The organism is Deinococcus murrayi DSM 11303 (assembly GCF_000482805.1).
Lineage (GTDB): Bacteria > Deinococcota > Deinococci > Deinococcales > Deinococcaceae > Deinococcus > Deinococcus murrayi.
In genome coordinates, this window is record NZ_KI519504.1 from 88580 (window position 1) to 142444 (window position 53865).

The following is a 53865-nucleotide window of genomic DNA, read 5'->3' on the forward strand; positions in this document are numbered from 1 at the left end:
TCGCGCCGGGTGCCCTCCTCGTGGGGCTGGCGGTCGCCCTGCTCTCCAGCGCCCTCCCCTACAGCCTGGAGATGGCGGCCCTCCGCGCTCTTCCCGCCCGTGTCTTCGGCGTGCTGATGAGCCTGGAACCCGCCATCGCGGCCCTGAGCGGCCTCCTCTTTCTGGGCGAGCGCCTGACGCCGGGGCAGTGGCTGGCGATGGGCTGCGTGATGGTGGCGAGCGCGGGGGTGACGCTGGGGGGAGCGCAGAAGGTGGCCGTGCCGGAGCCGATGAACTGAGGGGGAGGCCAAGCATCAAGCCCCAGCCGCAGCCGGGGCTTTTCCACTCGTCCTGAAAGCAACCTCTACCCGTGGTCCGGCATGCTCGCCGTCACCGCTGGGTCTACGCCATCTTCAAAGCGCTTAAAGTTCTCACGGAACATTCCGGCGAGCTTGCGGGCGGTGCGGTCGTAGGCGTCCTGGTCCGCCCAGGCCTGACGGGGGTTGAGGACCTCGGCGGGCACGCCGGGCACTTCGGTGGGAATCTCCAGGTTGAAAAAGGGTTCGCGCTCGAAGGCCACCCCGTCAAGCTTGCCGCTGAGGGCCGCGTGAATCAGGGCGCGGGTGTGGCGAATGCTCATGCGCTGGCCCACCCCGTACGGGCCGCCGCTCCACCCGGTGTTCACCAGCCAGACGCGCACGCCGTGTTCCTGCACTTTCTGGGCCAGCAACCGGGCGTATTCGCCGGGGTGCCGGGGCATGAAGGGTGCTCCAAAGCAGGTCGAGAAGGTAGGCTGCGGCTCGGTCACGCCCTGCTCGGTGCCGGGAATCTTGGCAGTAAAGCCGCTGATGAACTGGTACATCATCTGCTCTGGCGTCAGGCGGCTGAGGGGCGGCAGCACCCCGTAAGCGTCGGCGGTCAGGAAGATGATGTTGCGGGGATGCCCGGCCAGGCCCTCCTCCACGATGTTCTGAATCTGGGTGATGGGATACGCCGAGCGGGTGTTCTCGGTGAGGGAACCGTCGTCGAGGTCGGGCACCCCGTGCTCATCAAGAACCACGTTCTCCAGCACCGTGCCGTAGGTCCGCGTGGTCTGGTAGATGGCGGGTTCGGCTTCGGGGTTGAGGTGAATGACCTTCGCGTAGCAGCCGCCCTCAAAGTTGAAGATGCCCCGGTCACTCCAGCCGTGTTCATCGTCCCCGATGAGCCTGCGGTTGGGGTCCGCCGACAGGGTGGTCTTGCCCGTGCCGCTCAGCCCGAAGAAGAGGGCCACGTCGCCCTCCTCGCCCACGTTGGCCGAGCAGTGCATGGGCATCACGCCCCGTGCGGGCAGCAGAAAGTTCATCACGCCGAAGATGCCCTTTTTGTTTTCGCCCGCGTACTGGGTGCCCCCCACCAAAATCATCTGCCGGGTGAAGTTCACCAGGATGAAGGTCTCCGAGCGCACGCCGTCCTCGGCGGGGTCCGCCTTGAAGGAAGGCAGGTTGAGGATGGTCCACTGGGGTTCAAAAGCCTCGCGCTCGGCGGGGGTGGGCCGCACGAACATGTTCCGCACAAAGAGCGAGTGGTACGCCATCTCGGTGACGGCCCGCACGGAGAGGCGGTATTCGGGGTCGGTCCCGGCGAACACGTCCTGCACAAAGAGTTCGCGCCCCTCCGCGTAGGCGGTCATCTTCTGGAGCAATCGGTCAAAGACCTCCGAGGTGGTCGGCACGTTAAAGCCGCCCCACCACACCGTGTCCCGCGTGAGGTCGTCTTCCACGATAAAGCGGTCTTTGGGGCTGCGGCCCGTTTTGTCGGTGCGGACGGTCAGGGGTCCGGTCGCGGCCTGCACGCCCTCGCCAAGGCGAATGGCGGCGGCGTACAGCTCGTCGACGCCGGGGTTGTGATGCACGGTGGCGTTGCGAATGCCGAGGGCTTGCAGCAGGGGGGGCTGGATTAAGCTCATGGGGTCCTCCAAGAGGTTGGGCAGCAGGAATGTGACGTTGTAACCCAGGTATCCTGGCGCATGAAGCGGTTCCACACCAAACCTGCCCCCTGTCACATGGGCGGAAACAGCAGTCTTTCTCTCAGTCAGTCCAGCGAAGGCGGACGGGGGAGCGAGGCGGCCATCCCCCCGCCGCCAGCAGCCAGCTTCCAGCAGAAGGCCCCACCTGCTGGGGGGGGGTGGGGCGCTGGGACTGGGAAGGAAAAGTCAGCGGGTCTGGCCGTCTCCCCCGGTGCCAGGGCCGAGCTGAACCGGGCGTCCGGAGGGGTCGACAAGGCGCACGCTCTGGTAAACGCCGGGCACCCGCACGAGCGTCCAGGGGCTGGTGAGGGCCTGGGTGGTGATGGCTCCTGGTCCTGGTGCACGCAGCTCGACCGTCAGGATGAGGGTGCTGCCCTGCACCTCTGCTCCGGTGACCCGCACCCCGTACCCCCCAGTGGGCCGCTGGCCTAAAAAGACACCGACGACCGTCTCGCCCGCGCCCAGCGCCGGAATGCCGAGGGGACCCGTTTGGTTGCCATAGGCAATGCGGTACAGCGCATTGACGGCGCTTTGGGTGGTCGCGAGCTGAACGGCGGGGCCACTTTGGGCGGCGTTGGTGCCGCTGGCAAGTTCGGTCACGGTCACGCGGCCTCCGGCGGTGGGGGGCGAAGTCGGGGTGCTCGGCTGGGCCGCCAGGGTGGGCACCCCAGATTGGATGTAAAAGGCCGTGCGGCGGTACTCGGCGGGGGTCGGCTCCACCGTGAGGGGCGGGTCGGGCAGCAGGCCCTCCGGCACGACCGTCAGCGCAAGCGGCCCCTGCCCGGTGAGCGCCTGCGAGAGGGCGTCGGCCTCGGCGTCGGTGAGGTCGCCCGCCCCGCGCAGCCCACTCACTGGGAGGGCGGTAAGGTTGGCCCCGGCGCTGCCGCTGAGCCGCAACCAACTGCGTCCATCGGTGAAGTACACCGCCCCCCGCGCCTCGTTGACCGGCACCGAGAAGCGCCCCAGCGTGTCGCGGGTCACCACCAGCTTGGCGCTGACCGGAGAGGTCGGCAGGCGGTAGGTCGCCGCCCCATTCACGCTCAGGGTGCCCGGCAGGGCAAGGGGGTCACTGCGCTGGGGCCGCAGCTCCAGGGCCATCCCATTCACCTTGAAGCTGCCCCGGCCCCCCTCCAGCGCTCCGTACACCCACACGATGCGCTCCTGGGTGCCGCCATAGAGCGCCACCTCATGCACCCGCAGCGAGCCGGGGCGGGCCACCTGACAGCCCGCCAGCAAGCCCGTGCCGAGCAGGAGGGCAGCCCCCATCTTTGTCTTCCTCATGACGTTCAGCTTATGGGGGCCGTCTGACCGAGGACTGAAGGTGGCCTTGACCAACTCCCCACCTCCCCACTCGTCCCCTCGCCCGTCAGCCCCCGGCGAGCAGCTCGCGGGCGTGCGAGAGGGCGGCTGCGGAGGTGTTCCCGCTCAGCATGCGGGCGATTTCCGTGAGGCGCTCGTTGGTGCTCAGCAGGCGCACGCGGCTGACTGTACGTCCGTCTTCGACCCGTTTTTCGACCTTGTAATGATGGTCGGCGCGGGCGGCAATCTGCGCGAGGTGGGTGACCACGAGCACTTGCCGCCCCCCCGCCGCCAGCCCCGCGAGCTGCGCCGCCACCGCGAGCGCTGCCGCCCCGCCGATGCCTGCGTCCACCTCGTCAAAGACCACTGTGGGGGTGTCGGCCCCCAGGACCGTAGAGATGGCAAGCATCACCCGCGACAGCTCGCCGCCCGACGCCACGTCGGCGAGAGGACCGAGGTCCTCGCCGGGGTTGGCGGTAAAGAAGAGGGCCACGTCGCTCAGGCCCGCCGGACCGGGGGCAGCCAGGGGGGACAGCCGAAACTCCAGCCGAGCGTGCGGCATCCCCAGCTCGCGGACGACCGCGGCGAGCTGGGCGGCAAGCGGCCCCGCAGCCTTCTGCCGCGCCCGGTCGAGCGCCTCGCCCGCCCGCACAACCTCCTGGCGCTGCCGCTCGACCTCCGCTTCCAGGCTGCCCGCATCCTCCTCGTCGCGGGTGAGACGCTCCAGGTCGGCCTGCGCTTCCGCGTAAAAGGCGAGCACGTCTTCTAAGGTCGGGCCATACTTGGCCCGCAGCTTGCCCAGCGCGGCGAGGCGGCCCTCGACCCGTGCGAGTTCTTTCGGGTCGGGGGCACTGTCCTCGGCCACCCCGCGCAGCTCGCCGACGACCGCTTGCAAGGCACTCAGGGCCTCGCGCAGGTCGCGCTGAAGCTGAGCGCTCGTCTCGTCGTACCGCGCCCCCGCGTTCAGCGCCCTGACCGCTTCGGCCATCAAGCTGACAGCATTCGTTTCGCCCTCTGAGAGCAGCTCCAGCGCTCCTGCGGCCCCCTGCGCGATGGTCTCCAGGTTGGCGAGGCGGCTGAGTTCGGCGCTGAGGGGTTCTTCCTCGCCGGGCTGGGGCGACACTTCCTCAATCTCGCGCACCTGATAGGCGAGCAAGTCGAGCTGCCGCGCCCGCTCGCGGCCCTGCGCCCGCAGCGCGTCGAGCCGGGTGCGGGCCTCGCTCCAGGTGCGGTAAGCCGCCGCGTAAGCTGCCGCCTCGCCGGGCACTTGGCGGTCAAGCAGCGCCCGCTGCCGCGCTGGGCTGAGCAGGGTCACCGCGCTGTGCTGCCAGTGAATCGTCAGCCGCTCGCCCGTCCACTCGCCCAGCTCGCGGACGCTGACCGGCTCGCCGTCCAGCCGAGCAGTGCCGCGCCCCCCGGCGGTCACCCGGCGGCTGGCGCTGAGTTCCTCCCCGCCTTCTTCCCAAAAGCCCGCAACCAACAGGTTCTCCTCGCCCGTGCGGATGAGGTCGGTATTGGCGCGGGTCCCCAGCAGCAGCCCCAGCGCGTCCACGATGATGCTTTTGCCCGCGCCCGTCTCGCCCGTGAAGGCTGAAAAGCCGGGCCGCAGATCCAAGGCGAGGTCGCGGATGGTGGCGAGGTGCCGCACCTCCAGGCGGCGGAGCAGCGTTGGGGTGGGCGCGGACACATGGGGGGCCTCCCGCACGGCGGGCACGGGGGCGACCTGGGGAGTGCGGGCCTTGCGGGTCACGCCCCCCAGTCTAGAGCGGGATTCCGGGGGCAGAGTGCAACGGGTTTCCCCAAGCGGGGACGAACCATGAAATCCACGTTACGCTTGCCCCACACTCCCCGGCGGCGCGGCACCGACAATAGGGCCGCGTGCTTCCTCCGGCGGGCCGTTACCGCCGCCCGCAGAGGAGCAAAGACGAAAGGAGTTTCCCATGAATCATGACGCCTCCAGGAACCAGAGGGAACACCTCCATCTCTCCCTCAGCCTGCCCAACCTGCTGCTCATAGGCGGCCTCGCGGCCCTTGCCCTGAACAGCGAATCACGCCGCCGGGTGCTGAGCGGCACCAAGCAGCTCGCCGCCGCCGCCAGCCACACCCTGGAAGACACGGTCAAGCCAGCCCTGGCGAGCGCCGCCGAAGGCGCCACCCAGGCCGCGCAAGCCGCCGTGCACAAGGGCAGCGAAGCCGTGCAGACCCTGCGCGAGGAAGTGCCGGGCCGTGCCCATCACCTGCTGGAAACCGTGCAGGAGGTTGCCGGGGCCGCCGCGAGCACGGTCGCGAAAGGGGCCGCCGACCTTTCGCACGCCGCCGCCGACCTCGCCGAGGAAGGTCGCGAGGGAGCCGCGCAGGTGGCGCTGGGCGCGAAGCATCAGCTCGCCCGCGAGGTACGCGGAGCCAAGCGGGAAGGCCAAAAGGCTCTGGCTCAGGCGAGCCGCCAGGCCCAGAGCGCCCGTCAGGAGGCCGAACGCCGCCTCGCCCGCGCTCGTCACGAGGCCGAACGCGAACTGAAAGCGGCCCGCCGCCATTGGAATCAGGCTCACCTGGAGCGCGAGGTTGAAAAGCGGCTCGCCCCCCTGCAAAAGCAGGTGCGCCGCGAACTCGCCCAACTGGAAAAGCAGGGCAAGGCCAAGGCCCGCGCTCGCCATGACCTGCACGACCTCCAGCACAACTTCGGCTCCACCCGACAAGCAAGCGCGGGGAGCGGCTTCGGCGGGGCGACCGCGCTGATGGCCCTCGCCGGGGGAGCCGTCGTGCTGGCCCGCGTGCCCGCCGCTCGCCGGGGCATCCTCAAAGCTGTGGAGACCGTCAGCCCGGAGGCCGCCGAGCGCCTGCACAAATTTAGCCGTCAGGCCCGCAATCTGGTGGGGTCCATGTGGCTCGAAAGCCTCGACGAGGGGGGTCCGGCTCCGGCCCCCGCGCCCGCCAAGCCCGCCGCCGCTGCCCCAACGACCGACGCGGCCACCGCCCACGCCGCTGCCGGAACGGCCACCGCACCCGCCGACGCGGGCACGAGTGGCGCAACCTGGGGCGGCTCGCCCGCGCCCGACTCCGCAGCCGTGAGCGGAGCCACCCAGGGTGACGGCTCGAAGCAGGGCGACCAGCGCTAAGCCCCCCATCCCCACCCCATTGGTCCGCTGCCGCCTCCACACCTTGGGGGCGGCGCTTTCTCGTGGCCGGGCGCTACACTGCCCCCAATGCGCCCCGTCCGTGACGCTCCCCTGGCCCTCATCGGGTATTCCGCCGACGCCGCCCGCGCCCTGCGGGGGGCTGGCCTGCTCGCCGTGCCCGTTCCCGACGACGACCCCGCCGCCGTGCTGGAGGCTTGCCGCACCCTGCGCTTTATCGGGGCGCTCGTGCACCCTTCCCGCGAGGTGGCCCTCGCCGGGTATCTCGACCTTGACCCCGAAGCCCGGCGGGCCGGGCGGGCCGATGCGGTGGCCTTCGGCGTGGGAGCACACGGCACCTACGCCCTGGCAGACGCGCTGAAAGACGCCCTGGAGCTGAGCGGCTACGCGGCTTATGGGGCGGGGGCGCTGCTGCTCGGCTCTGGGGCAGACCTCGCCCTCGCCCTGCCGCTGCTGCGCCTGGGCTTTGGCAACGTGGGCATTGTGGCCGACTCGTACTCCGAAGCCGAGCGCTTTGCCCGCGACGTGCCCGCCGGGGTCCGCGCCTTTGCGGTGGGGCGGCGCGACTCGGCCCTCGCTTCCCTCTCCGAGCGGGCTGACCTGATTGTGCTCACGGGTGGCCCCATCCCCCCCGGCCTCTTGCAGCCCTATCACACCCTGGTGGACCTCACCGGACAGGTGAGCACCGGGCACAGCGGCGCGGCGCGGCTCGACCTCGTCCGCTTGCCAGAGCTGCGGCTGGGGCGTCAGCTCCTGCACGCTACCGGGCAGCGCTACCGCCCCGAAGACCTGAGCGACCTCGTGGCGGCGCTGGCCTAGCCTCTGGCACTTTCCCGTTATTGCGTGCTGCGGGGGTCGAGCACGTCGCGCAGGCCGTCGCCGAGCAGGTTGAACCCCAGCACCGTCAGGAAGATGGCCAGGCCCGGAAAGACCATCGTCCACGGGGCGTCCACGTAGTATTGCCGCGAGTCGCTAATCATGGTGCCCCATTCGGGCAGCGGCGGCTGCGCTCCGATGCCCAAGAAGCCCAGCGCGGCGACCTCGATGGTCGCGGTTGCGATGCTGAGTGCCCCCTGCACGATGAGGGGCGAGAGGCTGTTGGGCAGCACGTGCCGGAAGACCATGCGGCCCTGGCTGGCCCCCAGCGCCCCCGCCGCCTGCACGAACTCGCGCTCGCGCACGCTCAGGACCACCGAGCGGGCGAGGCGCAGGTAGACGGGTACCTGCACCAGCGACACCGCCAGCATCGCCGTGACGAGCTGCGGACTGTTCAGCGCGAAGAGGCGGTCAAGCGCCGCAACGAGGAAGGGTGGATTGTCGCTGGAAAAGATGCTCGCAAAGCCGATGGCCAGCAGGATGGACGGGAAGGCGAGCATCACGTCGCTGAGGTACCCGGTCATTGTATCCAGCAGGCCGCCGAAGTAGCCCGACAGAATGCCCAGCAGGGTCCCGACGAGCAGGGCGAGCACCGTGCTCACCACGCCCACCTTGAGGCTGAGCTGCGCCCCATGCAGGACGCGAGTGGCGACCGAGCGGCCCAGGTTGTCGGTGCCCAGGGGCGCTTTCCAGAGGTTGACCTCTCCGGTCACGGGGTCGCGGTACGTCTCGGCGACCTCCGGGTTCCACAGGGCAGCCACCGAGGGAGGCTTAAGGTTGAGGCGGTAGTCCCGGTCAGTGGTGGGGTCGTAAGGCACCAAAACCGGGGCGAGCAGCGCCAGCAACACGAATGCGGCCACGATGGCCGCGCCCACCTTGCCGGGTGCCGAGCGGCGAAAGCGCCGCCAGAAGATGCTGGGGGGGCGCCGAGCAGCGGTGTGGGGAGGGGAGAGGGTGGTCATGGAATACCTCGGTGCGGAGTTGGCAGAACGTGAGAGCGGGAGGGGGAAACAGCCTTAGCCGGAGCCGAGCCTGTTGAGGGACCACGGACCACTCCCCACCTACCGGTATTGAATGCGCGGGTCGAGCGCCGCGTAGCTGAGGTCGACGAGCAGATTGACCACGCTGACGACGAGCGCGGCGAAAATCACCCCGCCCTGAATCACTGGATAGTCGCGCTGACTGATGGCCTCATAGACCCACGACCCCAGCCCCGGCCAGGAGAAGATGGTCTCGGTGAGGACTGCGCCCCCCAGCAGCGCCCCCGCCTGCAACCCCACCACGGTCACGACCGGCAGCAGGGCGTTGCGCAGGGCGTGCTTGATGGTGACGTGACGGGGGGCGAGGCCCTTGGCGCGGGCGGTACGCACATAGTCTTGCCCCAGCACCTCCAGCAGGCTGGAGCGCGTGATGCGGGCGATGATGGCCAGCGGGATGGACCCCAGGGCCACGGCAGGCAAGATGAGGTGCCGCACCGCGTCCCAGGCAGCGGCGGGCTGCCCGCGCAGCAGGGCGTCCAGGACATAGAAGCCGGTGATGGGTTCGATGGAGTACTCGTTGCCCAGCCGCGCCGAGGGCGGCAGCCAGCCCAGCTGCACCGCAAAGAAATACGACAGCAACAGCCCCAGCCAAAACACGGGCATGCTGACGCCCACCAGGCTGACGGTGGTGGCGGCATTGTCCCAAAAACTGTTGCGCCGCAGCGCCGCCACGATTCCAGCGGGGAGGCCCACCACCAGGGCGAACAGCAGCGCCGCTACACTCAGCTCGGCAGTGGCCGGAAAGCGCGAGGCAAGTTCTTCGCGCACCGGGATGTTGCTCTTGAGGCCGCTGCCCAGGTCGCCCCGCAGCAGTTGCCCCACATAGCGCGGGTACTGCGCGTCCAGCGGGTTGGTGGGGTTGCCGAAGTTAATGAACCAGGGTTTGTTCAGTCCCAGTTGCTCACGCAGGGCCGCCGCCGCTTCTGGGGTGGCCCGCTCGCCCAGCAGGGCGGTCGCCGGGTCGCCGGGAATGGCCCGCACGAAGGCGAACACCACCACGCTGATGCCCAGCATGACCAGCAGGGTCCGCAGCAGGCGGCGAATGACGTAACTGCCCAAAATCGGCTCCTCTCGTGAATGGGGCGAGCCAAGGAGAGCGCGGGACGGGCTTATTCCGAAGCTGCCCGTGGCCCCGCGCTCTTTCCCCGCTCAGTTGTGCGGCTTGTGGGGACGGCTTAGCGCTTGCCCACCAGCGAGATGTTGTTAAAAGCTTCGCTGCCCAGCGGGCTGGGCACCCAGCCACGGACATAGGTGCGGGCAGCGGCCAGCGGCTGGCTGTGCACGATGGGGAGGCGGTAGTTGGCCTTGTAGGTGATTTCGTGCAGTTGCGCGTACACGCGGGCCTTGTCGGCGCGGCTCACGGCGGCGCGGCCCTGTTCGAGCAGGCGCTGGAGTTCGGGCGGATTCCAGTTGATGTCGTCGCTGGCCGAAGGGCCGTAGTACGCCCCGTAGAAGTTGTCGGGGTCGCCGTAGTCGCCGGTCCAGCCAATCATGTACATGTCGAAGCCGGGTTCCTTGTTGCGGTCTTCGAGGTACTTGGCCCAGTCCTCGGTCTTGAGGTTGACCTTGATGCCGATGGCGCTGAGGTCGGCGGCGATGGCTTCCGCGATGGGCTTGGGCGTCGGGAAGTACGGGCGGCTGACCGGCATGTACCACAGGTCGATAGAAAAGCCGTTGGGGTAGCCCGCTTCTGCGAGCAGGCGCTTGGCCGCTGCGGGGTCGTACCGGTAGGTGGCCGGCACATTCTTGGAGTTGGCCCAGGCGAGCACCGGGGGCAGGAACGACGCGTTGGTGATGCCCAGCCCGTTCCAGAAGGCGTCCACAATGGCCTTGCGGTTGATGGCCATGGAGATGGCCTCGCGGACCTTGTCGTTCTTGAGGTACTGGTTGCGATTGTTAAGGCTCAGGAAGCCCACGTTAAAGGAGGGCTTTTTCACCGCCACGAGGTTGCGGTCCGCCTGTATCGACTTCAGCGCGTCGGGCGTGAGGTCGGACGTAAAGTCGATGGTGCCCGCCTTCAGCTCGTTCAGGCGCTGCGAGGCGTCCTTGATGGCGCGGATAACCAGGCCGTCCACCTTGGGCTTGTTGCCCCAGTAGTTCCGGTTGGGGGCCAGGGTCACCCGGTCGCCGGTGCGCCAGCTCTGGAAGATGAAGGGACCAGTGCCGACCGGCTTGCTGGCGGGGGTGCCGTACTTGGCCCCCTCCTTCTTGATGGCCGTGGGGCTGGCGATGCCGAAGTAGCCGGAGCCAATCACTTCGGGAAAGACGCTCGACGGCTTGTTGAGGTCAAAGCGCACGGTGGTGTTGTTCACCTTGACGATGTTCTTCACGACCGAGGTGGCGTCGCCCTTGTAGCCGCCCAGAAGCTGACCCCAGATTTCAAAGGTGCGGCCCTGGTTGCGGAAGCCTTCGGGGTGCTTGGGGTCCCACCAGCGGCTGAAGTTGTACACGACCGCGTCGGCGTTAAAGGGCGTGCCATCGTGGAACTTCACGTTCTGGCGCAGGGTAAAGGTCCAGCTCGTCGCATTGGCGTTGCTGGTCCATTTGGTGGCGAGGCCGGGTTCGGGGTCAGTGGTGCCGTCTTTGAAGTTCACCAGCGTGTCGTAAATCTGGTGCTGCACCAGAATGCTGATGCCGTCCGTGATGTTGCCCGGCTCTAGGCTGACCGGGTCGCCGTTGGCTCCGTACACGAGGGTTGCGGCCCCCGCCGTCGGCAGAATGGTGAGCAGGGCAGTCAGCAGCAGTTTTTTCATGGACCCTCCGGGAACGCCGCCCAGCCCTTCCCCACGGCCCACGGCGGGCCGGGTAGAAGATGAACGGCAGCTCAAGCTCTGAACGTGCGCTCAGGGTAGGGGGCCACGCGGGGAGTGTCAAGCAGGTCACAGAAGGCGGGCGGGGACCCGGCTGGGCCGCCCGCCCGCCTTCAGGGGGCGGGGGTCAGCTCGCCCAGGTCGGCCCGTGGCTGCTGCGGTCCCAGTTCGGCGTCCCGCTCGACTCCCGGCTCGTGCGCCTCGCCGGGAATGCCGTTGCCGTCGCGGTCGCGGCCCGCGAGCGCCCGGAAGGTGCCGTCGGGCAGGTAGGCGGTAAAGCGTCCCAGCGCGTCGAGGGCGGGCTGGTAGGCCAGTCCCCGCGTGTCCCACAGCCGCAGCCCCAGCGTGTCGCTCACCGCCGGGGCACCCAGCGCCGCCGCCGCGTTCACCATCCCGTACCCGAAGGCGTCGTCGCGGCCCTTTGCGCCCAGGTCGGTGGCGGTGGCGACGAGCCGGGCGAGGGTGTCGTCGCGGCCCCGCGTCACGCCCTTGCTGAGCAGCAGCGCGGCCAGGGCGCTCACCTGCGGGGTGGCCTGACTGGTCCCGGCCTGTCCCATGTAGGTGGGCTGCCCCTTGCTGTAATCCCAGTCGGTCGAGAGAATCACGTCGGCGTAGGGCTTGCCGTTGAGTTGCCCGCCGTTGTGGTAGGTCGCTCCCGTCAGGTCCACCCCGCCCGGAGCCGCGAGCTGCACCGCCGGGTAGCGGTTGGAATAGCTCGCCAGACGCGGCGCACTCGCCCCCGACAGGGTGACCGCCCCCACCGCCACCGCGCCCTCGCAAGCGGCAGGGTAGTAGGGCGTGGTGCCGTACCTATTGCCCGCTGCCGCGATGACCAGTGACCCCGCCGCCGTCGCCTCCGCGACCGCCTCACACAGCGGCTCGGCCACGCTCGCGGGAATGTCCCCCCCCAGACTGAGGTTAATCACCTCGGCAGGGCGGGAGAGGCGGTAGGGCTGCCCCCCCAGCGTGACGGGCAGCCCCGCGGCGTAGCGCACGGCGTTGACCACGTCCGTGACCTCGGTGTTGCCCGCTGCATCGATGGCGCGAATCGGCAGGACCTTGACGGGTGCTCGGTACGCCGCTCCCACCACGCCGCTCGTGCTGCACGCCTCGCAACCGGGAAAGCGCGGGATTTCGCCCCAGCGGGCTGCGATGATGCCGCTGACGTGGGTGCCGTGGCTGCCGCCCTGCCGCGCCGGGGTGCCGGGGTCGGTGGGGTCACGGTCGGGGCCGTCGCCGTCGCCGTTGTCGTAGGCCCCCTTCTGTCCGGCGGGCACGAAGTCCAGCACGTCGAGCGCCCCCTCGTCTGGCCCCAGCAGCGCCCCGGCGAGGTCGGGGTGGTCGTAGCGCACGCCCGAATCCACGACCGCCACCGTAACGGGCCGGGCATAGCCGCCCGACTCCATGTCGCGCCACACCGCCCGGTACCCCAGCAGGCGGTAGGCCCACTGGAGGCCCGCGTACTGGTCGGTCGGCTCCAGCGGGGCGGCGGTGCCCTGCGCCCGCAAGACGGCGTTGGGCACCGCGTATTCGACATTAGGGTCGCGCCGCAGCGCTACCAGGGTCCCCGACACGTCGTCCGTGACGAGTTCGGCCCGCCGCCCGCCGAGGTCGTGCCGAGCGGCGGGGCCGAGCCTGTCGAGGACGGCGCGGGTGCTCGCCAAAGCCGGGTCAGGGGCGGTCGCCTTCTGCCCCAGCGCGAGCGCCTGCGCCGCCGCCGAGCGGTACTTCACGATGACGCTGCGGACTTCGGCAGGCGGCGTTTCCTGTAGCGGGGCGACGCCTGCGTCCGCGCCCCGCACCGCCGCGGGGTTGGCGACCCGCCCCGTCAGGACGTACTGGTCGGCGGTGACAATCCAGGTGGCGGTCCCGCTCTGCTTCTCCCCCTGCCAGGTGAGCTTCACTTCCCCGCTGAGCTGCGGCTGGTCCGCCGCCGTCGGCGTGCCCAGCGCCCGATTGGCCCGCACCTGCACCCGCACGGGGCCGCTGCCCGAGGCGGGCGACACGGTGAGCCACGGCGGCGCGTCGGTGACCTGCCAGAACGTGCCCGTAAAGGGAGCCTCCGCCGTGAGGGTGAGGGCCGTGCCGAGGTTCAGGGTGCGGTCAGCGAGGGTCGCGGGCCGTTCCGCCGGGCGGCACGCGCCCAGCAGCAGGGCGACCGGGAGCAACAGGAGGGGGCGCGTCATGAATGCCGCATGATGCCCCGTTCCCCTGACGCCCGAATGAAGACGGGCCGACATTCCCGCCGAGGCGGGGGCCAAGCGGTACCGTTTTGTCCCGCCAGGCCCCACAATGCCCCCGTGCCCAGCGGACGCGTTCATAACCTCATCAATGTTGCCACCTACAGCGTCCTCGCGGCAGGGGTGCTGCTGGCTGCCCGGCAAGACCTCCTCACGGTGACGCCCGTGCAGGCGCTTTCCTTTTCGCTCGCTTTTTTTGCTGGAACGCTGTTGCTCTCGCCTGACCTCGACCTCGCGGACGGCGGGGGGGTGGATTCCCAGCGGCGCTGGGGGGTGCTGGGGGTGCTGTGGGTGCCCTACGGCTGGCTCTTTCGGCACCGGGGCCTCTCGCACACCTGGCTGCTGGGGCCGCTCACCCGGCTGCTGTACCTGGGGCTGTGGGGGCTGCTCTTCCTCGGTCTGGTGCGCTTCTTATGGCCCGAAGCGCCGCTGCCGCGAGTGCCGCAGCCCGTCAGCCTCAAGGTGGTGTTGCCCTTGGTGCTGGGCTACTACCTCAGCCAGTGGCTGCACCTCATCGCGGACGGCGTGTGGCCGGGGCACGGCTGGCGGCAACTGCGGCGCAAGGTGGGCGGGCGCAAGCGGGGAGCGGCCCGCTCCCGCTGAGGAGCCACCCTCACCGCGCCCGCGTCTGGAACACCATCACCTCGCTTCCCTCCTCCAGCGGGCCGCCCTGAAAGCTTCCGGTCACGCGCGGTGCCTCGAAGCCCGCGCAGCGCAAGAGCCATTCCACCTCGTAGCGGGTGTAGTAGCGCTGGGTCAGCGTGTAGTGCCGCCGCCGCAGCAGGCCATCGGGCGCGGTGGTGTCCACGTAGTACTCGGTCGTCACGTGCTGCCGCACCCGGTCGCGGCGCTGCACCAAAAAGACGTCGGTGCGCGAGCCGTCTGGCCCGTGGAAGGTCTCGCCCTCGTGCCGCAGGGTGTTCGTCTGGCCGTAGCGCGGCACCGAAAGGTCAAAGGCGAAGATGCCGCCCGGCTCCAGGTGGGCGCGGAGGTTTTCCAGCGCCGCGAGCTGCTCGGCAGGGGTGTACAGGTGCATCAAGGCGTTGAAGGGCGCGAGAATCAACGCGAAGCGGCGGCTCAGGCGTGCGCTTTGCGCGTCCCCCTGCACGAACTCGACCGTCAGCCCCTGCTCCTGTGCCCGTGCCCGCGCCCGCTCCAGCATCCGGGCGCTGGGTTCGAGGCCGGTCACGTCGGCTCCGCGCCGCGCCAGAAAGGTGCTTACCCGCCCGGTCCCCGCCCCCACCTCCAGCACCGGTCCCCCGCTGCGCTCCGCGAGGCCCGCGTAAAAGTGCAGGTCGTCGCGGTAGAGGTCGTACTGGCGGTCGTAGAGGTCGGCGAGGTCGTCGTAGTTCACGGGGAGAAGGGTAGTGGTTAGTGGGAAGTGGGGAGTGGAGAAAGGCCTCCTACTGACCACTTCCCACTCCCCACTCCCCACGCTCGCCGTACCGCTCCAAAAAGGCTGCTCGCCCCATCACGCTGAGTTTCGGCTCTGGCGCGTCCGGCGGGCTGCCGTAGGCGCGGCGCAGCAGGTTGGCCCACCGGCGCAGGCGGCGAGCGGTGGCGGGGGGGAGGTCATAGGTTTCAAAGCCCAGCGTAGCCAGGAGCGGAGAGAGGGCGCTCAGGCAAAAGACGGCCTGCGCGTCCCGCAGCTCCGGGCGGCGGGTGAGGTCACTCGCCACCTCGCGGAAGTCGTCGCGGGCGAGGCGGAGGCTGCGGCGCAGGCCGAGGTCGACCATGAGCGGATTGTTGACGTGGAACTCGGCAGCGGGGGTGCCGGGCGGCAGCGGCGTGCCGTCCGCGAGCCGCACCTCCGCCAGCGGGAAGCGCACCCGCCCCACCCGGAAGAGGTTGTCGGCCCGCCCGCCCGCAGGCCGCACCCCGCTCAGCCGGTCGAGCACGGCGTCCAGCCCGCCCATGACCCGCCGTGGCAGGTCGGCCAGGGTCAACGGCACGGCCCCCTCCAGTTCCCCCAGCGGCACCACTCGGTAGCCCCGCGCCCGCAGGTCAGCGAGAACCCCCGGCAGCCCCGGTCCGGTCACCCGCGCCCCCGGCCCCGCGTCGTGCAACACGACCACCGCGCCGGGCCGCACGCGTGCCCCCAGGTACTCACGCAGCCGCTGCGGGGTGGCGCGGGGGTGCCAGTCGCCGCCTTCCACGCTCCAGTGTGCCCCGGTGAGGCCCGCCGCCCGCCCCCCCAGCACGGTCGCCAGGGTGTAGCCACCGTGCGGGGGGCGAAAGAGCCGCACCGGGCGGCCCGCGACCTTGGACACCCGCCGTGCCCCCGCGCCGGGGTCGCGCCACGCCCCCCACGGCGACCGCAGCCAGGCGTGGCGGTGCCGCGCCCCGTGCGAGCCGACCTCGTGTCCCTCGGCAAGCATCCGCCGCACGAGGTCGGGGCAAGCCTCGGCCCGGTCCGCCATCACGAAAAAGGTGGCCCGCGCTCCCGCCTCCCGCAGGGCGTCCAGCACCGCCGGGGTCGTGCGCGGGTCGGGGCCGTCGTCAAAGGTGAGGGCCACCACCCGTTCGCCCTGCCGCCCCTCCCGAATCAGCCCCAGCCCCAGCCGCTGCACGAGTAGGGAGGGCAGGCCCAGGTAGGCGAGCAGCCCCAGCGCCAGCCAGCCGTGCCGCCTCACGCCCGCCCCCTCATCCCCGGCCCAGCGCCCGCAAGAGTGCCCCCGCCACCCGGTCGGCGGCGTCGGGCACGCCCAGAGCGCGGGCGTTCGCGCTCAGGCGGGCGCGCTCTTCCTCGTCCAGCGCCCGCAGCACCGCTCCGCGCACCTCCGCCCGCGTGCGCGGCCACAGCGCGGCCCCGTGCCGCACGAGGTAGTCGGCGTTGTGTTCCTCCTGCCCAGGGATGGGGTCATAGGCCACGAGCGGCACCCCCAGCGCGGTCGCCTCCGCCACCGTCAGGCCGCCCGCCTTGCCCACCACGAGGTCAGCGGCGGCGAGCAGTTCGGGAAAGTCCTCGCGGAAGCCCAGCCCGTGTAGGGTCGCGCCGCCGACGCGCCGCACGCCCCGCTCCCGCGCTCCGGCCAGCACCAGGACCTGCACGGGCCGTCCCAGCCCCGCCAGCTCCTCCAGCAGCGGCCCCAGCGCCCGGTAGGTGCCCGTGCCCCCGCCCGACACCAGCAGCAGGGGCTGGTCGGGCCTCAGCCCATGCTTTTCCCGCAGCGCCGCCCGGTCGGCCCCGACCAGCGCTCGGAACGCCGGGGCGATGGGAATGCCGGTCACCACAACGCGCTCCGGCGGGATGCGCCAGCGCTCCATCTGCGCCCGCGCTTCGGCGGTCGGCACCATCAGCAGCTCGGCTTCGGGCCGTGCCCAGTGGTGGTGAATGCGGTAGTCGGTCACGACGAGCGCGTTCAGGAAGTCCGCCCCCAGCCGCCGCCGCGCCGTGTGCGCCAGCGCGACGGGGGTGGGGTACGAACTCACGACGACGTGAGGGCGCAGCTCGCGCACGTCCCGCAGCATCCCGCGCAGCCCCAGCCAGCCAAAGGTGCTCGTCAGCGCCCGCGGCTCGCTTTCGCGGTCGGTCCAGTTGTAAAAGGCCCGGTAGATGCCCGGCGCGTAGCGCAGCCACGCCGCGTAGGTGCCCGCCGTGACCGCCCGCTCGACCGGATTGACATAGGTCAGGAAATCCGCGTGCCGCGCTCGGAGCTGAACGCCCATCCCCCGCAGCGCCGCGTCTACGGCCCCATTCGCCTGGTGGTGCCCGCTCCCGAAAGACGCCGAAAGAATCAGCGCCCGCAACTCGGACGGGAGGCGCGTCACGCCCGTCTCAGCAGCCACAACCCCACCCCCGCAAAGAGCACGTTGGCGAGCCATACGCCGGGTTCGGGCAAAGAAGGCATCGTCCCCGCCACGGTCAAGCCCACAAAAAAGACGAGATAGTACGCCACCGCCACAAGGAGCGCCACGCCGAGGGACACCCCCAGGGTGCGCCCGTAGCGCAGGGCAAAGGGCAGCGCCGCGAGCGCGAGCACCAGATTCCCGAAGGGCAGCGCGAGCTTGCGGTTGAGGTCGAGGCGGGCTTCCTGCCGCTCGGCGGGGGTGGCCCCCGGCTCGCGCAGGGTGGCGGTCAGCTCGTTCCAGCCCCCGGCGTCGGCCCCGATGGCGTCCGCGTACTCGGCAAAGGTCTCCTGCCGCGAGCGCCCGGTGTCGAGCACGAGCGCCGCCGCAGGGTCCTCCGGCACGATAACCCCCGGAAAGACCTCCTGCACAGCGGCGCGAAAGGCCAGCGGGTCATCTTCCGGTACCCGGCCCAGGGCCGCCGCCGCCGCGTAGTTCACGGTGTAGACCTGATACCCGGTGAGGCGCAGCTCATTGCCCTCGAAGGTGCCCCCCTCCGCGAAGATGATGGTGCCCCGCCGGAGGTCGTCGGGTTGCCATCGTTCCACCCGCACCCCACGCATCTGCCGGGTGGCGGGGTCGTACCCGGCAAGGTAGAGGGTCAGCCCGCCCCGCAGGTCCAGCGTCTGCCCGGCGAGCCGCCCCAGCCCCGCGCCGGTCAGCACGTCCCAGTACAGCCCCCGCGTCTCCACGTTCGCGCGGGGGGCCACCCACAGGCTCAGCCAGACCGCGAGGGCGGTGACCAACGCTCCGACCACCAGCACGGGCCGCGCGGCCCGCCCCAGGCTGACTCCGCCTGCCTGCACCGCCACGAGTTCGCGCTCGGTGTTCATGCGCCCAAAGGCCACGACGGTCATCAGCACGGCGGCCATCGGCAGCACCTTGACCAGCGTGTCGGGCACCTGGTAGGCAATCCACTGTCCTACCAGCCCCAGCGGAACCCCCCGCAGCCACTGGCTGGAGATAAAGAAGTACCCGAAGCTCAGAATCGCCGTAAACAGCAGCGTGCCCGCCAAGAGGGGCGGCAGCAGCTCGCGGGTGACGAGGCGGGTGAGGCGGGTCATGGGGTGCCTTCGGCGCGGGAAGTGGGAAGTGGGAAGTGGGAAGTGGGGAAAGCAATGGCTGATGCTCTCAAGTCAACACCCGCCCTGAGCCGCAGAACTGGCTCTCCTTCCACACCCGCCCACCACTGACCACTCCCCACTTCCCACTCACCCCTTCGCCACCGCAAACAGGATGGTCGCCTCCGCCGCCACCTGCCTGTCGACCTCCGCGCGGCAGGTCGTCTTGCCCAGGCCCCGGCGCAGGAACTCCAACTTCGCGTGCAGGTGCAGTTGGTCGCCCGGAATCACCTTGCGCTTGAAGCGTGCCCCCTCCACCCCGGCGAGGTACCCGACCGTGCCCGGCTCGAGCTGCCCGTGCAAGCAGAACATGCTCGCCTGCGCGAGGGCCTCCACGATGAGGACCCCCGGCATCACGGGTTCTTGCGGAAAGTGCCCCTGAAAAAAGGGCTCGCCGATGCTCACGTTCTTGAGGGCATGGACCTCGCCCTCTCCGGCCCGCAGCACCCGGTCAACCAGCACAAAGGGAAAACGGTGCGGCAGCGTTCGCAGCACCTCCTGAATCAGCAAAGGTTCCATGTCTCGCACGTCCTCTCTGACCCTGGCGGCGTGCCCAGGGGCAAAACGCGGCAATCCTAGCACGCAGCCCCTAGCGGGGCCGGGCGAGCGGCAAGAGGGCGGCCAGCCCGCTGGTGAACACGCTCAGGCCCACCGCTCGCCAAAAGCCCGGCACGTCCCCCAGCCCCAGCGCCCCGCTGAGCAGCTTCTCGGCGCCCCCCAGGGTCCGCAGCCACAGCGGGGCCGCCGGGTTGAGGGTGGCATAGGCCCCCAGCGTCAGCGCCACCCCCCCCAGCGTCAGCAGGGTCAGGCCCAGCACGGCCAGCCACCCCAGCACCCGCCGTCCTGCGCCCGACTTTCTTGACCCGTTTCCCACCTGCTGCGCCCTCATCGCGGCGCATTGTAGGCCAGCGGGAGCGGTACACTCCGCCCCGTGCCCTCCCTGCCCGCCCGCGTCCGCGTCACCCGTCCGCCCCTGCCCCTCGCGCCCGCCCTGCGCGGCGCGGCGGCGCGGCTGTGCCCCGCTGCCCCCCTGGAGGCCCTCACTGCGGCGGCCCTCGCGGTCGCGGGCGGCTCGGTGATTGGGGCGGCGCTCGCTTGGCCGGGTGGCGAGGCCGTGGCTGTCGAAAGCGCCTGGCGCGGGCGCGGCATCGAGGAAGCCCTGCGGGAGGCGCGGAGTGGTGGCAAGCTGAGCTGACGAGCGGCTGATGGGTTCCCCGTAGGGTCGGGGCCGTGCCATTGCCTGCCTGCTTTGCCGCGTTTGCCCCTCGTTCCCGGTCCCTCTTGGCCGCCGCCGCACTCGCTGTGGGCGGCCAGGCCGACGCTGCCGTCGGGCTACAGGGCCAGATTCGCAACCTGCCCTTCTCGCCTTCGGCGCAGGGCCGGACGCTCGTGCTCCTCACGCACCTCACCGAAGGCCGCCTGATAGGGATGGGCCAGCTCCGTGACGAGGGCCTGTTCCGGGTGGCCATCCCGGATGACTTTCGCCCGCCCGTGCGTCCGGCGAGCTTTTGCCCCGGCGTGCGCAGCTCTCCCCAGGAGCCGCGCACCTACGTCGCCGAACAGCTTCTGGTGTTTGAGCCGTCCCAGGACCGGGTGCGGGTCCTGAGCCAGGCGGACCATCCCCAGCACCCCACTCGGCGGGTGCAGTGGATGTACAGTGACCGCCCGGCCCGCGTGCAGGGCCGCTGCCAGGGCCTGAACACCCGCTATGACCTCTCGCTGCGGGCGGGGTGGAATGCCGTGATGACGGTCAGCCGCTCCGGGTCCTTTGTGGTGCGGGGGGCCGAGCCGGGACTGCCCTACTGGGCGGGCGAGCCGCTCTCTCCGGCCCGCCGCCTCTTTCCCGCCCTGTTTGGCCCTCAGGCCGCCGGGGGGCGGTAGCCGGGTGCTAGCCTGACCCCATGACCGCGACCCTTCCCGCCGCCGACGTGGGGATGCGCTTCGCCCTCTCGGACGACCAGCGCCTCATTGTGCAGCATGTCCGCGACTACTGCCGCGCCGAAATCGCGCCCAGGGCCGCCGAGTACGACCGCAGCGGCGAGTTCCCGCGCGGGCAACTGCGTGGCCTGGCCGAGCTGGGCCTGATGGGGGCCACCCTCCCCGAAGCCTGGGACGGCGCGGGCCTCGACTCGGTGACCTACGCCCTGTGCCTGGAAGAAATCGCCGCTGCCGACGCCTCGGTCGCCGTGATTGTTTCGGTGCAAAATGGCCTTCCCGAACAGATGCTGCTGCGCTACGGCACCGACGCCCAGCGCGAGCGCTACCTGCGTCCCCTCGCCCGCGGCGAGCACATCGGCGCGTTCTGTCTTACGGAGAGCGGCGCGGGCAGCGACGCGGCCAACCTCCAGATGCGGGCCGAGCGCGACGGCGACGCCTGGGTCCTGAGCGGCGCCAAGGCCTGGATTACCTCCGGCGGTCAGGCCGACACGTACCTCGTCATGGCCCGCACGGGCGGCCCCGGTGCTCGCGGCGTCTCCTGTTTCATCGTCGAAAAGGACAGGCCCGGCCTGAGCTTTGGCCGCCCCGAAGAGAAGATGGGCCTGCACGCCGCCCACACGACCACCGTCACCTTTGACGGGGTGCGCGTGCCCGCAGAGAACCTGGTCGGCGAGGAAGGCCAGGGTCTCATCATCGCTCTTGCCAGCCTCGACGCCGGACGCATCGGCATCGCGATGCAGGCCATCGGCATCGCCCGCGCCGCCCTGGAACACGCCGCGAGGTACGCCGCCGAGCGCGAGCAGTTCGGCAAGAAACTCCGGGAGTTCGAGGGCGTCTCCTTTAAGGTGGCCCGCATGGCCGCCCGCATCGAGGCCGCCCGGCTGGTCGCCCTCAAGGCCGCCTGGCTCAAGGACCAGGGCCAGCCCTACGGCAAGGAGGCCTCCATCGCCAAGCTGCTCGCGTCCGAGGCTGCCGTAGACGTGACCCGCGACGCCATCCAGATTTTCGGCGGCAACGGCTACAGCCGCGAGTACCCCGTCGAGCGCCTCTACCGCGACGCCAAGGTCACCGAAATCTACGAGGGCACCTCCGAAATCCAGCAGCTCGTCATCAGCCGCGCCGTCTTTGCCGAATACAGCGACTGATACGGGAAGTGCAGGGAGTGCCCCCTGCCCCCGCCTTCCCTCTGAGCGCTGGATGAGGCTATAGTGAACGCCGATGACCCAGTCGCCGCCTGCGCCCGAAGTCTTGCGTGTCTCCGGCCAGTCGCGGCCCAATGCGGTGGCGGGGGCGGTCGCGGCGCTGCTGCGCTCACAGGGGCAGGCCGAGGTGCAGGCCATCGGCCCGGCGGCGGTCAACCAGGCAGTCAAGGCCCTCGCCATCGCACGGGGCTACCTCGCTGGAGATGACCTGGACCTCGCCGCCCAGCCCGCTTTCATCAAGTTGGAGCACGAGCAGGAAGAACGCACCGCCCTGTGCTTTCTGGTGCGCGCCGTGCCGCGAGCCTGAACATAGTTAAAGATCGTCTTCACCGAACCTGAGTGCCTGTCACTCATACTGGGAGTGTATGGACTTCCTCGCGTTTATGGGGCCGTACGGTCCCTTGATTCTGCTCATCTTCGTCGCTTCGCTCATCATTCAGGGCTACCTCAGCCGCACCTATGGCCAGTGGGGGCAGGTCCGCAACAGCCGCAACCTCACCGGGGCCGAACTCGCTCGCATGATGCTGGATGAAAACGGCCTCTCGCACGTGCCCGTGCAGATGGTGCCCGGCCAGCTCTCCGACCATTACGATCCCATCCGCAAGACCGTGAACCTCTCGGAGGCCAACTACCGTGTCCCCAGCGTGTCGGCCCTCGCGGTTGCCGCGCACGAGGTCGGGCACGCCATTCAGGACAAGGTGCGGATGCCCGCGCTCGTGCTGCGGGGCCGCCTCGCGGTGCCCCTGAGCCTGGGCATGAACCTCGCGCCGCTGCTGCTGCTCGCGGGCCTCTTCCTGCAACTGAGCGGCCTGCTGTGGCTGGGCGTGATTCTCTTTGCCGGGGCGCTTCTCTTTCACCTCGTCACCCTGCCCGTCGAGTTTGACGCGAGCCGCCGCGCCCTGGCCTATCTCAGCCAGCGCGGGCTGGTCGCGGGTCGCGAAGCCCAGGGCGCCCGCACCGTCCTCACCGCCGCTGCCCTGACCTACGTGGCGGGCTTTGCGATGGCCCTCGCGCAGCTCCTGAACGTGCTCAGCATTGCGCGCAGCCAGAGCGACTGAGGGCAGGGCCAGCTCCCAGTCGCCACAGGATGCAAAGCACCATGAAGAAACGCCCCTGCATGAAGCCGGGGCGTTTTTCTGGCTGCTGGCTGCTGGCTGCTGGCGACTGGAAGCTGGAAGCTCTACACGTTAAAGCCGAACATCCGCATCTGCCGCTTGCCGTCCTCGGTCATCTTGTCCGGTCCCCACGGCGGCGTCCAGACGAACTCCACGTTGACCTCGCTGACGCCGTCGAGCCGCCCGACGGCCATCTCCGCGTCGGCGCGGATGAGGTCTTGCACCGGGCAGCCCACGCTGGTGAGGGTCATGGTGATTTCGACCAGGCCGCTGGGCTGGATATCCACCCCGTAGACCAGGCCGAGGTCGACCACATTGACCGGAATCTCTGGGTCCTTGACGACCTTGAGGGCTTCGAGAACCTGCGCCTCGCTGGGAAGGGTGCCCTGGGTCTGCTCTTCCATCACTGGCTGCCCCCTTCGGTGGGGAAGCCCGCCTCAGTCCAGGCCAGGGTGCCCCCCGCGAGGTTGTAGAGCTGCTCGTAGCCCTGCGTCCGCAGGTACTCCCCGGCGCGGGCGCTGCGAGCGCCGCTGCGGCAAATCAGGACGAGGGGGCGGTCATGGGGCAGCTCCGAGAAGCGGTCTTCCAGTTCGCTGAGGGGCAGCAGCCGCGCGCCCGCCGCATGCAGCTCGGCGTACTCGTTCGGCTCACGAACGTCGACGAGGAGGGCACCCTGCTGGACCCGCTCAAGGCCCTCGGCGGGAGAGATATCGGGAACGGGAGTCTGAGTCATGCGGGCAGGATACCGCCCTCACCTCCCTCCCGACCGTGCCCCCGACCCCCTACACTCGGCCCATGCCGCTGCCCGCCCAAGCCCTCCTCATCGACCTGCGCCCCCAGGAACTGCGTTTCCGAGAGCCGCTGGAGCGCCTGACCTCTCTGCCCGTGCGCTCCCTGACCCTGGAGGCCATCGAGCGCGGCACCCACGGCCTGACTCCCGACCTCGGCCCCTTTGTCGTCGTGTGCGAGCGCGGTCCCCGCTCAGCCCTGGCCGCCCGGCTGTTGCAGGCCGACGGCCTAGAGGCCACCGCCTATCCCGGTGGCCTGCCGGGGCTGCGCCGCGAGCTGGGGCGGTAACGCGGCGGTAATGGCCGGGGCTGACCCTGGAGACCCAGGAGGTAGACCATGCCCCGTATTCTCGTCACCACCGACGGCAGCTCCCTCGGCCACCAGGCCCTCGCCCATGCCGACGCCCTCGCCCGCGCTCTGGGGGCTGACCTCTCGGTCCTGTACGTGCAGCCGGACCCCTTGCCCACCGTGCCCGAAGCTTACGCTTACGTCCCGGAGAACGCGGCGCAGGCGCAGGAAGAAGCGCTGCTGGCCCTGCGGGACGAACTCCAGGCCCGACTTCCGCACGCTGACCTGCGGCTGGAACGCGCCTCAGGGCGTCCGGTGCCCCGCCTCATCCTGGAAGCGGCGCAGGCACTGGGGGCCGACCTCCTCGTGATGAGCACCCACGGACGGTCGGGCCTGAGCCGCGCCCTGCTGGGCAGCGTCGCCGAAGCGGTGACCCGGCACGCCCCGGTACCCGTGCTGCTCGTGCGGGACGGCCAAGCCGTACCGCGCTGGGGCACTGCCCAGAGCAGCGGGGCCGTCGCCAGCCGCTAGGCCCCCCGTCCTCCCGCTCACGCACGCGCCCCGCGCCCTCGGCTAGACTGCCCCGTTATGGCGCGTGCGCGTGTGAAACCGGAAGTCATGAGTCCTGTCGGAGGCTGGCCGCAGTTGCGGGCGGCGGTCGAAGCGGGGGCCGACGCCGTCTTTTTCGGGGTGGAGGCCTTCCACGCCCGCGCCAAGGTGGGCTTTACGAACGAGGAGCTGCCCGACCTGATGCGGACCCTGCATGCCCGTGGGGTCATGGGCTTCGTCACCTTCAACGTGCTCGTCTTCGACGGCGAGCTGCGGGAGGCCGAATCTCAGCTTATCCACCTCGCCGAGTCGGGCGTGGACGCCATCATTGTGCAGGACCACGGGGTCGCCCGCCTCGCCCACGAGATTTGCCCCGACCTCCCCATCCACGGCTCGACGCAGATGAGCATCACCTCGGCAGAGGGGGCCGAACTCGCCCGCCGCTTTGGGGCCAGCCGGGTGGTGCTGGGGCGCGAACTCTCGCTGCGTGACATCGGGCGCATCGCCGCCGCGACCGACGTGGAGCTGGAAACCTTCGTGCACGGCGCCCTGTGCGTGAGCTATTCCGGGCAGTGCTTTTCCTCGGAGGCGTGGGGGGGGCGCAGCGCCAACCGGGGCCAGTGCGCCCAGGCCTGCCGCCTGCCCTATGACCTCTTTGTAGACGGGGTGCGCCGCGACCTCGGCGACGCCCGCTACCTGCTCTCGCCGGGCGACCTCTACGCCCTGCACCAGGTGCCCGACCTGGTAAACCTCGGCGTGAACTGCCTCAAAATCGAGGGCCGTTACAAGGACGCCGAGTTCGTCGCCCTGACGACCGCCGCCTACCGCAAGGCCGTGGACGAGGCCTGGGCGGGCCTGCCCCTCTCGGTCACGCCGGCGGAGGAGCGCGACCTCGAACAGGTCTACTCGCGGGGGCTGGGGCCGCACTTCATCGCGGGGACCAACCACCAAACCGTCGTGCGGGGCCGAGCACCCCGGCACCGGGGCGTGCGGGTGGGTACCGTGCGCGGCACGACCGAACGCGGCGTCCTCGTCGAACTCTCGGAGACGGTCAAGCCCGGCGACGGCCTCGTCTTTGACCCCGCCAACTGGCGCACCCCGGAGGGCCGCGAAGAAGGCGGCTTCCTCTACGGCCTGTGGCAGGGTGGGCGGCAGGTCGAAGAGGTCCGCCCCGGCGCGACCTACGAGCTGCGCTTCGGGCGCGGCGCGGTGGACCCCGCCCGCGTGCGTCCCGGCGACCCGGTGTGGCGCACCCAGGACCCCGCCCTCCAGGCCCGCGTGAGGCCCCTGCTGGAGGCCGCTGACCCGGTGTACACCCGCCCGGTCACCGCCCATTTCCGGGGGCACGTTGGCGAGCCGCCCGCGCTCACCCTCACCGACGAGCGGGGGAGAAGCGTCACGGCGACCCTCCCTGACCCCCTCCAGCCCGCCCGCAACCGGGGCCTGACCGAGGAGAGCTTGCGCGAGAGCCTCGGCAAGCTGGGGGGCACGGGCTACCACCTCGCCGGGCTGACCGCCGACCTCGCGGGCCTGGGCTTTCTACCCGTCTCGGCGCTGAACGCCCTGCGCCGCGAGGCCGCTGAGCGCCTGACCGCCCTGCGCGCCGAGGCCCCGGCCCGGCGGGTCACGCCCCGGCTGGATGAGGCCTTGCGCTCGGCGGTGACCCCCCACCCCACGGGCCACGCTTCACGGGCCGCCCTGCATGTTCTCGTGCGCACGCCCGAACAACTGGAGGCCGCGCTAGAAGTCCGGCCCGACTCGGTCACGCTCGATTACCTAGAGCTGTACGGCCTCAAACCCAGCGTCAAGCGCGTCAAGGCCGCTGGAATCCCCGTCCGAGTTGCCAGCCCGCGCATCCTCAAACCCACCGAGCAGAACCTCCAGAAGTTTCTGCTGTCGCTGGGGGCCGAGCTGCTGGTGCGCTCCGGCGGGCTGCTAGAGGGCTTGCAGGGCACGCCTGACCTCCCCGCGCTTACGGGAGACTTCAGCCTCAACGCCGCCAACGTCCTGACCACCCGTGCCCTGCTCGACCTCGGCCTCACGCGGGTCACGCCCACCCACGACCTCAACGCCCAGCAGGTGGCGGACCTCGCCCGGCTGGTCGGGCCGGATCGGTTGGAGGTCATCGCCTACGGGCACCTCCCGGTCTTTCACACCGAGCACTGCGTCTTCTGCCGCTTCCTGTCGAACGGCACCGACTACACCAACTGCGGCCACCCCTGCGAGTCGCACCGGGTCGCCCTGCGCGACGAGCGCGGGCGGCTGCACCCCGTCCTGGCCGACGTGGGCTGCCGCAACACGGTGTTCGAGGGGCGGCCCCAGGTCGCCGGGGGGCACCTGGACGGGTGGCGGGCGGCGGGCCTGCGTGACTTCCGCCTGGAGTTCGTCCACGAGTCCCCTGAGGAGGTGCGTGAGGTCATCCTCGCCCACCGCGCCTTCCTCGCCGGCGAGCTGGACGCGCCGGGGCTGCTGGCCCGCCTGAATGCCCTCTCGGAGGCGGGCACGACCGAGGGCAGCCTCTTCGTGCCGCCCGGCTTCGAGGGGCTGACGGCGCTGCCGATGGTTTGACGCGCCGACCTAGCCCCCCTGCCCCCGTTCTTCCCCGTCCACATACACCCACGCCCCCTCCACCCGCGTGAAGCGGCTGCGCTCGCGCAGGCGGCTCGTGCGCCCGCCTGCCCGGAAGGTGGCCGTGAACTCCACCTCGTCGCCCTCCGCCCGGTGGACCGTGAGGCCCGTATAACGGAGGTCGTCCGTGTCCAGATTCAGCTCTGCCGGGCAGGTGTCGGGGTGCCAGGTGCGCCGCAGGTAGGCCGCGTCGCGCAGGAAGTACGCCGCATACCGCGAGCGCATCAGCGCCTCCGGCGTCTCGGCGGGCCGCTCGCCCGTGTGCCGGGGGCCGCAGCACGCGCCGTAGCCCCGCCCCGACCCGCAGGGACAGGGCTTGAGGGGTGAGAAGGAGAGGGGAGACATGGCGGGCAGCATAGACTGACCCCCGATGCCGCCGCACGCCCCCGCCATCACCTCCCTGCACAACCCGCACGTCAAGCGCCTCGTCCGGCTGCGTGCCCGCCGCGACCGCGACCGCGAGGGCGTCATCCTGGTGGAGGGTGCCCGCGAACTCGCCCGCGCCGCCGCCGCCGGGCTGGAACTTCACACCCTCTACCACTGCCCGGCCCTTTACAGCCCGGAAGCGCGGGAGGTGGCCCCCACCCTCCCCGGCCCCCGCCTCGAACTCTCCCGCGAGGCCTTCGAAAAGGTGAGTGGCCGCGAGAACCCCGACGGCCTGCTCGCCGTGGCTCCCCGGCCTGCCCGCCCGTTGCCCGTCCCCGGCCCGGACACCCTCATGCTTGTCCTGCACAGCCTCGAAAAGCCCGGCAACCTCGGCGCGATTCTGCGGACGGCGGACGCGGCGGGCGTGGGGGGGGTCCTCGTGCTGGGCGGCACCGACCTCTACTCGCCGGGGGTCATCCGTGCCTCGCAGGGCAGCGTGTTCACCGTCCCCGTGACCGCCCTGGACGACGCCGCCGCGCAGGCTTACCTCGCCGAGCACGCCTTTACCCGCGTCACCTGCACCCCCGACGCCGCGCAGGACTACTGGGACGCCCCGCTGACCGGGCGGGTGGCCCTGGTGCTGGGGGCCGAGCACGCCGGATTGCCCGCCCCGTGGCGCACCGCGGGCCTCCCCGTCCGCATCCCCATGCACGGGGAGGCCGACAGCCTCAACGTGGCGACGGCGGCGGCGCTGGTGCTGTATGAGGCGCTGCGCCAGCGCCGCCCGTCTTCCAGCCAGTAGGCTTCCCACAGTAGGCCATCTGGCGGAGGGGCCACCCCCGCCGCCCCTCTGCTAGCCTCCGCCCATGACCACAGCCGAGAAGAAGGCGGCCCTGCCCGCCCGCGCCGACGTTCCCCGCGAGCAGACCTGGGACATCGAGGCCCTCTTCGCCACCCCGCAGGACTGGGAGGCCGAAGCGGAAGCGCTCCCCGCCGCCATCGACGCGCTGGGTACCCACGCCGGGCGGCTCGGCAGCGGCCCCGACGCCCTCGCCGCCTACCTGCGCGAGGCCGACGACGTCGAGCTGCGCCTCGCCCGTTTCTTCTCCTACGCGAGCATGGGCGCGAGCGTGGATGGCCGCGACGCCGAGGCTGCCGCCCGCCGTGACCGCGCCAGCACCCTCGCCGCCCGCTACGGCACGGTGACGGCCTTCGCTCGCCCCGAACTCCTCGCCCTCGATGAGGGGACGGTGCGCGGGTGGCTGAGTCGGCCCGACCTCGCCGACTATGCGGTGCGCTTCGAGCGGCTGTGGCGCTCACGCCCGCACGTCCGCTCCGCGGAGGTCGAAGAACTCCTCGGCGCGGTGCAGGCCCCCTTCGCCTCCGAGCGCGGGATTCACCCCGCCCTCGCCAACATGGACCTGCGCTTCGGCACGGCGGGCGGCGAACCCGTCACCCAGGGCAACGTGGACCGTCTGACCTCTCACCCTGACCGCGAGGTGCGCCGCGAGGCCTGGGAGAACTACGCCGACGCGCACCTCGCCGTGCGCCATGCGCAGGCCGCGATGTACGCCACCCACGTTCGCCAGAACGTCTTTCTGGCCCGCGCCCGCCGCTACCCGGACGCGATTACGTCCTTCCTCGCCCCCGATAACATCCCCACGGGCGTCGTGACCACCCTGCTGGACACCTACCGCGCCCACACCCCCACCTGGCACCGCTACTGGCGGGTGCGCCGCGATTGGCTGGGCCTGCCCGAACTGCGCGAGTACGACGTCAAAGCCGCCCTCACCCCGCCCCGCGCCGTCTCCTACGCGCAGGCCGTGGACTGGATTGCCGCCGGGATGGCCCCCCTGGGCGAGGCCTATGTGCGCGACCTGCGGGCCGGGCTGACCACCGAGCGCTGGGTGGACTATGCCGAGAACGAAGGCAAGCGCCAGGGCGCGTATTCCAACGGCGGCGGGCGGGTCAAGCCCTACATCTTCATGACCTGGAACGGCACCATGAGCAGCTATTCCACCCTCGCCCACGAAATCGGCCACTCCATGCACTCGCTGCTCTCCCAGCGCGAGCATTCTTACGCGGTGCCCCGCTACACCCTCTTTCACGCGGAGGTGGCCTCCAACTTCAACCAAGCGATGGTCCGCTCGCACCTGCTGCGGCAGGCCCGCGAGTCCGGCGACACCGACTTCGAGGTGCAGCTCATCGAGGAAGCCCTCGCCAACTTCCACCGCTACTTCTTCATCATGCCGACGCTCGCCGCCTTTGAGCTGGAAGCCTATCGCCGCATCGAGGCGGGCGGCACCCTGAGCGCCCCCGACCTCATCGCCCTCACCGCCGACCTGCTCGCGCAGGGCTACGGCGACGGCGTGCAGATGGACCGCGAACGTTCCGGCATCCTCTGGGCGCAGTTTTCTACCCACCTCTACGCCAACTTCTACGCCTACCAGTACGCGACGGGCATCAGCGCCGCCCACCAGCTCCTGGAACAGTTCGGGCAGGACCCGGAGGCCGCCCGCGAGCGCTACCTCGCTTTCCTGAAGTCCGGGGGCCGCCTCGACCCCATCGACGCGCTGCGGGAAGCGGGCGTGGACATGCTCTCGCCCGAACCCGTAGAAGCGACCTTCCGCACCCTGGCGGGCTATGTGGACCGGCTGGAGGAACTCCTCGCGGAGCGCAGAGCCTAAGCCTCCGGGCACTGGCCGAAAAGAGCCTGCTGCGCAGCAGGCCTTTTTCTTGGCTCGCCGCCGCTCGCCGGGGAGAGGCGGCCCCCCAGCCCCGCACCTCCCCCGCCGCGCTGGGCTACCCTCCTGCCATGACCGATGCGGCCACCCCCAACCCGGATGCTCGCCTGCACCCCGGCGACCCCTTTCCCGCGTTTGCCCTGCCCGACACCGCAGGCCACCTCCACCGCCTCTCCGACTACGCCGGGCGCTACGTGGTGCTGTACGTCTACCCCAAGGACGACACACCCGGCTGCACGCGGGAAGCCTGCGATTTCCGCGACAGCGCGAGGCTGCGGGCGCTGGGGGCCGCCATCTTGGGCCTCAGCCGCGACGACGCGGCGAGCCACGCGGCCTTTGCGGGGAAGTACAGCCTGCCCTTCCCGCTGCTGTCAGACCCAGAGGCGGCGTTCCTCAAGGGCATCGGCAGCTACGGCCCCAAGACCCTCTACGGCAAAGTCACCGAGGGGGTGAGGCGGCAGACCTTCCTGATTGGCCCCGACGGGCGGCTGGTCAAAGCCTGGCTCGCGGTGAAGGTGGACGGGCACGCGGAGGCCGTGGCCGACGCCATCGAAGCCGACCGGGGTCAGCGGGAGCGCGGCGATGCCTGACCTCGAATCGCTGAAAAAGGAAGCCGCCCTGCGGGCCGTCGCCCTGGTCGAAAGCGGGATGCGGGTGGGCTTGGGCACCGGCAGCACGGCCAAGTACGCCATCCTGGAGCTGGGCCGCCAGTTGGCGGCGGGCGAGTTGCGGGACATCGTGGGGGTGGCGACCAGCGAGGCGTCGGAAGCGCTCGCCCGCGAGGTCGGGGTGCCCGTGCAGCCCCTCGACCCCCGGCCCCTCGACCTCGCCATCGACGGGGCCGACGAAATCGACCCAGACCTCAACCTCATCAAGGGGCTGGGGGGGGCGCTGCTGCGCGAGAAGCTCACCGAGGTGCAGGCGCGGCGGCTGGTGATTATCGCCGACCACACCAAGCGGGTGACCCGCTTGGGAGAGAAAGCGCCCCTCCCGGTCGAAATCGTTCGCTTCGGCTTTCTCTCTACAATCGAGCGGCTGCGGGCGCTGGTGCCGGGCGGACGGCTGCGGCAGCCCGGCGCGCAGCCCTTTCTCACCGACAACGGCAACTACATCTACGACGCGCAGCTTCCCGCCGCCTTCGACCCCGCCGCGCTGGAGCGGCGGCTCAAGGGCACGCTGGGGGTCGTGGAGACGGGCTTTTTCCTGGGGATGGCGGACGTGGCGTTCGTGGCCGCCCCCCAGGGGGTGCAGGAGTTGCGCCGCGGGTAGGGGCAGGCTCAGTCTGCCGCTGCCGGGGCCGTTCCCGCCGCAGGCTCTGGCCGGGGCAACTGCCGGGGCAGCCGTCCCCACAGCAGCAGCAGGCCCAGGCCCCCCAGCGCGGCCAGGGTGAGCAGGCCCAGGCGCGGCCCCAGCGGGCCTTCCTTGCCAATCAGGAAGCTGGCGAGGAGGGCGCCGGGCGGTCCCATCCCCACCAGCACGAAGGAATACAGGCTCATCACCCGCCCGCGCAGGTGGTCCGGGATGGAGAGCTGCACGGTGCTGTTCGCGCTGACGAGCAGCGAGAGCATCCCGAACCCGCAGGCCGCGAGCACGGGCGCAGCGAGCGCCGGACCCGGCGTCAGGGCCAGGGCCGCCGCACTCACCAGCAGAATCACTCCGCCCAGCCGCAGGTTCCGCAGCGGGTTGGGCTTGCTCGCCTGCCACAGCGCTCCCGCCATCGCCCCCAGCCCGAACATCGCCGAAAGGGTGCCGAAGGCCGCCTCCCGCGCCCCAAACACCACGCGGGCGTAGTAGGGGATAATCACATTGAAGTTGATGATGGTCAGGCTCATCAACCCGACGAGCAGCATCACGTTCCTTACCGCCGGGGTGCGCCGCACATAGGCCAGCCCCTCGCGGATGTTCTCGGCCACGCTGCCCTGCGGCACCCCCTCGCGGGGTGGAAAGGGCAGCGTGGCAATCACGAACAGCACCACGAAAAACGACGCCACGTTGAGGTAAAAGGGCAGCGCGAGCCGGGCGATGTTGTCCGGGTTCCCGGCGGCGAGCAGCGAGACGCCCAGCGCCGCCACCACCCCAAAAAGGGCTTGCCCCACCGTGCGCGACACGTTAAAGGACAGGCTATTGAGTGCGACCGCGTTGGGCACGTCCCCCCGCGGCACGAAGTCCACCACCATGCTCTGCCGAGCGGGCATGTCAAAAGCGTTGGCTATCCCCGCCATGAACGCGATGGCCATCACCAGCGGCAGGGACACCACCCCCAGATGGGTGGTGACCGCCAGGGTCGCCGCCGTGAGCAGCAGCGTGACCTGTGTGGCGAGGAGTACCCGTCGCCGGGGCACCCGGTCCACCACCGCCCCCGCAAACAAGGAGAGCAGCAGGCTGGGCAAAAACTGCGCGACCGTCACGTACCCCAGCGCCGTGCTGCTGCCCCCGGTCAGCTCCAGCACGAGGTACTGCTGCGCGGTCGCCTGCATCCACGAGCCGACCAGAGAGAGAAGCTGCGAAAACCAGTAGCGGCGGTAGTGGGGGTGTCGCAGGGCGCTGAACGTCCGGGCACGCCACCCGGAGAGGCGGGCAAACATTCGCCCAGCATAGGCCTCCCGCCGGAACCCCGTTCTGCTGCGGCAGACGGGGTCTCACCCCGGCGGGTGAAAAAAAGGCTTGGCAAATGTGACATTGGTCTGGTACAGTGCGCCTGTTTCAGATTTCTTCGGGCGGCTCTCATGCTTGCCCCATCCGGTCCGCGACTCCTGCGGACGGCTTTTCCTCCATTGTCTTGACGCGCCCTGTGAGCCTTGTCCATGCCTGCATCCACCCTGCCCGCATCGCGCCTGTCCGCTTTCGTCCGCGCCGCCGTGGTGTTCAGCACCCTGAGTCTGTCCGCGAGCCTTGCTCCGGCCCTCGCCACCGCCAGCACGTCCGCTAGCCCGGTCAGCCCAGCGCTTCCGGGCAGCGCTCTTTCTGGGGCCGCCGTGACGGTGCAAAAGGGCGACACGGCCTACAGCCTGGCGCGTGCCCACGGCCTGACCGTCGAGGCGCTTCTCGCGATGAACGGCCTGAGCACTCCGGACCTCCAGGTCGGACAGGTGCTGCGGGTGCGGGCCGCCGCTGCGTCGCACACGGTGCAGCCCAAGGAAACGCTGTACGGCATCTCGCGGCGCTACGGCCTGAGCATCGAAGCCCTGCTCACCGCCAACAATCTGCCCCCCACCACGGTCCTCGAAATCGGGCAGGTCTTGCAGATTCCGGCGGCAGCTCCGGCGGTCGCGCCGTCCCCGCTGGCGGCCCCCGCCCCCACCCCCGCTGCCCCGGCCCCGGCGCGGCCTGCCGAAACCGCAACGGGCGATGACTGGCGCAGCACGGCGATGGCGCTGCTGGGCGTGCCCTACGTATATGGGGGCACCAGCCGCAGCGGGCTGGATTGTAGCGGGTTCGTCCTCCAGGTGTTTGCGCCGCTGGGCGTCAACCTTCCCCGCACCAGCGCGGCGCAGGCGCGGGTTGGCCAGCCGGTCGCCCTAGAGGACCTGCAGGCCGGGGACCTGGTCTTTTTCGATACGGTGGGGCGCGGCGAGGTCACGCACGTCGGCATCTATCTGGGCGAGGGGCAGTTCGTCAATGCCAACTCCTACCGCAAGCAGGTCACCATTGACCGCCTGCACGGGGACCCCTACTGGGCACCCAAGCTGCTCGGTGCTCGCCGGGTGCTCCCGCCCGTGATGTACGGCTCGGCCCGCTAAGACAGAACCCGTGTAAGGCGCGTGGGGTGAGCAAAAAAAAGGCGGCTCGCCCCTGCCGCCCGTGCTCCTTTGCTCTTTCCTTTCGCCCTGCCCTCATACCTTGTCGTCGGCCACGTTGTCGTCACCGAGCAGAGCGCGGTACTCGTCGAGATGCTCTCCCTCGCCGAGTTCACGAGCGATGCGCTCGATGGCGAGCCGCACAACCTCGCTTTTGCTGATGAGGCGTTCGGGGCTGGAGAGTTCATAGGCCGTGCGGGTGAGCAGCGCGTCTTGCTCCTCGCTGATGACGACCTGGAGGCGTTTGCGTTCCTTTTTGGGCATGGTCCTCTTGTCCTCTCCACTGGGTCCGCGCCCGGCCACGGGCTGGGGGATACCGCTGCGTGGGCAGCCTAGCACGCTCCATGAGTCCCCTCAACATCATCCCCCCCAGAGCCGCCGCTGGCATAGACGCACCGTGAGTAGGATGTGTAAGATGCACCCGTTCTCCAGCGCCCCGCTGGACCCGAAGCCCCGACCGTCTGCCGGGCAACCTGCCTCTCCCCCCATGTCCGCGCCTGAAAGGAATGACCCCATGGATTTGACGCCGCTGCACCTTGTAGGAGGCCGGGAAATCTCCGGCGAAATCGCCATCCAGCACAGCAAGAATGCAGCGCTGCCGATTATCGTGGCAAGTCTGCTGAGCCGCGAGCCGATTACCCTGCACGGCATTCCCCGGCTGTCGGACGTGGACACCATCCTGGAGCTGATGGCGCACCTGGGCACCGAGCACGCCTGGACCGGACCCAATAGCCTCAGCTTGCACACCCCGGAGATTCTCAGCACCCACGCGCCCTACGCGCTGGTGGCCAAGATGCGGGCGAGCTTCATCGTGCTGGGCGCGATTCTGGCGCGGGCGGGGGAAGCCACCGTGTCCATGCCCGGCGGGTGCGCGTGGGGGCCGCGCCCGGTCGACCAGCACGTCAAGGCGCTGCGGGCACTGGGGGCGCACCTCACCGAGGAGGGCGGCGACTTCATGGCAACGCGCTCCGGGAGCCTCAGCGGTACGTTCGTCTTCGAGATGCTGACGGTGGGCGGCACGCACAATGCGCTGCTCGCCTCGGTGCTGGGCGACGGCGTGGTGACGCTGGAAAACGCCAGCATCGACACCGACGTCGTCGACCTGGTGCACTTCCTGAACTCCCTGGGTGCCCAGATTGAGGGGGCGGGCACCAACACGCTCACCATTCGGGGGGTGCCCGCCCTGCGTGGGGGCGAGTACACGGTGATTCCTGACCGCATCGAGGCCGGGACCTTCATGATTGCTGCCGCTGCCACCCGCAGCCGCCTCACGCTGACCAACGTGCGCCCCGACCACCTGCGGGCCGTGACGGCCAAGCTGAGTGAAATGGGTGTGGACATCCTGGAATCCGGCGACCGCCTGATTGTGGACGCCCGCAACCGCGAACTGCGGCCCGTGAACGTGACCACCCAGAGCTACCCCGGTTTTCCCACCGACGTGCAGCCCCAGATGAGTGCCCTGCTCGCCACCGTGCCCGGCACCAGCGTCGTGCAGGACCCGGTGTACCCCGACCGGCTGACCCACGTGGCCGAGTTGCAGCGCATGGGGGCCAACATCACCGTGAGCGGCTACACCCAGGTCATCCAGGGCGGCCCGCTGCACGCCGCCCCCGTCAAGGCCGCCGACCTGCGGGCCGGGGCTGCCCTCTTTATCGCCGCGATGACCACGGAGGGTGAAACGGTCATCGACGGCGTGCAGTACCTCCATCGGGGCTACGAACGCCTCGCCGAGCGGCTGCGCGGAATCGGCGTGCGGGCCTGGCAGCCCCAGCCCATGCTGGCGAGCGCGATGGACTGAGCGCAGGCGGTCGGGGTGCTTACCCCGCCGCTAGACCTCCCCGCCCCAGTCCCCGCCATGTTCCGCCCAGGCCGACTCAATCTGTGCCAGCAACTCAGCGGGCAGCGGTCCCCGCTCGATGATGGCCGCATTGCGCTTCAGATTCTCCACCCGCGCGGTGCCCACGATGGCGCTGCTCACACCGGGCGCGAAGGCCGAGAAGCGCAGGGCGAACTCGTCCCACTCCAGCTCGCCGGGGTCAAGCTCCAGTGTCTGTAAGCGCTCCCAGTACACCTCGGCGTACTGCCCAGCCGGGCGCTCCCGAAACTGCCACGCGGCGTTGGCGATGGGCCGCTTGGCGATGACACCCAGGCCCCGCGCCGCCGCCCCCGGCAGGACGTGGTGCAAGCTCCACTGGTCCGCGACGCTCACGCTCGTCTCCAGGCTGCCGAAGTGCCCGGACCCCGCCGCCCACGCCAGCGCCTCGTTTTCGCCGCTGTAGGCCGCGACCCGGATGAGTCCGGCCCCCCGCGCCCGGTCCAGTTCGGCCAGCAGGTCGTCTCGCCGCAGGGTGTCCAAGGGGCACGAGTGCAGGTGAAAAAGGTCAATCCGGTCGGTCCGCATCGTCCGGAGCGCCCGCTCGATGCCGCGCCGGATGGCCAGCGGCGTCCAGTCCTCCGCCTCTTCTGCCCCGTAGCCGCCCTTCGTGCTCAGGACAAACTCGTCCCGCCGCCCGGCGAGGTGCCGCCCGATGCGCTCCTCGCTGAGGCCGTACCCCCGCGCCGTGTCGATGAGGGTCACGCCGAGGTCGAGTGCCCGGTGCAGCAGGTGTCCGGCTTCCCGCTCGTCCAACGTCTCCGCGCCGACCTGCCCCGCCCCCAGCCCCAGGACACTGACCCGCAGGCCCGTGTTGCCCAACTCGCGCTCCATCATGCGGCGGAGCATACGCCCTACGCCGGGGGCGGATTCCGCGCCGACCTTCTGGGAGGTGCCAGAGAAGGAGTCTCCGCGGACCGAGCCGGAAAGCCCTGTCAAGCGGGAGTTCTTCGGGGGGGACGTGTCCCCGCTGCGCGGCGCGACGCTGGCGTAGGCGGGGGCGAGGTGTTCACGTCGGATATGCCCGTTGACGCCACCCTCTCCGCGGGGCAGCGGGCCTCCTTCTCCCCGGAGGTGGGGGTCACCTGCAAGGCCATCACCGACCGCACCACCAAGCTGGGGACGTCCACGACCCTTCCCAGCCTCCAGACCTACCTCATGGTGGAACCGACCCGGCGGCGGGTACGGGCGCTGGCTATCCCGCGCTCGGCACCAGCTCGGCCCGCCCCTCTTGCTCCTTGCGGAACTGGAGGTCATACAGGTCGCGGTAGAGGCCGCCCGCCGCCAGAAGTTCGCTGTGGGTGCCGTCTTCTACGACCCGGCCCCCTTCCATCACCAGGATGCGGTCGGCATTGCGGACCGTCGAGAGGCGGTGGGCGATGACGAAAGTGGTGCGGCCCCGCATGAGCGTCTCCAGGGCCTGCTGCACGAGCGCCTCGGACTCGTTGTCGAGGGCGGAGGTGGCTTCATCCAGAATCAGGATGCGCGGGTCTTTGAGCAGGGCGCGGGCGATGGCAATGCGCTGGCGCTGCCCGCCGCTCAGGCGCACGCCGCGCTCGCCGACCACGGTCGCGTAGCCCTGCGGCAGCGCCGTGATAAAGCCGTGCGCGTTCGCGGCGCGGGCGGCGGCCTCGACCTCGGCGGCAGAGGCGTGAGGCTTGCCGTAGCGAATGTTCTCCTCGATGGACCCGGAAAAGAGCAGGGTTTCTTGCGGCACCAGCCCCACCTGCGCCCGCAGGTCGGCGAGCGCGTAGGCTCGCACGTCCTCGCCGTCCACCCGCACCCGTCCGCCCGTCACGTCCCAGAAGCGCGGAATCAGGCTCACCAGCGTGGTCTTGCCCGCCCCGCTCGGCCCCACGAGCGCGACGACCTGTCCGGCGGGCACGTCAAAGGTCAGGTCGTGCAACACGGGCGCGTCTCCGTAGTGGAAGCTGACCCCCTCGAAGCTCACCCGGCCCTCGGCGCGGCCCAGGGGAAGCGGGCGAGCGGGTTCGGGGAGGTCGCTGCGCTCGTCGAGCAGCTCGAAGATACGCCCCGACGCCCCCAGCGCCTCCTGAAACTGGCTGAAGAGGCCCGACATCGCCGCGACGGTGGCCCCCACCTGGAGGGCGTAGATGAGAAAGGTCACCAGCCCGCCGGGAGTCAGGCTCCCGCCCATCACCAGCCGCCCGCCGTACCACAGCACCACGGCGAGAGAAGCGAAGGTCAGGAAGCTCATCACGCCGCCCATCAGCGCTTGCAGCCGCGCCCGCCGCAGCGAGGCGAGAAAGGACGCGAGCACGCCCTCGCCGTAGCGCCCCCGCTCGGTGGCCTCGGCGGTAAAGCTCTGGACCACCCGCACCCCGCTGATGGCTTCCTCGGCGCTGGCGTTGGCCTCGGCGACCCGGTCTTGCACCTCGCGGCTGACCGCCCGGATGCGCCGCCCGATGACAATCGCCGTGCCGATGACGAGCGGAATCACCGCGAGCGTGAGCAGGCTTAGCCGCGGGCTGGTGACCACCAGCAGGGTGGTCGACCCCACGATGTTGAAGGCCAGTGCCGCCGCCTGCGCGAGCGCCGTGCTCGTGACCGCCTGCACCGTGCCCACGTCTGCCGTGAGGCGGCTGGTCAGCTCGCCGGTCCGGTGCTCGGCAAAAAAGCGCGGCGAGAGCGTCAGCAGGTGCGAGAAGAGGCTGCGGCGCAGGTCCGCGACCACGCCCGCCCCCACCTTCGCCAGCAGGTACGACTGTGCCGCCGTGAACAGCGATGACAGGGCGAAGATGCCCAGCAGCGCGAGCACCGTGCGGTCGAGTGGCCCGGTATCGGTCGCGCCCACCCGCAGGAAAGAAGCGTCAATCAACCGCCCGAACAGCAGGGGAAAAATCAGGTTGAGGCCGCTGGCCATCAGCGTGGCGACGAGGCCAAAGACCAGCAGCCCCCGGTAGGGCCGCGCGTAGGCCAGCACCCGCCGCAGTTGCCGGGGGTCGCGGGGGGGCCGCGCCGGGGCGGGGGTTGTGGGGGCGGAGGCCGGGCGGCGGCGGGACACCATGGGGCCAGGGTACGCCATGGGCCGCGCCCGCATTCCGCTGTCAGCGCGAGAGCCGCAGAATACGCCACGCCCCGGACGCGACCAGACCAAAGACAACGGTGCCGACGAGCAGGTCGGGCCAGGCCGAGCCGCTCAGCCACACCAGCCCGCCCGCCACAATCACGCCCAGGTTGACCAGCACGTCGTTGGCGGTAAAAATCTGGCTGGCCCGCAGGTGCACCTCGCGGCTGCGTGCTCCGGCCAGCACCCGCAGCGAGAAGGCGTTGCCCAGCAGCGCCACGAACGACACCGCCAGCATGGGCGCGGCGTCCGGAGCCTCCCCGCCCCCCGTGAAGCGGCGCACGACCTCCGCAAAGCCGAGCACCGCAAGGGCGAGCTGCAAGACGCCGCTGATGCGGGCGACCCGCTTCTTGTCGGCGGCGGCCCGCCCCACCGCCCACAGGCTCAGGCCGTACACCAGCGCGTCGGCGAGCATGTCGAGGCTGTCGGCCACCAGCCCCAGCGACCGCGAGAGCAGCCCGGCGGTCAGCTCCAGCCCGAAGAGCGCCGCGTTAATCAGGAGCACCGTCGCGAGCACCCGGCGCTGCCCGGCGGGGTCCTCCGCCTGTGGGGGGGCCGCCGTCCCCTGCGCCCGCCCCACCAGCGCCGCCCCCAGGCCCAACCCCGCGAGCTGCCGCTCGATGGCTGCCGCGTCCCCCCGGTGGGTCACGACCAGCGTGCGGGCCGGGAGGTCAAAGGCAAGGTGCAAGACGCCCGGTTGACCTTCCAGCCTTAGCCGCACGAGTTGCTCCTCGGCCCCGCAGTCCATGCCCGGCACCCGGAAGGTCAGGTGTTCGGGGGGCACCGGGCCGGAAGACAGGGCGGCAGCAGAGTCCATCCGCCCGATGATGCCGCCTGGTCCGGCAAAACGCCAGGGGCGACGTGGCGCGTCCCTGGCGTTTTGCCGTGCGGGTCCCAGTTACGCCAGCACGGCCTCTGGCTCGTCGTAGGCCAGCCCAAAGGCCTGCGCGACCCCCTGGTAGGTCAGCTTGCCCGCGTGGGTATTTAGCCCCAGGCGCAGCGCCTTGTTGCGCTTGAGGGCCGACACGCCCTGCTCGGCAAGTTGCAGGACGTAGGGGAGGGTCTGGTTGGTCAGGGCGAAGGTGCTCGTGCGCGGCACGGCCCCCGGCATGTTCGCCACCCCGTAATGAATCACGCCGTCCACCACGTAGGTGGGGTCGTCGTGGGTGGTCGCGTGAATGGTCTCCACGCAGCCGCCCTGGTCAACGGCCACGTCCACGATGACGCTGCCTTCGGGCATCAAGGAAAGCATGTCGCGGGTGACGAGGTGCGGAGCCTTGGCCCCCGGAATCAGGACCGCCCCAATCAGGAGGTCGGTTTCCGGCAGCAGGGCGCGGATGTTGGCCTCGCTGCTCATCATGGTGGTCAGGCGGCCAAAGAACACGTCGTCAAGGTAGGCGAGGCGGCGCTGCGACACGTCGAGGATGGTGACTTTGGCCCCCAGCCCCATCGCCATCTTGGCCGCGTTGGTGCCCACCACGCCGCCGCCGATGATGGTCACGTGGCCGGGCTGCACGCCGGGCACCCCGCCCAGCAGCACCCCGCGCCCGCCGACCGGCTTTTGCAGGTGGTACGCGCCCGCCTGCACGCTCAGCCGCCCGGCGACCTCCGACATCGGGGTCAGCAGGGGCAGGCTGCCGTCGTCGAGCTGCACCGTCTCGTAGGCCACGCCCGTCGTGCCTGCCGAGAGCAGCGCCTCGGTGAGAGGGCGGTCGGCGGCGAGGTGCAGGTAGGTAAAGAGCAGCAGCCCTTCGCGCAGATAGCCGTATTCGCTCTCGATAGGCTCCTTGACCTTGACGACCATCTCGGCGGCCCAGGCGTCGGCGGCGCTGCCCAGGGTCGCGCCCGCCGCCTCGTACTCGCTGTCCGCGATGCCGCTGCCCACGCCCGCCCCGCGCTCGACCGTGACCGTATGGCCCCGGCGCACCAGCGTCGCCACGCCGCCGGGGGTCAGCGCCACCCGGTTTTCCTTGACCTTGATTTCCTTGGGCAGTCCAATCTTCATAGTTCCTCCGCTGTGCCGCGTCCCCCGCCGGGGCCGTCCGCCCGCCATGATGCTGAAGTGGCGCAATGCTAGCAGGACCCTGGCCGCGTCCGATTGCCCGCAGGCTGCGCTGAAAAGGCATTCGCGCAATGAGGTTGCGCCGCCGGTGCTATCCTGTGCCCATTCATGTCAAAGCCGGACCTCGACGCGACCGACCGCCGTATCCTGACCATCCTCCAGCGCGACGCCCGCATCCCCAACACCGAACTCGCCGACGAGATTGGCCTCACCCCGGCCCCCACCCTGCGGCGGGTGCGGCGGCTGGAAGAAGAGGGCGTCATCAGCCGCTACGTCGCCCTCCTCGACCCCAAGCGGGTGGGGCGCGACCTGATGGTCTTCGTGCGGGTCACCCTGGACAAACAGACCAAGCAGGGCTTCGAGACCTTCGCCGAGCGGATGCGGGGGCGGCCCGAAGTGCTGGAGTGCTACCTCTGCCTGGGCGACACCGATTACCTGCTCAAGGTCGCCGTGCCGGACCTCGACGCCTACCAGACCTTCTTGGTCGACGTGCTCGCGGCCATTCCGGGCGTGCGCAACACGGCAAGCACCATCGTCGTGAAAGGGGAGAAGTACACGACCGCCCTGGCGGTGGAGTAGGGGCAGGGCGGAGCGACGCGCGGAGGCTCTGACATACTGCGCCCATGCCTTCACCTGCCCTCCGACGCGCAGCGCCCGCCCTGCTCGTCTCCCTGAGCCTCGGCTTGGGAGCGTGTGCCCCCGCTCCCCAGCGGCAAGCCTCGGCTCCGGCCCCCGCCGTCCCGACCTTCGTTCCCGTCGCCCCCCTGAGCGCCACCCGCGTCACGACCTTCCCCGCTGCCGCCCAGGTCACCGACCCCACGCGGACCTACCGAGCGGTCCTGAACACGACCAAAGGGCCAATCACCCTGGAGCTGTACGCGCAGCAGGCCCCGGTCGCCGTGAACAACTTCGTGTTCCTCGCGCTCAACCGCTTCTATGACGGCACGCGCTTTCACCGCGTGATTGACGGCTTCATGGCTCAGGGCGGCGACCCTCAGAGCACCGCCCCGGCCCTGCGTGGGCGCTGGGGCACGGGCGGCCCCGGCTACAGCTTCCGGGCCGAGGTCAGCAGTGGCCTGCGCTTTGACCGGGCGGGCGTGCTGGGCATGGCCCGCGCCGCCAGCCTGGACTCGCAGGGCAGCCAGTTTTTCATCACGCTCGCCCCGGCGGATTTCCTGAGCGGCGGGTACACGGTGTTCGGGCGGGTCGTGGCCGGACTAGACGTCTTGCAGCGTCTCACCCGTACGGCCACCGCCAGCGCTGGCGGCGAGGTGCCCATCCCCGGTGCCGAGCCGGACGTCATCCAGAGCGTGCAGATTCTCGTCTCGCGCTGAGCCTCAGCCGAGCAGCGCCACCACTGCCGTCACCACCAGCGCGGCCAGGCCCATCCCGATGGAGCTGGCCGCGCCCGTCTGTTCGCCTTCCTCGCGGGCGCGGGCGGTGCCCACCCCGTGCGCGACGCTGCCGATGGCGACCCCCCGTGCCAGGGGATGCCGCACCCCCAGCCGGGTCAGCGCGGGCGGCAGCACCAGCGCCCCCACCAGGCCCGACAACACGGCGAGGGTGGCCGCCAGCGCGGATGGAGCGCCCGTGAGGGCGGCGAGCTGTAACGCCACCGGGCTGGTCGCCGGGGCCGTCAGCAGGGCCTGCCGCGCCGCCGGGTCCAGCCCCAGCAGTCGGGGCAGCGCGGCGTCCACGCTCACCCCCACCAGCGTACCCACTGCGCCGCCCACCCCCAGCGCCCGCCACTCGCGGGCCAGCAGCGCTCGCAGCCGGTAGAGCGGCACCGCCAGCGCCACCACCGCCGGGCCGAGCAGAAAGGAGAGGGGCCGGACCTGCGCCGTGTACTCCCGGTAAGGGGTCGCCGTGACCAGGAGCACCCCGGACACGATGACCGTCGCCACCAGCGTCGGATTGACGAGCGGATGCCGCACCCGCCCCTGCGCGGCCACCCCCAGCGCAAAGGCGAGCAGGGTGAGGGCGACCCAAGTCATGCGGCCCCCGCCGGGCAGGAAGTGGGGAGTGGGAAGTGGAGAGTGGAAGCTCCCGCTCTCGCCTGAGCCGAAGCCTCCACTTCCCACGGCCCACTCACCACTCCCCCTCCCTCACCAGCCGCCCCGCGACCAGTCCCGCCGTCCCCGCGCCCAGCAGCAGCCCCGCCAGCATCACCAGCAGCCACAGGCCCCACTCGGCTCCGGCCGACAGGAACTCGATAAAGCCCACGGTCGCGGGCACGAACAGCAGCCCCAGGATGCCCAGCAGCCCGTCGGCGGCGGCCTCCAGCCACGAGAGCCGCACCACCCCCAGCGAGAGGGCGGCCCACAGCAGGGCCATCCCCACCACCGACCCCGGCAGCGGCCACCTCAGCCAGGTCACCAGCGCGGTGCCCAGCGCGGCAAAAGCGGTCAGCAGCCCCAGCCCCAGCACGAACCGCACCGGGGGCGGGAGGACAGGCATGGTGGGGGCGCTCACCCCTGCTCGGTGCCCAGCCGGGCGAGCATCCCGCGCACGACCTGTTTGGCGTGCCGGGCCACCAGCGGCATGAAGGTGCGGTAGTCCACCTGCGCGTCATGGTCGGCGGTGTCGCTCACCGAGCGGATGACCACGAAGGGTACCCCGGCCTTCGCGCACACCTGCGCGACTGCCGCCCCCTCCATCTCGGCGCAGGCGGCCCCGAAGCCCGTCCACAGCCGCCGCACCCCCTCGCGCGAGGCGATGAACTGGTCGCCGCTCGCTACCCGGCCCTCCAGCACGCCCACGCCCTCCACCTCGCGGGCCGCCGCGAGCGCGACCTCGCGCAGTTCGGGGTCAGCTGGCCACGCGGGGGCCTCGCCGGGCACGGTGCCGGGGGGATAGTCCAGGGCCGTCACGTCCACGTCATGCTGCACGAGGTCGGTGCTCACCACCAGGTCACCTACCCGCAGCTCCGGGTGAACGCCCCCCGCGACCCCGGTAAAAATCATGCGGCTGGCCCCGGCGTGCAGCAGGTGGGTGGCCATCATCGCCGCATTCACCTTGCCGATGCCGCTCTTGGCGAGCAGCACGGGCGTTCCGTCCAGCACCCCCCGGTAGAGGGTTGCGCCGGGGGGGGTCAAGGTGTCGGCCTCCCGGAGGTCGGCCCTGAGCAACTCAATCTCTTCATCCATGGCACCGAGAATGGCGAGCATGGGGGCCATGGTAGAGCCTGCGGCGGGAGGGGGGGCGCGGGGCGGGCCTTGACCCAGGTCATGGTGTTCGCTCGCCCCCACCCGTCATCCTGCCCCTATGCCTCACGTGATTGTCAGCCCTTGCATCGGCGTCAAGGACCAGGCCTGCACCGAGGTCTGCCCGGTGGAGTGCATCTACGACGGCGGCGACCAGTTTCTCATTCACCCCGACGAGTGCATCGACTGCGGCGCGTGTGTGCCCGCCTGCCCGGTCAGCGCCATCTACCCCGAAGAGGATGTGCCCGCCGCAGAAACCGAGTTCATCGCCAAGAACCGCACCTTTTTTGGCCTGTGACGCGGGGCCTGCGGGGGGCGGTGCTCGCCCGCTTCGGCTATGGCAGCATCGGGGCACGTGACGACCTCACCCGACCCTGCCCGCGCTCTGGAACTGCTGAGTCACTCGCCCATTTTCGGGGGGGCCGCGCCCGCTGCCCTCAGGCCGCTTGCCGCGCTGGGACGCTTTCGCACCCTGCGGCGGGGTGACGTTCTGTTTCGAAGCGGGGACATCCTAGAGACTCTGTTTTTGGTCAGCAGTGGCAGCGTGCGGGTCTACCGGGTGGTGCGTGGCGGGACCCGCGAACTGACCCTGCACGTAGAAGGACCGCGTCAACTGGTCGCGGGGGCGAGCGTGTTCGGGGGCGACGATCCTGCGCCGGCCCATGCTGTTGCCCTCCAGACCCCCACCGAAGTGCTGTGCCTGCCCGCCGCCTCTGTTCGGGAACAGGTCTTCGGAACGCCCGCGCTGGCGGCGGCAGTCATCGCAGCGCTGGCTCGGCGGCAGGCCGAACTGCTCGCCCGGCTGGAGGAACTCGTCTTTAGCGAACTCGGCGAGCGTTTGGCTGTTTATCTCCTGGACCACGCCGCCGCCCCCCACGCCCTGCCTCCCAACAGTGACCTCGCCGCCCTGCTGGGCACGGTGCCCGAACTTGTCAGCCGCAAGCTGGGCGAGTTCTATCGCCTGGGCCTGATTGAGCTGGAACGGCGGCAGGTGCGGGTCCTCGACCGCGCCGAGCTGGAGCGGCTGGCGGGGCGGCGTGGGCGCTGAAAGAACAGGGGGAAGGCTACTGCCCCGCCTCACGGTTTCCGGCCCGCGAAGCTGCTAGGCTCCCCGGCGGTATGACCGCGTTCCAGCCTGCCCCCGCTGTCTCCCTGTCCTCGGCTTCGGCATCCGCTCCTCGCGTGCTGTGCGCGATGTCGGGCGGGGTGGATTCCAGCGTGACGGCGGCGCTGCTCAAGGAACAGGGCTACCAGGTCATCGGCGCGATGATGCGCTTCTGGCCCGACGACAAGCGCGTCGACACCTTCGACTCCTGCTGCTCGCCCGACGCGGCCTTTGAGGCCCGCCGGGTGGCCGAGCAGGTCGGCGTGCCCTTTTACCTGCTGGACTACCGCGAGCCGTTTCAGCGCCACATCGTCGGCCCCTTTCTCGACGAGTACGCGCGGGGCCGCACGCCCAACCCCTGCGTGAACTGCAACACCAAGGTCAAGTTTGACGAGCTGGTGAAAAAGGCCCGGATGCTGGGCTGTCAGTACGTCGCGACCGGACACTACGTCAAGCGGGTCGAGCGGGAAGGCGGTGCGGTCGAGTTTCACCGGGGGGACGACCCCCGCAAGGACCAGACCTACTTCCTGTGGGGCACCCCGCGCGACGCGCTGCCCTACATCCTCTTCCCGGTGGGGGAGCTGGAAAAGCCCCGCGTGCGCGAGCTGGCCGCCGAGCGGGGCCTGCTGACCGCGAGCAAGCCGGAAAGCCAGAACATCTGCTTCGTGCCCGGCAAGGTGCAGGACTGGGTGGCCGAGCACCTGCCGCAGAGCCAGGGCTTTATCCGCGAAATCGCCACGGGCGAGGTCGTCGGCGAACACCTGGGCACCCAGTTCTACACCTTGGGCCAGAAAAAGGGCCTGGGCCTGTACCAGTCGCACCGCGTCCGGCACGTCGTCCACCTCGACCCGGCGAGCAACACCGTCTGGGTAGGCGACTACGAGGACTGCCTGTGGGAGGGCCTGCGGGCCGAGAGCGCCAACTACCTGCTCGACCTCGCCGAGCTGCCCCGCGAGCTGGAGGTGCAGGTGCGCTACCGCACGAAGCCGGTGCGGGCCACGGTCATTCGTGCCGACGAGCACGGCTTCGAGCTGAAGTTTCAAGAACCTCAGTTCGCGGTGGCCCCCGGCCAAAGTGCCGTCCTGTACGCGGGGTCCCGGCTGCTGGGGGGCGGCCTCATCGCCGACCACGTGCGGGAGCTGCCGCCCCTGCGGTAAGGGGGGGTGGGGAGCTTACAGCGCTGCCTGGGGCCGCCGCGTCGCCGCCACCGCGCTCAAGACGACGAGCGCGGCGCTTGCCGCCACGCCTAGAGCCACCGCCGTCACGTCCGGTCGGGCGGCATACACGCCGTAAAAGGCCCACAGCAGCACGGCCCCGTAAGCGTAGTCGCGGAACCGCACCAGGAAAAACGCCCCCAGCCCCGCCGCCACGAGCAGGAGCACGGCGGACCACGCGGGCGCACTCAGGCCCGCCAGCCCCGCCGTCACCCCCCGGCTCACCAGCCACGCGGTCACGTTGGCGATGGTCGCCACGCTTATCCAGCCCAGGTAGAGGCTGGTGGGCAGCCGCAGCGTCAGCCCCTCCGCACCCTGCGGCGGCAGCCCGCGCACCTCCAGGTACAGCCAAATCAGGCTGCCCAGCAGCCCCAGCATGACGAGCACACTCAGGCCGATGTTCAGGCTTTGGAAGGCGAGCAGCCACCCCACATTGAGCAGGTTGCTCAGCAAAAAAGGCCAGAACAAGCGGTCCAGCCGGGGGCCGCGCTGCGCGGGCAGGGCCTGATAGACCGCAAACGCGAGCAGCCCCAGGAAGATGACCCCCCAGATGGCAAAGGTCAGCCCCGCCGGGGTAAAGGCGTTGGGCAGGGCGTCGCTCACGTCCGCGTTGGAACGTCCGAACAGCGGCAGCGCGTTGCTGAGGGAGTTCATGACCAGCGTCAGCACCGTCGCGGCCAGCAGGGTCACTTGTCGGGAGAGTCCGGTCATGCCCCACCTTAAGCGCCCCGCCCGCCCCCGGCCTGTCAGGGAAATGACGGTTTCTGAGTCGGCACTCAGGTCGTGTATTCGGCGTTGATGCTCACGTATTCGGCACTGAGGTCGCAGCCCCACGCTTCGCCCCGCGCCCCTCCTACACCCAGGTCCACCTCGAAGACGACTTCCTCCGCTCGCATGGAGGCGCTCACCGCCGCCGCGTCGTACTCCAGGGGCCGCCCCGCGAAGACGGGGGTCCCCTGCACCCGCACCTTCATCGCCGGGAGGTCCACCGCCGCCCCGCTGCGGCCCACCGCCATGATGACCCGGCCCCAGTTGGGGTCGTTGCCGTGCACCGCACTCTTGAGCAGCGGGCTGACGCAGCAGGTGCGGGCGGCGGCCAGCGCCTCGGCCTCGGTGCGTGCCCCCGACACCCGCACCGTGAGGAGCTTGGTCGCCCCCTCGCCGTCTGCCGCAATCTGACGGGCGAGGTCGCGCATCACGCCTTCGAGCGCCTCCAGGAACTCGGCAGGGTCCACCTCGCCCGCCTGCCCGTTGGCGAGCACCAGCGCCATGTCATTCGTGCTGGTGTCGCCGTCCACCGTGACCGCGTTGAAGGTGCGGTTCACGATGGCGGGAAAGGCCTCCCGCAGGGCCGCTTGGTGGGTGGCCGCGTCGGTGAAGGCAAAGGCGAACATCGTCGCCATGTCGGGGTGAATCATGCCGCTGCCCTTGGCGGTGCCGACGATGCGGGCACCGGTGCTCAGCCGCGCCTCTGCGGTCTTGGGCCGGGTGTCGGTCGTCATGATGGCGGCGGCAAAGGGGCCTGCTTCCGGCTGCAAGCCCTCTGGCAGCCGCGCCAGCCCCGCCCGCACCCGGTCCATCGGCAGGAGGTGCCCGATGATGCCCGTGGAGGCCGTCAGCACCGCGCTCGCCTCCAGACCGAGGTGGGCGGCCAGGCCCGCGGCCATCTCCGCGTTGTCGGCCTCGCCCTGGGGGCCGGTCGCGGCGTTCGCGTTGCCCGCATTCACCACGAGCGCCCGCACGGGCCGCCCCGCCGCGTACAGCTCGCGCCCCCGCGTCACGCAGGCGGCGGCGGCGGTGCTGCGGGTGCCCGCATAGGCCCAGGCGCAGTCTACCCGGCTGACCACGCAGCTCAGGTCGGTTTTTCCGCTGGGCTTGATGCCCGCGCTCAGGGTTGCCGCGAGAAAGCCCTGGGGCAGCAAAAGGGAGGCCTCGGTCATGGCGGCCATCCTAAAGCAGCGGGGCGGGGGAGGGCTTTCTCAGCTGACCGCCGGGTGACGCCCCCGCCACATTCCTCACCCCCCCTTCATGGTCGGGCCGCCGGGAGGCCGCTAGGGTGATGGGGTCATGAACAAACCCCTGCTGCTTCTCACCGCCCTCGCCCTGCTGGGGACTCCCGCCGCCCTCGCCGCCCCCCTGAGGTTGCAAAATGTGCCCGTCACGGTGGAATCAAATCCCAAGCTGTACGTCCTGAACGACGCGGGCATTGCCAAAGCCTTTCCCTCGGCGGCGGGCCGCCCGGAGGCCGTCTTCCTGACCGAGGACCGCAAGGTCACAGTGGCCTTCGACTGGCGCGAGGCGGCCTTGGCTCCGAATGGGGTCGCGGCGCTGACCGAGAGCTTCGTGGCCGGGCTGCGGACCCAGGTACCCAACCTCAAGACTGTTCGGTCAGCGGCGGTGCAGGTCGGCGGGCATCCCTGGGGCCAGATTATCTTCACCACCCCCGGCCAGGGCGACGACCGCCGCTTCGAGATGCTGCTGACAAGTGCGGGCGGGCGGCTCCTCGTCGTGACGATTGCCAGCAGCGTCAAGGATTACAGCCGCAACGAGAATCTGATTCGCAACTTCGCCAGTAGCCTGCGGGTGGACTGAGCTGGACAGCGAAAGAAGGGCGGGCGACTGGGGCAAAGGCGGCGGCCCCTCTGCCCGCCTCCCGCTTAGAATGCTCCGCGTGCCTTCCCCTGCCGAGTTCCTCCCCCTGCGCGACCTGCAGGTTTTGCAGGAGCGGGGCGGCACCGAGGTGCTGCGGGCGACCTGGGACGGGCGGGCGGTCTTCGTCAAGCGGCTGCGGCAGCCTGACCCGTTGGCGCGCGCTTGCCTCGCCCACGAGGGCGCGGTCGCCGCTCGCCTGACCCGTCCGGGGGCGGCGCACCCCGGCGTGCTGCCGCTGCTCGCCGCCTCCGCCACGACCCTGGTCTTTCCCTGGGTGACGGGAGGTAGCCTGCGGGACGCGCTGGGCGCGGGGCCGCTTTCCGTCAGCGAAGCGCTGGCGGTGGTGGGGGGCTTGCTGGACGCCCTGGCCCACGCGCACGGGCAAGGGGTGGTTCACCACGACCTCAAGCCGGAAAACGTGCTGCTGTGCGGTGGTGAGCGCCGCGTTGGGGCGGTGCGCCTGACCGATTTTGGCCTGAGCTGCGCCCGGTTTTTGCCTGACCCCCACGGGGCAGAAGCGCGGCTGGGCACCCCCCACTACATGGCGCCGGAGCAGTTCGCGGGTGTGCGCGGCGACCCCCGCAGCGACCTCTATGCCGCGGGTGCGGTGCTCTTCGAGTGTCTGGCCGGGCACCCGCCCCACCCCGACCCGCTGGGCTGGCTCGCCGGACATCGCCCGGACCCTGCCCCGCTGCCCGGCCCCACCGCGCTCCACCCCGTGCTGGGGGCGGCGCTGGCCCGCGACCCGGCAGCCCGTCCCCCCAGTGCCCTGGCCCTGCGGCGGCAGCTTGGCGCAGCAGCCCACTCGTTGGAGGTCCCATGCCCCTGATTGCCTTTAGCGGCAACCGCTTTCTGGCCGAAGAAGCCCTGCGCGACACCCTCGCCGCCCGTGGCCTGCCCCTGCGCGACCTGCCCCGGCTGGCGGGCGAGGAGGTGAACGCCGACGCCGTGGCCCCCCTGCTCGCCCCCAGCCTCTTTGGGGAGGGGGGCGTGGTCGTGGACCTCGCGGGGGTCAAGCCGGACAAGGCGCTCCTGGAGCTGCTCGCCTCGGCCCCAGTCATGGTGGCGGTCCTCGATGAGTCGCCCCCGGCGGGGCGGGTCAAGCTCTACGAGTCGCGCGGTGAGCATATCTCCTCGCCTGCCCCCCAGAAGACGGGCGATGTGGCGGGCTGGGTGGCGGGGCGGGCGAAAAAGGCAGGCCTGAAGCTCGACCGGGACGCCGCCCTCTACCTCGCGGAAGTGTTCGGCCCTGACCTGACGGGCATCGCGGGCGAACTGAACAAGCTCGCGCTGCTGGACCCCCCGCACACGGCCGACCTCGTGCGGCGGGTGGTGGGCCGCGAGCCGCCCGGCGACTCCTTCGCCATGCTGGGCGCGGCGACCACCGGCAAGCCTGGCGAGGCCGTGACCCAGCTTCGGCGGCTGCTCGCGGGCGGCGAGGACCCCTTCAAGCTGATGGGCGCGGTTGTGTGGCAATACAGCCTCGTCGCCCGCTGCGTGGCCCTGTTGCAGGAAGAAGGCCGCGTCACCGAGGCCGTGGCCGCCCAGCGCCTCGGCGTCAAGCCCTACCCCGCCAAGAAGGCTCTGGAAGTTGCTCGCCGCCTGGGTGAGAGTAAAATCCGAGCGCACCTCGCCCGCATCCTCGACGCCGACCTTGCCATGAAGAGGGGCCTGGACCCCGCCACCACGCTGGAGCGGCTGCTCGTGCAGCTCAGCATATAACCCCACCCCCACCGCCTTTCCGAGCGGTCAGGTAGGATGCGGGCATGGCGACCGTGTACCTCGTTCTCTTGACCCTCCACAACCTCACCCGCTGGCTGGTGCTGCTCGCGGGCGTCTGGGCGCTGCTGCGGGCCTTCCGGGGCGTGGGTGCAGCCCGCGAGTTCACGGGGGCCGACCGCCGCCCGGTGGCGATGTTTGCGGGGACAGTGCACCTCCAGCTTGTGCTGGGGCTGCTGCTGTTTGGCCTGCTGGGGTCGCAGGGGGCGCGGGCCTTTGCCGACAGCCGTCCTTCCTTTCAGTGGGAGCATGTCGGGCTGGGGGTGCTGGCCGCCGTGTTCGCCACCCTCGCTTCTGCGCTGAGCAAGCGGGCGGCCACCAACCAGGCCAAGTTCCGCGCCGCCGCCCTGTGGACCGTACTGGCCCTCGTCACCGTGCTGGTGATGATTCCGTGGTGGCGTCCGCTGCTGCGGCTGTTCTCGTAAATGGCCAACAAGTGGGGGAGCAGAAGCCGCGTGCCTCTGCTCCCCCGCTTCATGCTCCGCCGTTCAGCGCCCCGGCTCGATTATCACCTTGCCCGTCGTCTTGCGGTCCAGCAGGTCCTGGAAGGCCCGCGCACTCTCAGAAAGCGGGTAGGTCGGGCCGACCTGCGGCACCACCCGCCCGCTTCCGACCAGTTGCGTCAATGCCTGCGCCGCCTCGCGGGTGGCTTCCGCGTCCCCCATCAGCGAGGTGAGCCACAGCCCGGTCACGGTCAGGTTGCGCTTCATCAGCTCGACCGGGCGAAGGTGGGCCTGTTCCCGGCTGGCGTTCCCAATCACGATGACCCGGCCCCGGTGGGCGGCCATGTCGAGGCTCTCCTGAAAGCGCGGGCCGCCCACGACCTCCAGAATCAGCGGCACGCCCTTCCCACCCGCCGCGTCCCGCACCTTCTGGACCCGGTCGGGGTCGTCCTGCAGCAGGGTCACGTCCGCGCCGAGGTCACGGGCGATGGCGAGTTTTTCCTCGGTGCTCGCCATCGCCACCACCTGCATCCCCAGCGCCTTGGCGAGCTGGATGGACGCCGTCCCCAGCGCCCCCGCCGCCGCCTGCACGAGGACCCATTCGCCTTCTTTGCCGTGCCCCAGCGTCTTCAGGCCGTGGTAAGCGGTGAAGTACGACACCGGGAAGGCGGCGGCCTGCGCGGGCGTAAAGCTCGGCGGCACCGGGATGAGCGCGGCGGCGGGGGAGAGGGCGTACTCGGCCAGCCCCCCGCGCCCGGCCAGGGAAGCGACCCGCCCTCCCACCTGCACCCCGCTCACGCCCTCGCCCAGCGCGTCCACCACCCCCGCGAACTCCATGCCCGGCGTGTAGGGCAGCCGGGTGCGCGTGAGGTACTCGCCCGCGACCGCCAGCGCGTCCGCGAAGTTGATGCCCACGGCCTCCACCTTCAGCCGGACTTCGCCGGGACCGGGCTGCGGCACGGGCAGCTCGCGCAGTTCCATCACGTCGGGGGGGCCGAGGCGCTCGACCACGATGGCCTTCATGGTGTCTGGCATGGGGGGAGCATACCGGAGTGTCCCCGCCAAAGTGAACGCACACGTTCACTCTGAACGCGCACGTATTTGACCCGGCCCGCCGAGCGTGGAAGCATGGCCCTACACCAAAGGAGGGCTTCTGCATGAGCATCGTCGACCAGACCCGTGAGGGGGATATCCTCGTCCTGACCATCAACAACCCGCCCGTGAACGCCTTTTCGCCGGGCGTCCCCGAAGGCCTGCACGCGGGCTTAGATGCCGCCGAGGCAGACGAAGGCATCCGCGGGGTTGTCATCATCGGCGGGGGACGCACCTTCGTGGCGGGGGCGGACATCAAGACCTTCGACCTGCCCCGCGAGCAGGCCCCCGACCTGCGGGGCTTCATCTCGCGCCTGGACGCCTTTCCCAAGCCCACCGTCGCCGCCATCCACGGCACGGCGCTGGGCGGCGGGTTGGAAATCGCCCTCGCCTGCACCTACCGGGTGGCGACGAAGGACGCCAGGATGGGCCTCCCCGAAGTCAAGCTCGGTGTCCTGCCCGGCGCGGGCGGCACCCAGCGCCTGCCCCGCGTGGTGGGGGTCGAGAAGGCGCTGGAGATGATGCTTTCGGGCAATCCCATCGGGGCGACCGAGGCGAAAGAACTCGGCCTGGTCGATGAGCTGGTCGAGGGTGACCTGCGCGAGGGAGCCGTCGCCTTTGCCCGCGAGCACGCCGACCTTCGTCCCCTGCCCCGCATCAGCGAGCGCACGGTGGAAGGCGTCTCTCCGCAGGTCTTCGCCGCCGCCCGCGAGGGCATAGGGAAGACCCACCGGGGTCAGCTCTCGCCGGGCTTCATCATCGACCTCGCGGAGATGACGACCACCCAGCCCTTTGCGGTGGGCTGGGAGGAAGAAGCCCGCCTCTTTCTGGCCGCCAAGGACTCGCCGCAGTCGCGCGGCCTGCGCCACATCTTCTTCGCCGAGCGCGAGGCGGGCAAGATTCCGGGCCTGAGCAAGGACACGCCGATCACCGACATCCGCTCTGCCGGAATCATCGGCGCGGGCACGATGGGCGGCGGTATCGCGATGAACTTCCTGAACGTGGGCATCCCCGTCACCATCGTGGAAACGAGCCAGGAGGCGCTCGACCGGGGCCTCGCGGTCATCCGCCGCAACTACGAGAATTCCGCGAAAAAGGGCCGCCTGACGATGGAGGACGTGGAGAAGCGGATGGCGCTGCTCACGCCCAGCCTGAACCTCGAAGACCTCGCCGACGCCGACCTTATCATCGAGGCCGTCTTCGAGGACATGGATGTGAAGAAGGACATCTTCGCCCGGCTGGACGCCATCGCGGGGCCGGGCGCGATTCTCGCCACGAACACCTCCACCCTCGACGTGAACGAGATTGCCGCCGCGACCTCGCGGCCCGAACAGGTCATCGGCCTGCACTTTTTCAGCCCAGCGAACGTCATGCGGCTGCTGGAAATCGTTCGCGCCGAGAAGACCAGCGACTCGGTGCTCGCGACCAGCATGGCCCTCGCCCGGCGCATCGGCAAGGTGGGCGTGGTCGTGGGCGTGTGCGACGGCTTCGTCGGCAACCGCATGATTCACCGCTACGGCGAAGAAGCCCGCCAGTTGGTCGAGGAGGGCGCGAGTCCGCAGGACGTCGACGCCGCGATGAA

General features: G+C 70.5%; 56 protein-coding genes (2 of these 56 only partly in view). 28 read left to right on the plus strand and 28 right to left on the minus strand.

Features of this window, described 5'->3' with window-relative positions; genetic code table 11:
* Positions 1-278, plus strand: the 3' portion of a protein-coding gene (locus H565_RS0112625; RefSeq protein ID WP_051363621.1) for an EamA family transporter. The gene continues 553 nt to the left of window position 1, outside the view; the window shows 278 of its 831 coding nt (coding positions 554-831); the start codon falls outside the window, past its left edge; the stop codon is at positions 276-278.
* 65 nt (positions 279-343) lie between these two features.
* Here the strand turns inward: H565_RS0112625 and pckA are convergent, their stop codons facing one another.
* The 3 genes from pckA to recN form a co-directional block, all read right to left on the minus strand.
* Positions 344-1927 carry a phosphoenolpyruvate carboxykinase (ATP) gene (gene pckA / locus H565_RS0112630; RefSeq protein ID WP_027461352.1) on the minus strand — a complete coding sequence of 528 codons (1584 nt, stop codon included), beginning with the start codon at positions 1925-1927 and terminating at the stop codon, positions 344-346.
* Positions 1928-2173: 246 nt separating this feature from the next.
* Positions 2174-3268 carry a protease complex subunit PrcB family protein gene (locus H565_RS0112635; RefSeq protein ID WP_027461353.1) on the minus strand — a complete coding sequence of 365 codons (1095 nt, stop codon included), beginning with the start codon at positions 3266-3268 and terminating at the stop codon, positions 2174-2176.
* Positions 3269-3353: 85 nt separating this feature from the next.
* Positions 3354-5036, minus strand: coding sequence for a DNA repair protein RecN (gene recN / locus H565_RS0112640; RefSeq protein ID WP_027461354.1), 1683 nt, complete (start codon positions 5034-5036; stop codon positions 3354-3356).
* A 190-nt stretch (positions 5037-5226) separates the two neighbouring features.
* Here recN and H565_RS0112645 point away from each other — a divergent pair, with 190 nt between their 5' ends.
* Positions 5227-6402 carry a coiled-coil domain-containing protein gene (locus tag H565_RS0112645; protein ID WP_027461355.1) on the plus strand — a complete coding sequence of 392 codons (1176 nt, stop codon included), beginning with the start codon at positions 5227-5229 and terminating at the stop codon, positions 6400-6402.
* A gap of 87 nt (positions 6403-6489) precedes the next feature.
* Complete coding sequence (locus H565_RS0112650; RefSeq protein WP_027461356.1) at positions 6490-7239, plus strand: hypothetical protein; 750 nt, start codon at positions 6490-6492, stop codon at positions 7237-7239.
* Between the two features lie 17 nt (positions 7240-7256).
* Here H565_RS0112650 and H565_RS0112655 read toward each other — a convergent pair whose 3' ends face one another.
* The 4 genes from H565_RS0112655 to H565_RS0112670 form a co-directional block, all read right to left on the minus strand.
* Positions 7257-8258, minus strand: a complete 1002-nt coding sequence (locus H565_RS0112655) for an ABC transporter permease (protein WP_027461357.1) — start codon at positions 8256-8258, stop codon at positions 7257-7259.
* A gap of 99 nt (positions 8259-8357) precedes the next feature.
* Positions 8358-9395 (minus strand): ABC transporter permease, encoded by a 1038-nt coding sequence (locus tag H565_RS0112660; RefSeq protein ID WP_027461358.1) that lies wholly within the window; start codon positions 9393-9395, stop codon positions 8358-8360.
* Between the two features lie 116 nt (positions 9396-9511).
* Positions 9512-11089, minus strand: coding sequence for an ABC transporter substrate-binding protein (locus H565_RS0112665; RefSeq protein ID WP_027461359.1), 1578 nt, complete (start codon positions 11087-11089; stop codon positions 9512-9514).
* A gap of 170 nt (positions 11090-11259) precedes the next feature.
* Entirely contained in the window at positions 11260-13332 is a 2073-nt protein-coding gene (locus tag H565_RS0112670; RefSeq protein WP_027461360.1) for a S8 family serine peptidase, read from the minus strand.
* A gap of 114 nt (positions 13333-13446) precedes the next feature.
* On the opposite strand from H565_RS0112670, the gene H565_RS0112675 reads away from it, so the two are divergent.
* Complete coding sequence (locus tag H565_RS0112675) at positions 13447-13989, plus strand: metal-binding protein (protein WP_027461361.1); 543 nt, start codon at positions 13447-13449, stop codon at positions 13987-13989.
* Positions 13990-13999: 10 nt separating this feature from the next.
* On the opposite strand, the gene H565_RS0112680 is transcribed toward H565_RS0112675, so the two are convergent.
* The 6 genes from H565_RS0112680 to H565_RS0112705 all read right to left on the minus strand — a co-directional run bounded on the left by H565_RS0112680 (position 14000) and on the right by H565_RS0112705 (position 19245).
* Positions 14000-14740 (minus strand): class I SAM-dependent methyltransferase, encoded by a 741-nt coding sequence (locus H565_RS0112680; protein WP_027461362.1) that lies wholly within the window; start codon positions 14738-14740, stop codon positions 14000-14002.
* Between the two features lie 49 nt (positions 14741-14789).
* Entirely contained in the window at positions 14790-16019 is a 1230-nt protein-coding gene (locus H565_RS0112685; protein WP_027461363.1) for a polysaccharide deacetylase family protein, read from the minus strand.
* 10 nt (positions 16020-16029) lie between these two features.
* Positions 16030-17157 (minus strand): MGDG synthase family glycosyltransferase, encoded by a 1128-nt coding sequence (locus tag H565_RS0112690; protein ID WP_027461364.1) that lies wholly within the window; start codon positions 17155-17157, stop codon positions 16030-16032.
* Entirely contained in the window at positions 17154-18299 is a 1146-nt protein-coding gene (locus H565_RS0112695; RefSeq protein WP_027461365.1) for an LptF/LptG family permease, read from the minus strand. Before H565_RS0112695 ends, H565_RS0112690 begins: the two co-directional genes overlap by 4 nt.
* A 147-nt stretch (positions 18300-18446) precedes the next feature.
* Positions 18447-18875 (minus strand): 3-hydroxyacyl-ACP dehydratase FabZ, encoded by a 429-nt coding sequence (fabZ, locus tag H565_RS0112700; protein ID WP_027461366.1) that lies wholly within the window; start codon positions 18873-18875, stop codon positions 18447-18449.
* A 70-nt stretch (positions 18876-18945) separates the two neighbouring features.
* Positions 18946-19245 carry a hypothetical protein gene (locus H565_RS0112705; protein ID WP_027461367.1) on the minus strand — a complete coding sequence of 100 codons (300 nt, stop codon included), beginning with the start codon at positions 19243-19245 and terminating at the stop codon, positions 18946-18948.
* Positions 19246-19287: 42 nt separating this feature from the next.
* Here H565_RS0112705 and H565_RS0112710 point away from each other — a divergent pair, with 42 nt between their 5' ends.
* The 5 genes from H565_RS0112710 to H565_RS0112730 all read left to right on the plus strand — a co-directional run bounded on the left by H565_RS0112710 (position 19288) and on the right by H565_RS0112730 (position 22554).
* Positions 19288-19551: a hypothetical protein gene (locus tag H565_RS0112710; protein WP_027461368.1), complete on the plus strand. Its 264-nt coding sequence runs from the start codon at positions 19288-19290 to the stop codon at positions 19549-19551.
* A gap of 86 nt (positions 19552-19637) precedes the next feature.
* Positions 19638-20237 carry a hypothetical protein gene (locus tag H565_RS0112715; protein ID WP_027461369.1) on the plus strand — a complete coding sequence of 200 codons (600 nt, stop codon included), beginning with the start codon at positions 19638-19640 and terminating at the stop codon, positions 20235-20237.
* A 20-nt stretch (positions 20238-20257) separates the two neighbouring features.
* Entirely contained in the window at positions 20258-21439 is a 1182-nt protein-coding gene (locus H565_RS0112720; RefSeq protein WP_027461370.1) for an acyl-CoA dehydrogenase, read from the plus strand.
* A gap of 73 nt (positions 21440-21512) precedes the next feature.
* Positions 21513-21803 (plus strand): stage V sporulation protein S, encoded by a 291-nt coding sequence (locus tag H565_RS0112725; RefSeq protein WP_027461371.1) that lies wholly within the window; start codon positions 21513-21515, stop codon positions 21801-21803.
* 58 nt (positions 21804-21861) lie between these two features.
* A complete protein-coding gene (locus tag H565_RS0112730; protein ID WP_027461372.1) occupies positions 21862-22554 on the plus strand; it encodes a zinc metallopeptidase in 693 nt (230 codons plus the stop codon).
* Between the two features lie 122 nt (positions 22555-22676).
* Here H565_RS0112730 and H565_RS0112735 read toward each other — a convergent pair whose 3' ends face one another.
* Both H565_RS0112735 and H565_RS0112740 read right to left on the minus strand, forming a co-directional pair.
* A complete protein-coding gene (locus H565_RS0112735; RefSeq protein WP_027461373.1) occupies positions 22677-23015 on the minus strand; it encodes a metal-sulfur cluster assembly factor in 339 nt (112 codons plus the stop codon).
* Positions 23015-23344, minus strand: a complete 330-nt coding sequence (locus H565_RS0112740) for a rhodanese-like domain-containing protein (RefSeq protein ID WP_027461374.1) — start codon at positions 23342-23344, stop codon at positions 23015-23017. Before H565_RS0112740 ends, H565_RS0112735 begins: the two co-directional genes overlap by 1 nt.
* 62 nt (positions 23345-23406) lie before the next feature.
* On the opposite strand from H565_RS0112740, the gene H565_RS0112745 reads away from it, so the two are divergent.
* The 3 genes from H565_RS0112745 to H565_RS0112755 are packed head-to-tail and all read left to right on the plus strand — an operon-like array spanning position 23407 to position 26805.
* Positions 23407-23688, plus strand: a complete 282-nt coding sequence (locus H565_RS0112745; RefSeq protein WP_027461375.1) for a rhodanese-like domain-containing protein — start codon at positions 23407-23409, stop codon at positions 23686-23688.
* Positions 23689-23736: 48 nt separating this feature from the next.
* A complete protein-coding gene (locus H565_RS0112750) occupies positions 23737-24219 on the plus strand; it encodes a universal stress protein (protein ID WP_027461376.1) in 483 nt (160 codons plus the stop codon).
* Between the two features lie 57 nt (positions 24220-24276).
* A complete protein-coding gene (locus tag H565_RS0112755) occupies positions 24277-26805 on the plus strand; it encodes a U32 family peptidase (RefSeq protein WP_027461377.1) in 2529 nt (842 codons plus the stop codon).
* Between the two features lie 9 nt (positions 26806-26814).
* Here the strand turns inward: H565_RS0112755 and H565_RS15420 are convergent, their stop codons facing one another.
* Positions 26815-27210 carry a YchJ family protein gene (locus H565_RS15420; RefSeq protein ID WP_034409547.1) on the minus strand — a complete coding sequence of 132 codons (396 nt, stop codon included), beginning with the start codon at positions 27208-27210 and terminating at the stop codon, positions 26815-26817.
* Between the two features lie 25 nt (positions 27211-27235).
* On the opposite strand from H565_RS15420, the gene H565_RS0112765 reads away from it, so the two are divergent.
* The 4 genes from H565_RS0112765 to rpiA all read left to right on the plus strand — a co-directional run bounded on the left by H565_RS0112765 (position 27236) and on the right by rpiA (position 31244).
* Positions 27236-28033 (plus strand): TrmH family RNA methyltransferase, encoded by a 798-nt coding sequence (locus H565_RS0112765; RefSeq protein ID WP_027461379.1) that lies wholly within the window; start codon positions 27236-27238, stop codon positions 28031-28033.
* Between the two features lie 64 nt (positions 28034-28097).
* Positions 28098-29918 carry an oligoendopeptidase F gene (gene pepF / locus H565_RS0112770; RefSeq protein ID WP_027461380.1) on the plus strand — a complete coding sequence of 607 codons (1821 nt, stop codon included), beginning with the start codon at positions 28098-28100 and terminating at the stop codon, positions 29916-29918.
* A 128-nt stretch (positions 29919-30046) separates the two neighbouring features.
* On the plus strand, positions 30047-30565 hold the full coding sequence (gene prxQ, locus H565_RS0112775) for a thioredoxin-dependent peroxiredoxin PrxQ (protein WP_027461381.1): 519 nt from the start codon (positions 30047-30049) through the stop codon (positions 30563-30565).
* Positions 30558-31244, plus strand: a complete 687-nt coding sequence (gene rpiA, locus H565_RS0112780) for a ribose 5-phosphate isomerase A (RefSeq protein WP_027461382.1) — start codon at positions 30558-30560, stop codon at positions 31242-31244. Before prxQ ends, rpiA begins: the two co-directional genes overlap by 8 nt.
* Positions 31245-31252: 8 nt before the next feature.
* On the opposite strand, the gene H565_RS0112785 is transcribed toward rpiA, so the two are convergent.
* Positions 31253-32560 carry an MFS transporter gene (locus H565_RS0112785; RefSeq protein ID WP_027461383.1) on the minus strand — a complete coding sequence of 436 codons (1308 nt, stop codon included), beginning with the start codon at positions 32558-32560 and terminating at the stop codon, positions 31253-31255.
* 219 nt (positions 32561-32779) lie between these two features.
* Between H565_RS0112785 and H565_RS0112790 the strand changes: the two genes are divergently transcribed.
* Complete coding sequence (locus H565_RS0112790) at positions 32780-33715, plus strand: C40 family peptidase (protein ID WP_034409551.1); 936 nt, start codon at positions 32780-32782, stop codon at positions 33713-33715.
* Positions 33716-33808: 93 nt separating this feature from the next.
* Here the strand turns inward: H565_RS0112790 and H565_RS0112795 are convergent, their stop codons facing one another.
* A complete protein-coding gene (locus tag H565_RS0112795; RefSeq protein ID WP_027461385.1) occupies positions 33809-34036 on the minus strand; it encodes a hypothetical protein in 228 nt (75 codons plus the stop codon).
* A gap of 250 nt (positions 34037-34286) precedes the next feature.
* Between H565_RS0112795 and murA the strand changes: the two genes are divergently transcribed.
* The gene (murA, locus tag H565_RS0112800) at positions 34287-35570 is read left to right on the plus strand and encodes a UDP-N-acetylglucosamine 1-carboxyvinyltransferase (protein WP_027461386.1); all 1284 of its coding nucleotides are present in this window, start codon (positions 34287-34289) and stop codon (positions 35568-35570) included.
* Positions 35571-35600: 30 nt separating this feature from the next.
* Here the strand turns inward: murA and H565_RS0112805 are convergent, their stop codons facing one another.
* The 4 genes from H565_RS0112805 to ald form a co-directional block, all read right to left on the minus strand.
* Positions 35601-36494, minus strand: coding sequence for an aldo/keto reductase (locus H565_RS0112805; RefSeq protein ID WP_027461387.1), 894 nt, complete (start codon positions 36492-36494; stop codon positions 35601-35603).
* A 346-nt stretch (positions 36495-36840) separates the two neighbouring features.
* Positions 36841-38673, minus strand: a complete 1833-nt coding sequence (locus H565_RS0112810) for an ABC transporter ATP-binding protein (protein WP_027461388.1) — start codon at positions 38671-38673, stop codon at positions 36841-36843.
* A 40-nt stretch (positions 38674-38713) separates the two neighbouring features.
* A complete protein-coding gene (locus tag H565_RS0112815) occupies positions 38714-39550 on the minus strand; it encodes a cation efflux transmembrane domain-containing protein (protein WP_051363614.1) in 837 nt (278 codons plus the stop codon).
* Positions 39551-39631: 81 nt separating this feature from the next.
* On the minus strand, positions 39632-40738 hold the full coding sequence (ald, locus tag H565_RS0112820) for an alanine dehydrogenase (protein WP_027461390.1): 1107 nt from the start codon (positions 40736-40738) through the stop codon (positions 39632-39634).
* 165 nt (positions 40739-40903) lie between these two features.
* Between ald and H565_RS0112825 the strand changes: the two genes are divergently transcribed.
* Together H565_RS0112825 and H565_RS0112830 are read left to right on the plus strand one after the other, a co-directional pair.
* A complete protein-coding gene (locus H565_RS0112825; protein WP_027461391.1) occupies positions 40904-41374 on the plus strand; it encodes an Lrp/AsnC family transcriptional regulator in 471 nt (156 codons plus the stop codon).
* A gap of 44 nt (positions 41375-41418) precedes the next feature.
* Positions 41419-42129: a peptidylprolyl isomerase gene (locus tag H565_RS0112830; protein ID WP_051363615.1), complete on the plus strand. Its 711-nt coding sequence runs from the start codon at positions 41419-41421 to the stop codon at positions 42127-42129.
* Positions 42130-42132: 3 nt separating this feature from the next.
* Here the strand turns inward: H565_RS0112830 and H565_RS0112835 are convergent, their stop codons facing one another.
* The 3 genes from H565_RS0112835 to H565_RS0112845 all read right to left on the minus strand — a co-directional run bounded on the left by H565_RS0112835 (position 42133) and on the right by H565_RS0112845 (position 43962).
* Positions 42133-42789 carry an LrgB family protein gene (locus H565_RS0112835; protein WP_027461393.1) on the minus strand — a complete coding sequence of 219 codons (657 nt, stop codon included), beginning with the start codon at positions 42787-42789 and terminating at the stop codon, positions 42133-42135.
* A gap of 94 nt (positions 42790-42883) precedes the next feature.
* Complete coding sequence (locus tag H565_RS0112840; RefSeq protein ID WP_034409595.1) at positions 42884-43252, minus strand: CidA/LrgA family protein; 369 nt, start codon at positions 43250-43252, stop codon at positions 42884-42886.
* Between the two features lie 11 nt (positions 43253-43263).
* On the minus strand, positions 43264-43962 hold the full coding sequence (locus H565_RS0112845; protein ID WP_027461395.1) for a 5'-methylthioadenosine/adenosylhomocysteine nucleosidase: 699 nt from the start codon (positions 43960-43962) through the stop codon (positions 43264-43266).
* A gap of 97 nt (positions 43963-44059) precedes the next feature.
* Here H565_RS0112845 and H565_RS0112850 point away from each other — a divergent pair, with 97 nt between their 5' ends.
* The 3 genes from H565_RS0112850 to mnmA all read left to right on the plus strand — a co-directional run bounded on the left by H565_RS0112850 (position 44060) and on the right by mnmA (position 46260).
* A complete protein-coding gene (locus tag H565_RS0112850; RefSeq protein WP_027461396.1) occupies positions 44060-44296 on the plus strand; it encodes a ferredoxin in 237 nt (78 codons plus the stop codon).
* A 57-nt stretch (positions 44297-44353) separates the two neighbouring features.
* Positions 44354-45046 (plus strand): Crp/Fnr family transcriptional regulator, encoded by a 693-nt coding sequence (locus tag H565_RS0112855; RefSeq protein WP_027461397.1) that lies wholly within the window; start codon positions 44354-44356, stop codon positions 45044-45046.
* A gap of 71 nt (positions 45047-45117) precedes the next feature.
* Entirely contained in the window at positions 45118-46260 is a 1143-nt protein-coding gene (mnmA, locus tag H565_RS0112860) for a tRNA 2-thiouridine(34) synthase MnmA (protein ID WP_027461398.1), read from the plus strand.
* Between the two features lie 15 nt (positions 46261-46275).
* Here mnmA and H565_RS0112865 read toward each other — a convergent pair whose 3' ends face one another.
* Positions 46276-47028: a tryptophan-rich sensory protein gene (locus H565_RS0112865; RefSeq protein ID WP_027461399.1), complete on the minus strand. Its 753-nt coding sequence runs from the start codon at positions 47026-47028 to the stop codon at positions 46276-46278.
* A 65-nt stretch (positions 47029-47093) separates the two neighbouring features.
* Positions 47094-48257 (minus strand): bifunctional glutamate N-acetyltransferase/amino-acid acetyltransferase ArgJ, encoded by a 1164-nt coding sequence (gene argJ / locus H565_RS0112870; RefSeq protein WP_027461400.1) that lies wholly within the window; start codon positions 48255-48257, stop codon positions 47094-47096.
* Between the two features lie 127 nt (positions 48258-48384).
* On the opposite strand from argJ, the gene H565_RS0112875 reads away from it, so the two are divergent.
* The 4 genes from H565_RS0112875 (at position 48385) to H565_RS0112890 (ending at position 51173) form a co-directional block, all read left to right on the plus strand.
* Complete coding sequence (locus tag H565_RS0112875) at positions 48385-48909, plus strand: hypothetical protein (RefSeq protein WP_027461401.1); 525 nt, start codon at positions 48385-48387, stop codon at positions 48907-48909.
* A gap of 70 nt (positions 48910-48979) precedes the next feature.
* The gene (locus H565_RS15425) at positions 48980-49798 is read left to right on the plus strand and encodes a serine/threonine-protein kinase (RefSeq protein ID WP_051363617.1); all 819 of its coding nucleotides are present in this window, start codon (positions 48980-48982) and stop codon (positions 49796-49798) included.
* Complete coding sequence (gene holA, locus H565_RS0112885; protein WP_027461402.1) at positions 49789-50691, plus strand: DNA polymerase III subunit delta; 903 nt, start codon at positions 49789-49791, stop codon at positions 50689-50691. The genes H565_RS15425 and holA overlap by 10 nt, the downstream gene beginning before the upstream one ends.
* 44 nt (positions 50692-50735) lie before the next feature.
* A complete protein-coding gene (locus tag H565_RS0112890; protein WP_027461403.1) occupies positions 50736-51173 on the plus strand; it encodes a hypothetical protein in 438 nt (145 codons plus the stop codon).
* Positions 51174-51236: 63 nt separating this feature from the next.
* Here H565_RS0112890 and H565_RS0112895 read toward each other — a convergent pair whose 3' ends face one another.
* Positions 51237-52226, minus strand: a complete 990-nt coding sequence (locus H565_RS0112895) for an NADPH:quinone oxidoreductase family protein (protein ID WP_027461404.1) — start codon at positions 52224-52226, stop codon at positions 51237-51239.
* 122 nt (positions 52227-52348) lie between these two features.
* On the opposite strand from H565_RS0112895, the gene H565_RS0112900 reads away from it, so the two are divergent.
* Positions 52349-53865 carry the 5' portion of a 3-hydroxyacyl-CoA dehydrogenase NAD-binding domain-containing protein gene (locus H565_RS0112900; protein WP_027461405.1) on the plus strand. The gene runs 562 nt beyond the window's last position, so only the first 1517 of its 2079 coding nucleotides appear in the window; its start codon is at positions 52349-52351; its stop codon lies off the right edge, out of view.

What these genes read in the sequence shown, in the direction of transcription:
- pckA (WP_027461352.1), bottom strand. Translation starts at nt 1,927, where the DNA reads ATGAGCTTAATCCAGCCCCCCCTGCTGCAAGCCCTCGGCATTCGCAAC.
- H565_RS0112635 (WP_027461353.1), bottom strand. Translation starts at nt 3,268, where the DNA reads ATGAGGAAGACAAAGATGGGGGCTGCCCTCCTGCTCGGCACGGGCTTG.
- H565_RS0112645 (WP_027461355.1), top strand. Translation starts at nt 5,227, where the DNA reads ATGAATCATGACGCCTCCAGGAACCAGAGGGAACACCTCCATCTCTCC.
- H565_RS0112650 (WP_027461356.1), top strand. Translation starts at nt 6,490, where the DNA reads ATGCGCCCCGTCCGTGACGCTCCCCTGGCCCTCATCGGGTATTCCGCC.
- H565_RS0112655 (WP_027461357.1), bottom strand. Translation starts at nt 8,258, where the DNA reads ATGACCACCCTCTCCCCTCCCCACACCGCTGCTCGGCGCCCCCCCAGC.
- H565_RS0112665 (WP_027461359.1), bottom strand. Translation starts at nt 11,089, where the DNA reads ATGAAAAAACTGCTGCTGACTGCCCTGCTCACCATTCTGCCGACGGCG.
- H565_RS0112670 (WP_027461360.1), bottom strand. Translation starts at nt 13,332, where the DNA reads ATGACGCGCCCCCTCCTGTTGCTCCCGGTCGCCCTGCTGCTGGGCGCG.
- H565_RS0112695 (WP_027461365.1), bottom strand. Translation starts at nt 18,299, where the DNA reads ATGACCCGCCTCACCCGCCTCGTCACCCGCGAGCTGCTGCCGCCCCTC.
- fabZ (WP_027461366.1), bottom strand. Translation starts at nt 18,875, where the DNA reads ATGGAACCTTTGCTGATTCAGGAGGTGCTGCGAACGCTGCCGCACCGT.
- H565_RS0112705 (WP_027461367.1), bottom strand. Translation starts at nt 19,245, where the DNA reads ATGAGGGCGCAGCAGGTGGGAAACGGGTCAAGAAAGTCGGGCGCAGGA.
- H565_RS0112720 (WP_027461370.1), top strand. Translation starts at nt 20,258, where the DNA reads ATGACCGCGACCCTTCCCGCCGCCGACGTGGGGATGCGCTTCGCCCTC.
- H565_RS0112725 (WP_027461371.1), top strand. Translation starts at nt 21,513, where the DNA reads ATGACCCAGTCGCCGCCTGCGCCCGAAGTCTTGCGTGTCTCCGGCCAG.
- H565_RS0112730 (WP_027461372.1), top strand. Translation starts at nt 21,862, where the DNA reads ATGGACTTCCTCGCGTTTATGGGGCCGTACGGTCCCTTGATTCTGCTC.
- H565_RS0112735 (WP_027461373.1), bottom strand. Translation starts at nt 23,015, where the DNA reads ATGGAAGAGCAGACCCAGGGCACCCTTCCCAGCGAGGCGCAGGTTCTC.
- H565_RS0112740 (WP_027461374.1), bottom strand. Translation starts at nt 23,344, where the DNA reads ATGACTCAGACTCCCGTTCCCGATATCTCTCCCGCCGAGGGCCTTGAG.
- H565_RS0112745 (WP_027461375.1), top strand. Translation starts at nt 23,407, where the DNA reads ATGCCGCTGCCCGCCCAAGCCCTCCTCATCGACCTGCGCCCCCAGGAA.
- H565_RS0112750 (WP_027461376.1), top strand. Translation starts at nt 23,737, where the DNA reads ATGCCCCGTATTCTCGTCACCACCGACGGCAGCTCCCTCGGCCACCAG.
- H565_RS0112755 (WP_027461377.1), top strand. Translation starts at nt 24,277, where the DNA reads ATGGCGCGTGCGCGTGTGAAACCGGAAGTCATGAGTCCTGTCGGAGGC.
- H565_RS15420 (WP_034409547.1), bottom strand. Translation starts at nt 27,210, where the DNA reads ATGTCTCCCCTCTCCTTCTCACCCCTCAAGCCCTGTCCCTGCGGGTCG.
- H565_RS0112765 (WP_027461379.1), top strand. Translation starts at nt 27,236, where the DNA reads ATGCCGCCGCACGCCCCCGCCATCACCTCCCTGCACAACCCGCACGTC.
- pepF (WP_027461380.1), top strand. Translation starts at nt 28,098, where the DNA reads ATGACCACAGCCGAGAAGAAGGCGGCCCTGCCCGCCCGCGCCGACGTT.
- prxQ (WP_027461381.1), top strand. Translation starts at nt 30,047, where the DNA reads ATGACCGATGCGGCCACCCCCAACCCGGATGCTCGCCTGCACCCCGGC.
- rpiA (WP_027461382.1), top strand. Translation starts at nt 30,558, where the DNA reads ATGCCTGACCTCGAATCGCTGAAAAAGGAAGCCGCCCTGCGGGCCGTC.
- H565_RS0112785 (WP_027461383.1), bottom strand. Translation starts at nt 32,560, where the DNA reads ATGTTTGCCCGCCTCTCCGGGTGGCGTGCCCGGACGTTCAGCGCCCTG.
- H565_RS0112790 (WP_034409551.1), top strand. Translation starts at nt 32,780, where the DNA reads ATGCCTGCATCCACCCTGCCCGCATCGCGCCTGTCCGCTTTCGTCCGC.
- H565_RS0112795 (WP_027461385.1), bottom strand. Translation starts at nt 34,036, where the DNA reads ATGCCCAAAAAGGAACGCAAACGCCTCCAGGTCGTCATCAGCGAGGAG.
- murA (WP_027461386.1), top strand. Translation starts at nt 34,287, where the DNA reads ATGGATTTGACGCCGCTGCACCTTGTAGGAGGCCGGGAAATCTCCGGC.
- H565_RS0112805 (WP_027461387.1), bottom strand. Translation starts at nt 36,494, where the DNA reads ATGCTCCGCCGCATGATGGAGCGCGAGTTGGGCAACACGGGCCTGCGG.
- H565_RS0112810 (WP_027461388.1), bottom strand. Translation starts at nt 38,673, where the DNA reads ATGGTGTCCCGCCGCCGCCCGGCCTCCGCCCCCACAACCCCCGCCCCG.
- H565_RS0112815 (WP_051363614.1), bottom strand. Translation starts at nt 39,550, where the DNA reads ATGGACTCTGCTGCCGCCCTGTCTTCCGGCCCGGTGCCCCCCGAACAC.
- ald (WP_027461390.1), bottom strand. Translation starts at nt 40,738, where the DNA reads ATGAAGATTGGACTGCCCAAGGAAATCAAGGTCAAGGAAAACCGGGTG.
- H565_RS0112825 (WP_027461391.1), top strand. Translation starts at nt 40,904, where the DNA reads ATGTCAAAGCCGGACCTCGACGCGACCGACCGCCGTATCCTGACCATC.
- H565_RS0112830 (WP_051363615.1), top strand. Translation starts at nt 41,419, where the DNA reads ATGCCTTCACCTGCCCTCCGACGCGCAGCGCCCGCCCTGCTCGTCTCC.
- H565_RS0112835 (WP_027461393.1), bottom strand. Translation starts at nt 42,789, where the DNA reads ATGACTTGGGTCGCCCTCACCCTGCTCGCCTTTGCGCTGGGGGTGGCC.
- H565_RS0112840 (WP_034409595.1), bottom strand. Translation starts at nt 43,252, where the DNA reads ATGCCTGTCCTCCCGCCCCCGGTGCGGTTCGTGCTGGGGCTGGGGCTG.
- H565_RS0112845 (WP_027461395.1), bottom strand. Translation starts at nt 43,962, where the DNA reads ATGCTCGCCATTCTCGGTGCCATGGATGAAGAGATTGAGTTGCTCAGG.
- H565_RS0112850 (WP_027461396.1), top strand. Translation starts at nt 44,060, where the DNA reads ATGCCTCACGTGATTGTCAGCCCTTGCATCGGCGTCAAGGACCAGGCC.
- mnmA (WP_027461398.1), top strand. Translation starts at nt 45,118, where the DNA reads ATGACCGCGTTCCAGCCTGCCCCCGCTGTCTCCCTGTCCTCGGCTTCG.
- H565_RS0112865 (WP_027461399.1), bottom strand. Translation starts at nt 47,028, where the DNA reads ATGACCGGACTCTCCCGACAAGTGACCCTGCTGGCCGCGACGGTGCTG.
- argJ (WP_027461400.1), bottom strand. Translation starts at nt 48,257, where the DNA reads ATGACCGAGGCCTCCCTTTTGCTGCCCCAGGGCTTTCTCGCGGCAACC.
- H565_RS0112875 (WP_027461401.1), top strand. Translation starts at nt 48,385, where the DNA reads ATGAACAAACCCCTGCTGCTTCTCACCGCCCTCGCCCTGCTGGGGACT.
- H565_RS15425 (WP_051363617.1), top strand. Translation starts at nt 48,980, where the DNA reads ATGCTCCGCGTGCCTTCCCCTGCCGAGTTCCTCCCCCTGCGCGACCTG.
- holA (WP_027461402.1), top strand. Translation starts at nt 49,789, where the DNA reads ATGCCCCTGATTGCCTTTAGCGGCAACCGCTTTCTGGCCGAAGAAGCC.
- H565_RS0112890 (WP_027461403.1), top strand. Translation starts at nt 50,736, where the DNA reads ATGGCGACCGTGTACCTCGTTCTCTTGACCCTCCACAACCTCACCCGC.
- H565_RS0112895 (WP_027461404.1), bottom strand. Translation starts at nt 52,226, where the DNA reads ATGCCAGACACCATGAAGGCCATCGTGGTCGAGCGCCTCGGCCCCCCC.